Consider the following 55,824-nt stretch of genomic DNA (forward strand, 5'->3'; position numbering starts at 1 on the left):
GCGGTGTTGAGCACGCAGCAATCGGCCAGGCAGCCGTTCAGGATCAGCGCCTCGACGCCCATATTGCGCAGCAGGAAGTCGAGATCGGTGGGGTAGAAGGCCGAAAGCCGCTTCTTGCCCGAAACCACCAGATCGCGATCGTCGACCTCGGTCACGAACTCCGTCCAGCGCGAGCCTTCGATCGCATGGCCGTCGGAATTGGGGATCGGGCCGACATGAAGCGGGAACACCCGCCGCCAGGCCGATGGAATGCCGGCGATGTCGTCGACGCCACCCTTGCGCAGCGTGCTGCGGACATGGATCACCGGCACGCCGGCGGCACGCGCCGCGGCGTGAAACCGGTTCACGCCCCCGACGATCGCCCGCGCCCTGGGGGCGGGGCAGGGGCAGTCGGGATCATCCTCCAGATGGCCCCGATGCAGATCGATCGATACCACCGCCGTGCGGCCAGGGTTCAGATAGTCGTCGAACCCGGCGCCCAGCGGTTGCCGGGCGCCATCGATATAGACATGCATCACGCGCAGACTCCCCTTTGCGGCGCGACGATCCGGATCGCCGCGCCAGCATACGCAGGGGTGCAGGCGATGGTAGATGGCGCGGGGCGGGACATCCAGCCCCCAGCTGCACCGTCGTATCTGAGAATGCGCAGTCCAGGCCAAAGACTGCGCAGTGTCGGGGCATATGGGGTCACATATTTTGCGAATGAAAATGAATTGCAACTCAAGCCGATGCGATGGCATTCAGGGGCCAGGATGACGCCCCGTTTTCGGGGCAGGTCATGCAATTGATCGGGATCTGACCATGCGCCGCCTCCTCCTCGCCTCTACCGCGCTTTCACTCATCGCCCCGTCTCTGTCTTTCGCTGCGGAAGACGGTGCCACCATGCTGGCGCCGCTGATGGTCGAATCCGAAAGCGGCGAGACGCTGCAGCAGGACGGCTATGTCGCGATCCAGGGGCAGCAGGCGACCAAGGCTGATGCGCCGATCGCCCGGATTCCACAGGCGGTCTCGACCGTTACCCAGGCGCAGATGGAGGATCAGAAGCCGCGGACGCTGAGCGAGGCGATCAGCTATTCCGCCGGCGTCGATACCGGCACCTTCGGTTTCGACACGCGCTATGACGCCTTCAAGCTGCGCGGCTTCCCCGCCCATTACACCGGCATGTTCCGGGACGGGCTGCGGCAGTATAACGGCCCGTCGGCCTGGTTCCGCAACGATCCCTATACGGTCGAGGGCATCGCCATCCTCAAGGGGCCGGCCTCGTCGCTCTATGGCGTCAGCGGCCCGGGCGGGCTTGTCAATCTGGTCACCAAGCGCCCGAAGGATCAGCCCTTCCACGAGATCGAACTGCTGGGCGGCACCGACGACCGGCGTCAGGCGGCCTTCGACCTGTCGGGCCCCGTCGATGACGAGGGGCAGGTGCTCTACCGCCTGACCGGGCTTGCCCGCGCAAGCGATACCACGCTCGACGGCTATCCCGACGACAAGACCCTGATCGCGCCGGCCGCGACCATCCGCTTCGACGAGGACACGCAGCTCACCCTTCTCGGGGAATACGCGGATGCGACGGTGGGCGGGACCGCGGTCTTCTACAATCCCAGCTACGGGGTCGCCTCTCACCGCTATGCCGGCGATCCCGACTACAATGATTTCAACCAGATCCAGTGGCGGGCCGGCTATGAGTTCAGCCATCGGGTCGACGACGTGCTGACCCTGGAGCAGAAGCTGCGCTACACCGACGTCTCCTCCGACCTGGAATATCGCAGCTATCAGGTGGGCGGGCTCGCCTTTCCCTATTGGGGCCATTACCGCGAGGCCATGGACGCGGTGACCGTCGACACCCTGGCCAAGATGGTGTTCGACACCGGCAGCGTGACCCATGAACTGGTCACCGGGTTCGACTATACCCGGGCAAGCTATGATGCCTGGTCTGCCGGCAGTACCGTTTCGTCTGCCGCCGCGGCCGCGGCGCGGCTCGGCTATGGCGGCGGTCAGGAAACCGACCAGTATGGCCTTTATCTGCACGACCAGATGGTGTTCGGCGGCTGGACCGTTTTCGCCAGCGGCCGATACGACCGGGTCGATACCAGGGTCGTGGCAGCCGACCGCAGCAGCTCGGACCAGGACGACCAGGCCTTCTCGGGCCGGCTGGGGGTGTCCTATGCCTTCGAGAACGGCCTTACCCCCTATGCCAATGTCTCCAGCTCGTTCTCGCCCAATATCGGCCTGGTCTATGACGACCCCTATACCGGCACCGGCCGGGCGGCGGAGCCGACCCGGGCGCTGCAGAAGGAAATCGGCGTCAAATACCAGATCCCCGGCACCAACAGCCTGCTCTCGGCGGCGCTGTTCGATATCGACCAGGAGGACGGGGTGGTCTTCGACGCCACCACCGGCGTGAACAGGCAGCGTCAGCTCGACATGAATTCCCGCGGCATCGAGCTTGAAGCCGTGGTCTCGCTGGATGACGGCTGGAGCCTGGTCGCCGCCTATACCCATCAGCGGGTGAAGATCGAGAAGGGCATCGTCGGCGCTGAAGGCAAGGAGCTGTCGGCAACCCCCAACGACATCGCCTCGCTCTGGGTGCATTACGACATTGCAGACGGGGCTCTGGACGGGCTGGGCCTGGGGGCGGGCCTGCGCTATTTCGGCAAGAGCTGGGGCGACGACGTCAACAGCTTCGAGAATGACGACCGCGCCTTCCTGGATGCCGCCATCTCCTACAATCTCGCCAACCTGGGCCAGCCGGGCGCAGAGATCCAGCTCAACGCCCGCAATCTTTTCGACTCCGACGACCAGAGCTGCAGTGCCGGCTATTGCTATCGCGACGAGGGCCGCGTCGTCACCACCTCGCTGCGCTATCGCTTCTGATGGCGCGCCGCGGCCTCTGGTCGCTGATCGGCTCGATCGGCGGGCTCTATGTCGCGCAGAGCGTGATCGGCGGCGTCACCTGGACCGGGTTGCCGGCGATCCTGAGAGCAGAGGGGCTGCCGCTCGATCATGTCGGGCTGCTCTCGCTGCTGGTTCTGCCCTGGGCGCTGAAGGTGCTGTGGTCCCCGGCGGCAGAGCGCTGGCGCCTGCCCGCCCGAGGCGGCGACCGGTCCGCGCTGATGGTCGCGGCCGGCGGCGGATTTTCGGTGGTGGGCCTGGCATTGGTCGGGGCGATCGGGCCGGCCCCCGTGCTGCCGGTTCTGGCTGTGCTGCTGGCGGTCGCCTTCGCGACCGCCACCGTCGATATCGCCTGCGACGGCTATGCGGTCGAAAGCCTGCGCGAGGCGGAACTCGGCTGGGGCAATGCCGCCCAGGTCGGGGGCGCCTATGTGGGGGCCGCACTCGGCGGCGGGCTGCTGCTGGTGATCGTCGACCGGGCCGGCTGGCCGGCGGGGATCTGGACTATGGCGGCCCTGGTGGCCCTGCTCGGTCTGCCCTTCCTTGCCCATGCCCGCCATCGGGCGGGACGCAGGCCATCCGGCACCGGCCATACACCCTCGCTTCGCGCCACGCTCCGGCGGGCGGAGGTGCGGCGCGGGCTGGCGCTGACCGCCTTGTTCGTCATCGCCCAGAAGACCGCCATGGGCATGGTCGGTCCCTTCCTGATCGACCAGGGCATCGGCCTCGACGAGGTGGGCGTGCTCAACGGGCTGGGCAGTCTGGTCCTGGGCTTCACCGGTGCGCTGGCCGGCGGGGCGCTGGTCCGCGGGCTGGGCATCGGCCGGGTGATGATCCTGGCGGTTCTGCTCCAGGCCCTGGTGCTGGCGGGCTTCGCCGTCCAGGCGGTCACCGGCCTGCTGCCGCGCGAGGCGGCGATGGGGCTGGCGCTGGCCGGTGCCTCCTTCGTGATGCCGATCGGCTTCGTGGCCCTCTATGCCCAGTTCATGCGCTGGTCCGATCTCCGTCAGGCGGGGGTCGATTTCACCCTGTTCCAGTGCATGGACGCGTCGGTCAGCATGCTCGCCGGCCTGACGGCGGGGGTGGTGGCGCAGCATCTGGGCTATGGCGTCTTCTTTGCGTTCGCTGCAACCCTGGCGCTTGCGGCCCTGCCGCTCATCCGGCGGCTCCAGCCTGGGGTAGAATAACCTCCGCCGCCTCGGCGATCGCTTCCCAGGCGCGATCGATGTCTTCCGCCGTGCTGCAATAGGGCGGCATCAGATAGATCACATTGCCGAGCGGCCGGATCAGCAGGTCGCGGTCGCGGAAAAAGGCGCGCAGCCTTGGCCCGACCTCCGAGAGGTAGCCGGCTTCCGCCACGTCGAGGTCGAGTGCTGCGATGGTGCCCGTCCGGCGGACATTGCGGAAGCGCGGGTTCTGGCGGAAGCGGGTGACCCAGGCCTCCTGCCGGCGGGCGAGGGCGGCGATGCGGGCCACCACCGGTTCCTCCTGCCAGATCCGGAGATTGGCGAGGGCTGCCGCACAGGCGATCGGGTTGGCGGTGTAGGAACTGGAGTGGAAGAAGGTCCGGGCGCGGTCGGTGGACAGATGCGCCTCGAAGACCGGCCCCGTGCACAGCGTCGCCGCCAGCGGCAGGGTGCCGCCGGTGATGCCCTTGGACACGCACATGATGTCCGGGGTGATGCCGGCCTGATCGCAGGCGAAGAGCGTGCCGGTCCGCCCCCAGCCGGTCATCACCTCATCGGCGATCATCAGCGTGCCGTGGCGTTCGGTGATCCGGCGGAACTCGGCCAGCAGATGCGGCGGATACATTTTCATGCCGCCTGCCCCCAGAACCAGCGGCTCGATCAGCAGCGCCGCCGCCTGGCCGGTCCGGCAGAAGCCCTCCAGCGCATCCAGCGTCGCCTGTTCCCGGCCGGGTTCGGGGAAGGGGATGGTGTCGACATCGAAGAGCAGCGGCGCATAGGCGGCATTGAACACGCCGCGGGCGCCGGCCGACATGGTGCCGATGGTATCGCCGTGATAGCCGTGGTCCATGACCACGATCCGTGATCGCGGCGCGCCTCGGTTGTGGAACCAGCCCAGCGCCATCTTCAGGGCGACTTCGACCGATGTCGACCCGCTGTCGGAATAGAAGACATGGGCAAGGCCGGGCGGGGCGAGGTCGATCAGCCCCCGGGCCAGATCCTCGGCCGGCTGATGGGTGAATTCGGCGAAGATCACCTGGTCCAGACGCTCCGTCGCATCGCGGATCGCGGCCATGATCGCCGGCGGGCGATGACCATGGGTGATCACCCACCAGGACGAGATCGCGTCGAAGATCGACCGGCCCTCGGCATCGATCAGCCGGGCGTCCTCGGTGCGGGCGATGGCGCGGGTGACGGGTTCTGTCAGGTGCTGGCGGAACGGATGCCAGACTGGCGAGGCGGGGCCAGGCGAGTTGGGGGCAGACGAGACGGGGGCAGGCGCGGTCATCCTCTGATCCTTTCAAGACGGGCGAGATCGATCCCCTGGCGAATGGCTGGCGCCAGCGTGTCCGCGTCGAGCGGGTCCAGCCGGGGCAGGCGGCCCAGATGGGGCACCCCGCCACGCGCGGTGATGACGGCTTCGCTGTCGGGCCGGGCCTCGCCGATGAAGACGATGCCGGCGACCGGCACGCGGCGGGCCTGCAGGGCTTCGAGCGACAGCAGGCTGTGATTGATGGTGCCGAGCCCGGTGCGGGCGCAGAGCACCACCGGCCATTGCCAGCGGGCGAAGAGATCGGCGAAGACCACCTGCCGGGTCAGCGGCACCAGCACGCCGCCCGCCCCTTCGATCACCAGCGGACCGGCCGTCGTCGGCGGGTCGATGGCGTCCGGGTCGATGGCCACGCCATCGATATCGGCCGCCAGATGCGGCGAGACCGGGGCGGTCAGCCGCCAGGCTTCGGGCAGAACCCGTTCGGGTGGCAGTCGGCCAAGCCGGGCGGCCACCTCGGAATCGGTCTCGCCCTCCAGCCCCGACTGGACCGGTTTCCAGTAGCCGGCACCGAGGGCGGCGGCGAGGCCGGCTGCGACCACGGTCTTGCCGATGCCGGTATCGGTGCCGGTCACGACCAGATGTCGGGTCATGGCGTGGTCTCCTCGGCCACCGCAACGGCGAGGGTGGCGAACAGCGCTTCGATCGCAGCGGCATCGATGTTGAGGGTGATCGAAATCCGCAGCCTGGCGGTGCCCGGGGGAACGGTCGGCGGACGGATGGCGCGGATGTCGAAGCCGGCCGCCTGCATCCGTCGGGCGACGCGGACCGTGAGGGCATCATCGCCCAGGATCACCGGCAGGATCTGGGTGGCGCCGGTCGCAAAACCGTGCCGGGCGGCGGCGGCATGGGCGGTGGCGATCAGGCCATGCAGACGGCTGCGGCGTTCCGGCTCGTCGGCCAGGATCCTGAGGGCCGCCCGCACCGCGGCTGCCTGAAGCGGAGAGGGCGCGGTTGCATAGATGAACGGCTTCGCCCGGTTGATCAGATAGTCGCAGAGGATGGCGTCGGCGCCGACCAGGGCACCGGCCGCCCCCAGCGCCTTGCCGCAGGTGTGCAGCACGATCACCTCGGGCCGGCCCTCCAGCCCGGCGGCGAGGCCGCGCCCGTCCGGGCCGTGGACGCCGGTCGCATGGGCCTCGTCGATGAACAGGAAACCGTCATGGGCGCGGGCGATCGCTGCCAGATCGGCGAGTGGTGCGGTATCGCCATCCATCGAATAGAGGCTTTCGGCCACGATCCAGGGATGGCCGGTGCCGCCGGCCCGGCGCCAGCTGCGGATGGCGTCGTCCACCGCCCCGGCATCGTTATGCGGGACGGCGACGGATGCGGCCCGGCCCAGCCGCAGGCCGCTATGGGCGCTGGCATGGATCAGCCTGTCATGCACCACCAGGTCGCCATCCTGCGGCAGGGTGGCGAGCACCGCCTGATTGGCGGCATAGCCGGCACCGAAGAACAGCATCCGGTCGGCGCCGAAAAACCGTGCGGCCTCGGCTTCGAGCGCCTCGTGCTCGGCATGATTGCCGCGCAGCAGGCGCGAGCCTCCGGCGCCGACGGGCACGCCCCGGGCCAGGGCCTCGGCGACCGCGGCTGCCATCCGCTCCGCAGCCGCAAGGCCCAGATAGTCGTTGGAGGTGAAGTCGAGCCCCCCGCGGGGCATCAGCGTCCGGCGGCGGCTGCCCTCTGCCAGCTGCGCCAGCCGGTCGGCATGGCGGGCGAGGATCATCCCGCCGTCTCCGCGGTCATGCCCAGCCGGCGCAGCAGGGCGGCATCGCGGTCTTCCCCCGGATTGGCGGCGGTGAGCAGGGTATCGCCCACGAAGATCGAATTGGCCCCGGCCAGGAAGCACAGCGCCTGAAGCTCGTCGCTCATCGTGCTGCGCCCCGCCGTCAGCCGGACATGGGATCGCGGCATCAGGATCCGGGTGAGCGCGATGCTGCGCACGAAATCGAACGGGTCGATCGGATCGGCATCGGCGAGCTTCGTTCCCGGCATGCGGATCAGCATGTTGATCGGCACGCTTTCCGGCGGCTCGGGCAGGTTGGCGAGCGTCACGATCATGTCGATGCGGTCGGCCGCGCTTTCCCCCAGGCCCAGAATCCCGCCGGCGCAGACCCTGATGCCGGCGGCACGCACCCGCGCCAGTGTGTCCAGCCGGTCGGCATAGCTGCGGGTGGTCACGATTTCGGGATAGAAGCGCTCGGAGGTGTCGAGATTGTGGTTGTAGTAGTCGAGCCCGGCGGCGGCGAGGGTGTCGGCCTGATCGTCTGAGAGCATGCCGAGCGTCATGCAGGTCTCGAGCCCGAGCGCCTTCACCGCCTGCACCATCGCGACCAGGGTGTCCATGTCGCGATCCTTGGGGCCCCGCCAGGCGGCCCCCATGCAATAGCGGGTGGCGCCGCCATCGCGGGCCTTGCGCGCTTCGCGGACCACCTGCTCTACGGCCATCAGCCGCCCGGCCTTGAGGCCCGTGGCGTTGCGAGACGACTGGCTGCAATAGCCGCAGTCTTCCGGGCAGCCGCCGGTCTTGATGTTGAGCAGCCGGCTGAGCTGCAGCCGGTTCGGATCGAAATGCGCCCGATGCACCGATTGGGCCCGGAACATCAGATCTGCAAAGGGCTGGTCGTGGATCTCGCGCGCGGCCTCGTGTGTCCAGCAGGCGGTGCTTCGGTTGTCAGTTGCGGGGGAAGAGAAGATTTCGGCATGCATGGCATCCTCCTCGATCCGACCTTGCAGCTGAAGCGTCTGAACTTCCGAAGGATCAGATCATAGATAATCTATTATTGATGTGGCGCTAAAATGACTATATCAATCAGATCCACGGGGGCATCCATTATTATCATAGATAATCTATGAGTGAGGCCATGGCAGAGACCACCGCAGAACGCATTGCCCGTGTCTTGGGAGACAGGATCGTGTCGGGGGAGCTGGCGCCCGGCATGCCGGTGCGGCAGGACCGCATCGCCGAGGAATTCGAGGCGAGCCATGTGCCGGCGCGCGAGGCCTTTCAGATGCTGAAGGCCCAGGGGCTGCTGGTGTCGGAGCCCAGGCGCGGCATGCGGGTCGCGCCGCTGGATGCGGCCGCGGTGCAGGAAATGACCGAGATCCGGGCCTCGCTGGAGGCGCTGGCGCTGAAATATGCCGTGCCGAAACTGAATGCCGCAGCGCTGGAGCGGATCGAGCGGGCGCTGATCGCGGGCGACGAGGCCCGGACCATGGCGGAATGGGAGCGCGCCAACCGCGCCTTTCACCGCGAACTGGCCGCCCCCTGCCGGATGCCGCGGCTGATCGCGATGATCGAGGATCTGCAACTGGCCAATGCCCGGATCATCCTGTCGGCCAACCGCAGCGCCGGCTGGCGGCCCGGCTCCAATCTTGCCCACCGGCAGATCTTCGAGGCGCTGAAGGCGCGCGACGGCGCCCGCGCCGTCACCCTGCTCGATCAGCATATCCGGGTGCTGGAGCGGGCGGCGGCACCGGTGCCGAAGGCGGCACCAGCGACACCGGCAGGGTGACGGAACCATCGGCGCGGGCACCGGTTCGCCGGAGAGGTCACCGCCGGGTGACAACCGGATGGAGGTTCCGCCCATGTCCCGCCCGCTCCGCCATCACCCCTATGACGCACCTTCGGGCGGCTGGGGGTCGATGCAGTCGCTTGTCCGCCATGCCAGCCGTCAGCAGGTCTGGGGCAGTGCGCTTGGGGAACTGCCGCGCCAGAACAAGCCCGACGGCTTCATGTGCGTCAGCTGCGCCTGGGCCAAGCCGGCCGAGACCCATGCGGCGGAGTTCTGCGAGAACGGCGCCAAGGCGACCTTCTGGGAGCTGACCTCGAAACGGGCGACGGCCGATTTCTTTGCCCGCCACACCACGGAAGAGTTGCGGGGGTGGGAAGATTTCGACCTGGAGAACGAGGGGCGGCTGACCTGCCCGATGCGTCACGACCCCGAAACCGACCGCTATCTGCCGGTGTCGTGGGACGAGGCCTTCGCGGCGATCGGCCGCCGGCTGAAGACCTTCGATCCCGACCGGGTGGTGTTCTATGCCTCGGGGCGGGCCTCGCTCGAAGCCTCGTACATGTACCAGCTGTTCGCGCGGATCTACGGCACCAACAACCTGCCCGACAGTTCCAACATGTGCCACGAGACGACGTCCAAATCGCTGCCGAAGAGCATCGGCGTGCCGGTCGGTACGGTGGAGCTGGATGATTTCGAGCACACCGACTGCATCCTGGCCTTCGGGCAGAATGTCGGATCCAACGCGCCGCGGATGCTGCACCCCCTGCAGCGCGCGGCGGAGCGCGGGGTCTCGATGCTGGTCTTCAACCCGATGCGCGAGCGGGGCTGGCTGACCTTCGTCGATCCGCAGAACCCCGGGCAGATGCTGGCGGGGCGGCCCACGCGGCTCGCCTCGCGCTATTATCAGCCGCGGCCCGCGGGCGATATCGCCGTCATGACGGGCATGGCCAAGACGCTGCTGGCGCTGGACGATGCCGCGCAGGCGGCGGGGGAGCCGCGCGTGCTCGACCAGGCTTTCATCGACGAGCATTGCCACGGGTTCGGGGATTTCGAACGGATGGTCCGCAAGACCGGCTGGGACGAGATCGAGCGCAATGCCGGCCTGACCCGCGAGGCGATCGAAGATGCCGGCCGCATCTATGCCCGCGCAGAACGCGCGATTGCGATCTACGGCATGGGGCTGACCCAGCACAGGCTTGGATCCGACAGTGTCGGCATGCTGGTCAATCTGCTGCTGATGCGGGGGCAGATCGGCCGCATCGGCACCGGGATCCTGCCGGTGCGCGGCCATTCCAACGTGCAGGGGCAGCGCACCGTCGGCATCGCCGACGCCCCGGCACTGGTGCCGATCGACCGGCTGGGCGAGATGTACGGCTTTGCGCCGCCCCGAAAAAAGGGCTTCGCCACGGTGGAGGCCTGCGAAGCCATGCTGGAGGACGGCGTCGACGCCTTCATCGGCCTTGGCGGCAACTTCCTGCGCGCGGTGCCCGATCATGCGCGGATGGAACCCGCCTGGGGCCGGCTGAAGCTGGCGGTGCATGTGGCGACCAGGCTGAACCGCAGCCATCTGGTGACGGCGGAAGAAACCTATCTTCTGCCCTGTCTGGGCCGTCTGGAAGAGGATGTGCAGGCCGGCGGTCCGCAGGTGGTGACGATGGAGGATTCGACCGCCCATATCCATGCCTCGCGCGGGCGGGCGCGGCCGGCAAGCCCCGATCTGCTGTCGGAAATCCGGATCGTCGCCGAACTGGCCAAGGCCACGCTTTCCGGAGCCGCACGGGTGCCCTGGGACGACTGGGTGGCGGATTACGGCCGCATCCGCGATGCCATCGCCCGAACCTTCCCCGAAGACTTCCACGACATGAATGCGCGCATGTTCACCCCCGGCGGCTTCGCCCGCCCGCTGGCGGCACGCGACCGGCGCTGGAACACCGACACCGGCAAGGCCAATTTCCGGACACCCGCCGCGCTCAATGCCAGCTTCGACCCGGATGACGACGACACCGTCTTCCGGCTGATCACGCTCCGCTCCAACGACCAGTTCAACACCACGATCTATGGCTATCGCGACCGCTTTCGCGGCATCGACGGTTCGCGGATGGTGGTGATGATGAACCCTGAGGATGTCGACCGGATGGGGCTGGTGTCGGGGGCAAGGGTGGAGCTGACCACGGTTGCCGAAGACGGCATCCCCCGCCGCAAGGCCGGGCTCACCCTGCTGGCCTATGACGTGCCCAAAGGCTGTCTCGCCGCCTATTACCCGGAATGCAACGTGCTGGTGCCGCTCTCTCATCACGAGCGCGACAGCCTGACGCCGGCAGCCAAATCGGTGCCGGTCAGGATCGCCGCCGAGGTGGGCGATGCGCGTGTCCGAGGCGGCCGCCCTCAGATCGAGGCCATGTAGCCGCCATCGACATAAAGCAGGGTGCCGGTGACATAGGCGGCGGCCGGCGAGGCGAGGAAGACGGCGGCGCCGATCAGGTCGTCGACCTCTCCGAAGCGGCCGGCCGGGATGCTGGCCCGCATGCGGTCGGCCCAGGCCTCGTCCTCGAAGAAGACCTCGGTCATGTCGGTGCGGAAATAGCCGGGACCGATGCCGTTGACCCGGATGCCGCGGCCGGCCCATTCGGTGGCAAGCGTGCGGGTCAGGCCCAGAAGACCGCTCTTGGAGGCACCATAGGCGGCAGCTGTCGGCACGCCGACCTCGGAGGTGAGCGAGCAGAGATTGATGATCGCGCCGCCGCCGGCGCCGCTCATGATCCGGGCGGCCGCCTGGGCGCAGAAGAAAGCGCCTTTGAGATTGGTGTCCTGGATCCTGTCCCACAGGGCCTCGTCGACATCCAGCGAGGGGCAGACCTGTTCCATGCCGGCATTGTTGACCAGGATGTCGAGCCCGCCGAGCTTTTCGGCGGCCTGCGCCACCCCGGCACGGATCTGTTCGACCGAGGAGACGTCGAAGGGCACGGCGACCGCGCGGCCGCCGGCGCCGATGATGCGTGCGATGACCCCTTCGAGTGCCGCCGCATCGCGGCCCGAGACCGCTACCGCGGCCCCGGCCCCGGCGAGGCCCGTGGCCAGCGCCCGGCCGATGCCGCGGCTGGCGCCGGTGACCAGTGCCTTGCGGCCGGCCAGGGAGAAGCGGGAGAGGACGGAGGTGGCGGTCTCTGACATGAAAGACGATCCCGGGCGCTGAAGGACAGGGTGGCGTTCGGGTGATGATCGGACGCGGGCGATGCGGTATCAATCCTTCCATCGCGTGCCGGCGGCAATCGCCGGCATCGCCCATGACCCCGAGGCCTGCCCGATGACTGCGACCGCCGCCACCACGTCCTCTGCCGCACAGGCTCCCACCGCGCTCGCTCGTGATCTGACCCGCGCTGGCCGCATCGCCGAAGCCGAGGCGGTGATTGCAGGCCTGGTGGCCGAGGTGGCGGACTTCACCCCGGCGCGGGTGACCATCAACCGCGACGGCTACAGCCTGAATTCGGTCAACGGCTTCGTCGAGGCAGCCGATGGCCGGTCCTTCTTCTTCAAGTTCCACCAGGAGGAGGACGAGGCCGAAACCGTGGGCGAATACTACCGCGCCGAGTTGCTGGCCGGGGCCGGATTTCCGGTCGACCGTCCGGTGGTCGCCTCGGGCGCGGTCGGCCGGCAGATCCTGATCTATGCCCGGCGCGATCAGCCGCGGCTGGCCGATCTGGCCCGCGCGGTGGAGGCGGAGGCGCGCGGCATCGGCGGGCCGGCGCCGGTTGCGGCCGTGCGGCTGATTGCCGCCCAGGCCGATGCCGACCGGCTGGTCGCCGATCGCTATCTGGCGACGCTTCACGACATCACGGCAGACGAGGCCGCCGCCGAGCCGCTGCACCGGCTGTTCCATGACCGGCTGATCGATCACGGCGCGCCGGAGCGGCCGGGCGGGCGGATGGCCCGGTTCTACGAGAGCCGGGTCTTTCATCTGGGCGGCCGGGCTGAAGTGCCGGACCTGACCCTGTCCTGGCATCAGCTCAAGGATCTGCGCTGGACGGTGGGCGGCATCACCTATGACCGGGGCCTGGGCGCGCTGTTCGACGAGGCCCGCGCGCGGCTGCTGCCGGCCCGCTTCGCCGGGGCCGGCGTCGTTGCCCATGGTGACGCCCATAATGCCAATGTCTGGTTCGAAACCGGGGCGGACGGCATGGCCGACCGGCTGGTCTTCTTCGATCCGGCCTTTGCCGGTGCCCATGTGCCGGCTCTGCTGGCCGAGGTGAAGGCCACCTTCCACAACATCTTCGCCCATCCCTTCTGGCTGTATGACGCGGCGGTGGCCGAGGGGCTTTACACCGTGCGGGCGCGGCTCGATGCCGACGGGCGGGGGATCACCATCGATCACGATCATGATCCGGGCCCCCTGCGCCGGGCATTTCTGGCGGCCAAGGGGGATCTGCTCTGGCGACCGCTGCTGCAGGCCCTGGCGGCACGCGGGCAGCTTGATGCAGACTGGCGACGGGTGGTGAAGCTGGCGCTGTTCTGCTGCCCGACCCTGGTGATGAACCTGCGGGCCGGCCCCGATGGTGGCCATCACGGCCCCGCCGCCTCGGCGCTGGGGCTTGCGATCGCGGTCGCCATGGGGGCGGAGCCTGCGGGCGGCGCCGCCGATCCGCTCTCCACCATGCTGGACGCCGTCACCCCCTGACGGAACCCGCCCGTGCCGCATGCTGCGGCAGGCCGGGCGGGCGATCTTGACAGTTTTCCGACGATCCGGTGGACTGGCCGCCGAACCCTTCCCTGGAGCAGAACATCGATGTCCGCAGATGCAGCGGCGACGCCCGAGATGGTGCGCGTCGACCGGGTCAGCCGGAGCTTCAACGGCACCAAGGCGGTGGACGAGGTGTCCTTCACGCTGGCGCGTGGGCGTTTCCTCACCATCCTCGGCCCCAGCGGCTCGGGCAAGACCACGCTGCTACGCATGATCGCGGGCTTTCTTGCCCCGACGGGCGGGGAGATCGTGCTGGGTGGCCGGCCGGTTTCGGCCGAGCCGCCGCATCGCCGGTCGATCGGTATGGTGTTCCAGAAGCTGGCGCTGTTCCCGCACATGACCGCAGCCGAGAACGTCGCCTATCCGCTGCGCATGCGCCGCTTCGACGCCCGCACCATTCCGGATCGGGTTGAACGCTATCTGGAACTGGTCCGGCTGGGCGGCTATGGCGGCCGGCGGATCCACGAGCTGTCGGGCGGGCAGCAGCAGCGCGTGGCGATCGCCCGCGCCCTGGTCTTCGAACCCGATCTGCTGCTGCTCGACGAACCGCTGGCGGCGCTGGACAAGAAGCTGCGCGAGGAGATGCAGCTGGAATTCCGCCGCATCCAGCGCGAACTGGGTGTCACCACCATCAACGTCACCCATGATCAGCGCGAGGCGCTGGTGATGTCGGACGAGATCCTGGTGATGGATGGCGGCCGCACCCAGCAGCTGGCGGCACCGGTGGAGACCTATCGCCGCCCGGCCAATCCCTTCGTCGCCGGCTTCATCGGCGTCACCAATCTGCTGGAGGGCCGCGCCCTCACCGCCGGCGGCCAGATGGTCGCCTTCGGCAATCTGGAATGCCAGGCCACCCCGGTGGGGACGGGCGAGATCGCAGCCGGTACGCCGGTGACGGTCTCGATCCGCGCCGAGCAGCTGCGCATCGCCGATGATGCCGATGCGCTCGACACCGACGGTGCCGGCGGCGGGCTGGAGGTGATCGTGCGGGCGACCATCACCGAGGCGATCTTCGAGGGCGAGCGGTCGGTCTATGCGGCCCGGGTGCCTGCGCTCGGCAATGCGGTGCTCCGGGTCTTCGATCATGATCCCGCCGCCCATCGCGCCTGGACGCCCGGCCAGTCGGTGCATCTGGGCTGGACGGCGCGCGACCTGCTGGTCTATCCGGCGTGAGCGATGACCCCGGCCTACGACGACCCCCGGCCTAAGACTTCACGATCCAGGGACGGCCGCCGCATGCGGCCTGCAAGAACAGGGAACAGGGCGATGACCAAGCATGACGACGCGATGCGCGGCGCCAGCCGCCGTCAGGTGCTGAAGGGCGGCATGATGGCCGCGGCCGGGGCGGCGCTGACCGGTACCCCGGCGCTGGTTCTGGGCCGCCGGGCCTTTGCCGCCGAGCCGGCCAAGCCGGCCGAGATCATCGTCCGCGCCTGGGGCGGTGTCTGGGTCGAGGCGCTGGACAAGGGCGTGTCGCAGAGCTTCACCGAGGCGACCGGCATCCGTGTGCGCCACGACCTGACCGAGGACAACGAGATCCAGCCCAAGATCTGGGCTGCCGTGGCGCAGAAGCGGGTGCCGCCGATTCATGTCAACTGGGACACCTCGACCAACGCCACCAAGTCGGCGCTGCGCGGCGTGACCGAGGATCTGTCGGATCTGTCCAACCTGCCGCAGCTGCTGCCGGTGGCGAAGCCGGTCGGGCTGGAGGGTTGGCCGATCGTCAACACCTATTCCTATGTCTACGTGCTGGCCTATCGGACCGAAGCCTTCCCCGACGGCGCGCCGAAGAGCTGGACGGTGATGCTCGACCCGAAGTTCAAGGGCCGGGTCGCGCTCTACAATGACGGCATCGGCTTCCACCCGGCGGCGCAGGTCGCGGGCGGCGGTAAGGTGTCGGACATTCCGGCCAACATGGAGCCGGCCTGGGCGTTCATCCGCAAGCTGAAGGCGCAGCAGCCGCTGCTGGGCGAGGATCCGGATTTCACCAACTGGTTCCAGCAGGGCGAGATCGACGTCGCCTGCACCATCATCTCCAATGCCCGCGAAGCGAAGCAGAACGGCATCAAGGTCGATTGGACCGTGCCGGAAGAGGGTGCCAAGGTCGATACCGATGCGCTCTGGGTGCCCAAGGGTCTGCCCGAAAGCGAGCTGTACTGGGCCAAGCAGTATGTGAACCACGCCATTTCCAAGGGCGCGCAGCAGGCCTGGACCGAGAAACTGGGTCTTCCCGGCGTCCAGCCCGGCCTGACGCCGCCGGCCGACCTGGCGGGCGACCCGGCCTATCCGACCACGCCTGAAGACTTCGCCCGGCTGATCAGCGTGCCGACCCCGGTGCTGGTCGAGCACGAGCGCGAATGGTTCCAGACCTTCAAGGAGATCATGCAGGGCTGACGCCCTGTGCTTTCCAAGGTCATGCAGGGTTGACACCCTGTGGGCGGCACCGGCGCAATCCGGTGCCGCCCGATCCGTGACACATCTTCCGAGGATGCCGGTCGCCGCCATGCTCCGCCCGTCGAAACGCGCCTATCCGCTGTCCTGGCGGCTGCTCGATGCGGCCGAGGCGGCCGTGGGGCTGATCCGCCCGAAACGGCCCGAGTTGGTCGTGCCTGCCCTGTTCCTTGCCCCCGCCATCCTGCTGGTCGCGGTGCTGGTCTGGGGCCTGGTCGACATGGCATCCGACAGCCTGCATATGCTCGACACGGCGACCTTCCTGCCGGCCGAGGCGATGAGCCTCGGCAATTACGCCCAGCTGATCGACCGGCCGATCTATGCGACCGTCATCTGGCGCAGCCTGCTGGCGGGGGTGATCGTGACCGCGGCGACCCTGCTGCTCGCCTTCCCCTATGCCTATGTGATGGTGCGCACGCCCTCGCCGGTGATACGGCGGGTGCTGCTGATCAGCCTGTTCCTGCCCTTCTTCATCGGCCAGGTGGTCCGCGCCTATGGCTGGCTGATCATCCTGGGTGCCAAGGGCATCGTGAACGGCGCGATCACCGGGCTCGGGTTTGAGCCGCTGAAGCTGATCTATACCTACGAGACCATCCTGTTCGGGCTGGTCCAGTACATGCTGCCCTTCGCCGTGCTGCTGATCGCGCCCGCAATCACCGCGATCGGCGAGGAGGTGGAGATGGCGGCCTCCTCGCTCGGCGCCAACTGGTGGCGGGGCTTCGCGACCGTGGTGCTGCCCATGGCCCGGCCGGGGCTGATCGCGGCCGGGGTGGTGGTCTTCACGCTCACCCTCACCGATTTCGCCATCCCCAACATCCTGGGCGGCGGCACCAACGACTTTGCGGCCAACGCCATCTACGACGCCTTTTTCCGGATCTCGGACAGCGGGCTCGGGGCGGCACTCGCCATCGTGCTCACCTTCCTCGGCAGCACCATCGTCGGCATCATCCTGGCGATCGCCGGGGCCGGCACGCTCGGCATGGGCGGGCGGGCGCCTGCAAAGGGAGGCGGAGCATGAGCGCTGCCGGCAATACCCCCCGCTCCAAGCGGCTGCTGCTCTGGTCGGTGATCGGCTTCGATCTGCTGATCCTGGCCCTGCCGACCCTGATCGTGCTCGGCGCCTCGTTCACCGCCGGCAATATCGTGACCTTCCCGCCCGACGGCCTGTCGCTGCAATGGTACGAAAAGGTGGTCGGCGCCTACGAACTGCGTCAGGCTTTCTGGCGGTCGCTCTGGGTGGCGGTGGTCTGCACGCTGATCAGCCTGCCGGCGGGCACGCTGGCTGCCATCGCGCTCGCCCGCTGGCGGATCGCCTTCGGGCGGACGCTTCAGGTCTATCTGCTGCTGCCCTTCACCGTGCCGCTGATCGCCTCGGGCATCGGCATGATGCTGCTCTTCGGGCGGATCGGCATTCTGGGCCAGCTCTGGCCGGTGGGGCTTGCCTGTGCGGTGATCAACCTGCCCTTCATGATCTGGGCGGTGGGCGCCTCGGTGAACGCGCTCGACCCCGATCTTGAGAATGCGGCGGCCAATTGCGGCGCGCCGCCGGTGCAGACCTTCCTGACCGTCACCCTGCCCGCGGTGATGCCGGGTGTGATCACCGGCGCGCTGCTGATGTTCGTGCTCGCCTTCAACGAGTTCCTGGTCAGCCTGCTGCTGGTCGATGCGCGCATCGTGACCCTGCCGGTGCAGATCTATAATTCGATCCGCAGCGTGATCACGCCGGATCTCGCGGCGGTGTCGGTGGTCTATATCCTGGTCGCCGCCCTCGCCATCCGGGCTCTCGACAAGCTGGTCGGGCTCGACCTGTTCCTGCGCTCAAAATGAGCATCTACCTCCCTGAGGAGTCCTGCGCCATGCCGGCCGTCAACCTCCACGACCTTTCGACCCTCGACGCCGCCGCCCGCGCCGACCTGCTCAAGCGCGCCGAAAGCGATCTCGGCCCCTTCCTCGACAAGGTCCGGCCGATCATCGAAGCGGTGTGCACCGAGGGAGATGCGGCGCTGGCCCGTTTCGCCCGTGATTTCGACAGGGCGCCTGTCGATCCGGCCCGGATCAAGGTCGAGCCGGAGGCCTTTGATCGGGCCTTCGATCAGGTTGAGCCCGAGGTGATCGAGGCGATCCGCTTTGCGGTCGACAACATCCGCCGCTTCCATCAGGACCAGAAGCCCGAAGAGATGTGGCTGCACGAGGTGCGCCCCGGTGCCTTTGCCGGTGACCGCTTCCTGCCGATCCCGTCGGTCGCCTGCTATGTGCCGCGGGGCAAGGGCTCGTTTCCGAGCGTGGTGATGATGACCACGGTGCCGGCGGTGGTGGCGGGCGTGCCCGAGATTTCAATCATCACACCGCCCGGTCCCGATGGCGAGGTCGATGCGGCGACGCTGGTTGCGGCACGGCTCGCCGGTGTCGAGACGGTCTACAAATGCGGCGGCGCCCAGGGTGTCGCGGCGGTGGCCTATGGCACCGAAACCGTCCGCAAGGCGGTGAAGATCGTGGGCCCCGGCAGCCCCTGGGTGGTGGCGGCCAAGCGCCTGCTGTCGGATGTGATCGATCCCGGCATCCCCGCCGGGCCGAGCGAGGCGATCATCTTCGCCGACGATACGGCGGATGGACGGCTGGCGGCGCTCGACCTGCTGGTCGAGGCGGAGCACGGCCCCGACAGCTCGGCCTATCTGGTCACCACCAGCCGCAAGGTCGCCGAGGATGCGATCGCGGCTCTCGACGGCTACTGGGCGAAGATGGGCGAGCAGCGCCGCGGCTTCTCGACCACCGTGCTCACCGGCCCGCGCGGTGGCGTGGTGCTGGCCCCGGATCTGGAGGCGGCCTATGCCTTCATCAACGACTATGCGCCGGAACATCTGGAAGTGCTGGGTGACGAGCCCTTCGCTCATCTGGGACAACTGGTGAATGCGGGCGAGATTCTGCTCGGCAACCGTACCCCGGTGACGCTCGGCAATTTCGTGCTCGGGCCCAATGCCGTGCTGCCGACCAATGCTGCGGCCCGTACGTTCTCGCCGCTGTCGGTCTTCGACTACATGAAGCGGTCCTCGGTCGGCTATGTCACCGCCCGGGCCTATCCGGAGCTTGCCCGCCATGCCGGCGTGCTCGCCCGCTATGAGGGCTTCGAAGCCCATGCCGCCGCGGTCTCTGAAGTGCGCGACACGCTGCTGAAGCGTTGATCGCGGTCCAGGCGACCGGTTCAGCCGACATCGCCACGGCGCAGCGCCTGATCGCGAACCTCGCGCGGGGTGCGGCCGTGGCGGCGGCGGACGGCGTCGGTGAAGGCGGCATGGCTGGCGAAACCGGCCTCATAGGCGATCCGGGCGATGGTCAGATCGCTCGTCCCCGGATCCATCAGCATGTGGAGGCCGGCGGCGATCCGGGTCTCGCGGATCAGTGTCTGGACCGTATGGCCGCTGCCGCGCATCGCCCGATGCAGATAGCCGGGGCTGATGCCCAGCCGTTCCGCCACGGCCTGGGGCGTCAGGCCGGGATCGGTGGCCTCGGCGCGGATCAGGGCTTCGGCCCGCCGGCGCAGCGCGGTCAGCCCCGGGGTGGGCGGGGCGGCGGCGGGGGGTGCTGCGAACATCAGGGCGATCAGGTCCAGCAGGGCCCGGGCGGCGTGTTCGGCACGTCGCTGGTCGACCGGTTTCGGGGCCTCAAGCAGGGCGTCGATCATGGCGGTCACCGCCTGCAGCAGGGCAGGGTCTGCGGCACGCTGCCCGTCGGTCACGGCGGGTGCGACCGCGAAACCGCCGCCCGCACATGTCACCGCCGGCGGGATCTTCACGCAGACGCTCGTCAGGCCCTCGACGCATCGAAAACCGTAAGGGCGGGACAGATCGGTGACGAGCGCCTCGCCCGGGCGGACATAGCCGGATCGGTCGCCCTGGCAATGGATCATCCGGCCCGACACCGGTATCGACACGGAAAACCCGGCCACCTCGTCCTGCCGGATGTGCGCCTCGCTGCGGATCACGGTGCAGTCGTCGCAGGTGAATCTGGTCAGCGACAATGGCCCGACCCGTCTTTCGACGATCCGGGCATGGAAGGGCTGACGGTCGGGAATGACGTCGAACGAGCAATAGATGTCGGTGACCGCTTCGCGCCACCGCTCAACACCTGGTAGTGACCGGCAATCCAGGTCGAGGATCCGGACCCCCATGATGACTTTGCGCTCCACGACCTGAACAAGTGCCAACGGCATATTGGATGTCGTGGAGAAAAGAGCATGCAATGGCAAACGCCGTGATGATGCATATTGCATCACACACGAACGGTGTTTCGCCTTTCAGGTCACCCGGTCGAAAGCTTTTGTACACGCGACGGCAAGACGCCGGTCTGACCGACGCCTTATGCTCGTCACATATCGACCAGCCGCCTGAGGCGATTATGGTCGATGTACCGATCCGTTCCGGGGGCACATCGCCTTGTGCTGGCGGCCCTTGTGCTGACGGAACGGGTCGGGCGGGCCCGCGTGCGGTCCCGACAGGGCAGTGTCGGGGCCGCACGCGGTTCGTCGTGGTGGTCAGCCGATGGCTGGTTCAGAACCGGTAGCCGACACCCACGCCGAACAGCCACGGGTCGATGTCGACATCGGCCTTGATCGAGTTGTTGATCGTGACGTCGGTGTTCAGGAACAGCTTCTTCACGTCGATATTGGCGACCCAATGGTCGTCGATCGCGAAGTCGACACCGGCCTGCAGGGCGAAGCCGAAGCCATTGTCATAGTCGATGTCGATGCCGGCCGGGGTGTCCTCGTTGTAGAACACGGTGTAGTTCACGCCGGCGCCGACATAGGGACGGATCTTGCCGTCCGGAATGAAGTGGTACTGCGCAGTCAGGGTGGGGGGCAGCAGCCAGACGCTGCCGAGATCCACACCGCCGACCGAGGTGCCCTTGGCCTTCACGTCATGCTTGGTCGTACCCAGGATCAGCTCGAAGGCGATGTTCTGGGTGGCGAAATAGGTGATGTCCAGCTCGGGGATGACCGAGTTGTCGATCGACACGTCACCGCCGATCGGGCTGATCGATGCGCCCTCGTCGGGGACCACGGCCACACCGCGGACGCGCAGCATCCAGGGGCTCTTGTCTTCGGCGGCGGCAGGCGCTGCACCGGCAAGAGCACCGGCAAGGGTGCCGGCGGCGACGAGGGCGGCGAGGCCGGCGGCCTTCAGGGCGCGGGGGGCTTTGTTGAGCGTGGTGGTCATTGATCTGGCCTTCGTTGGCAGCGGTCACCGGCCGGACTGCGGCGGCCTTGTCATGCACGGCCCGCCCTGCAGCCGGTGGTCCGGAACTCTCCGATACGTCACCGGTCGATGGCCCCATAAAGCGCCTGTGTCCTTTTTCGGGCGTTGATCTGGATCAACCTCCGGCATGGATGCGACCGGATGTCGCGCTGCCTGTTGGCGCCCCGTTCTGGAATTGCCGTTTTTGATCTTGCGCAAGGAAGCCCTGCGGCGGGCCGGGCAGGATCACGGCAATCAAGGTCACGCCCGGAGAGGTCAACGCCCATGGCAACCGTCGTCGAACTCCGCCCTGCCGTGCAGACATCCCCCGCCGCGCCGCGCCGCGCCGAGGTTGCGCAGACGGCCCTGCGGGCCGCGCGTCTGCCGCGCTACACCAGCTATCCGACCGCCTTGCAGTTCGATGCTGCGGTGGGTCCCGATCAGGCGGCTGCATGGATGCGGGCGGTACCGGCGGACGAGCCGGTGTCGATCTATGTCCACGTGCCGTTCTGCGACACGCTGTGCTGGTTCTGCGGCTGCCACACCCGGGTGGTGAATGTGCGCGGACCCATCGAGGCCTATGTCCGCAGCCTGGTGGCCGAGATCGAGATGGTGGCCGGGATGCTGGGCCGGCGGCATCGGGTCAGCCATCTGCATTTCGGCGGCGGCAGCCCGACCATCCTGGAGCCGGGTGATATCGATCTGATCTTCCGGACACTGACTCGCGCCTTCGATATCGGGAGCGAGGCCGAGATTGCGCTGGAGATCGATCCCCGCGACCTGGATCCGGCGCGGCTGGATGCCTGGGCGACGGCTGGCGTCAACCGGGCGAGCCTGGGTGTGCAGGATCTGGATCCCGAGGTTCAGAAGGCGATCAACCGCATCCAGCCGGCCGAGGCGACCGCACAGGCGGTGCAGGAACTGCGCGCGCGCGGGATCCATGCGATCAACATCGATCTGGTCCACGGCCTGCCCCACCAGACCGTCGAGGGCGTGATCGCCACCGTCGATCAGGTGCTGACCCTGGCCCCCGATCGGGTGGCGCTGTTCGGCTATGCCCATGTGCCGACCCTGAAGCCGCATCAGCGCCTGGTGCCCGAACATGCCCTGCCGGGGGCGGTCGAACGGCTGGAACAGGCCGAGGCGGCCGCGCGGCGGCTGATCGCGGCCGGCTATGCCGGCATCGGCCTCGATCATTTCGCCCGACCTGAGGATTCGCTGGCGGTGGCCCAGCGTGAAGGCCGGCTGCGGCGCAATTTCCAGGGCTATACCACCGACATGGCGACCGCCATTCTGGGCTTCGGCCCGTCGGCCATCGGTGATCTGCCGGGCGGCTATGTCCAGAACACCACCGATGTCCGGGCCTGGCGCGAGGCGATCGCCGCCGGCCGGCTCGGCACGGTGCGCGGCGTCGCCGTCACCGCCGACGATCTGCTGCGCCGGGCGGTGATCGAGCGGTTGATGTGCGACCACGCGGTCGATGTGGCAGCGGTCGCCGCCGGGCAGGGCCGCGACCCTGCGGAGCTTGCCGATGCCTTCGCGCGGCTGGCCCCGCTGGAGGCGCGGGGCGTGGTGGTGCGCGACGGCTGGCGGCTGACGGTGCCGGCGGGCATGACACCGGATGTGCAGCGTGTCGCCACCTGTTTCGATACTTATCTTAACCCCGCGGTATGGGCGATGGTCGCGGCCGAATAGGGGCCAGCCCTTCTTTCGGCCGCGCCACGCGGCATCACTTCGGGGGGAAGAGCGGGTCGAGCGCCTGCGGCATGAAGGCATCGGCCCATTCCTGGACGAAATGCCCGCCGTCTTCGACCTCGATCGGCGGCGGGCAGCCCCGGATCACCTGATGCAGGGCGGTCATCGCCGGCTTGCCCAGCACCGGGTCGGCCATGCCGATCACCATCGACGACCGGCCCGACCAGTCCGATCGCCACCAGTCGCGGGCGGCACGCGACAGCGGCGCCCCTTCGGCATCCGGATGATCGGGGACCAGCGACGGGAAGACTCGGGCACCCGCCCGATAGCTGTCGTCGGGATAGGGGGCGTCATAGGCGGCGGCCTCTTCCGGCGTCAGATGCGGACAGCCGCGCTGGAAGAGTTTCGAGATCGAGAAATCCGGGCTGTTGGCGACGAAATCGCGCCAGGCCTCGAACCCCTTGCCCAGCGGCCGGTCGCCGGTGCCGAGGGCGGTGTTCATGACCAGAAGCCCCTGGAAGCGTTCCGGCATCTCGGGCGGCAGCGTCAGGCCCAGCAGCCCGCCCCAATCCTGCACCACCAGGATGATGTTGTGGAGGTTCAGCCGCTTGATCAGCTCCACCAGCATGCCGCGGTGGAACAGAAAGCCATAGGCGCGGTCGTCGGTCAGCTTGTCGGAGCGGCCGAAGCCGATCAGATCGGGCGCCACCACCCGGCCGCGCGCGACCAGCTGGGGGATCATGCGGCGATAGAGATAGCTCCAGCTCGGCTGGCCGTGCAGGCAGAGAAAGGTCGGCGCGTCGGCCCCGGCATCGGCGACGGCGGCCGGCTCGTCGACACAGGCGATGCGGATGCCTTCATAGCCGGGCAGATCGTCGAGGTAATGCGGCACATAGGACCAGCCGGGCAGGTCCAGGAAGCGCGCATCGGGCGTGCGCAGGATCTGGGTCATCGGGCGTTGTCTCCGGAATGGCTTCTCATGCCGCCGCCGCATGCGGCGGCGGCAGGGCCGGTTGCAGGACGGGGCTCGTCCCGCAATCCAGCATAGGCCATCCGGTTCCGGAGATCAGCCGAGGAGCGTGACCGCGTCTGCGACCAGCCGGGCGGCGATCGCCCACATCACCAGCGCGATGATCCCGTCCAGCACCCGCCAGGCGGCGGGCCGGCGGAACACCGGCACCAGCAGCCGCGCGCCCCAGCCCAGCGCCGAGAACCAGCTGATCGAGGCAAGCGCGGCGCCGCCCACGAACCACAGCCGCTCCGGCATCGGGTGGCGCCCGGAAATGCTGCCCAGCAGGACGACCGTGTCCAGATAGACATGCGGGTTGAGCAGGGTGACCGCCGCGACGGTCCCGAGCGTCGCGAGAAGCGGGGCAGGGGCCGCTTCGGAGGGCAGGAGACGGCCCGGATGCAGGGCGCGGCGGGCGGCCATCAGGCCATAGATGCCAAGGAAGAGCGCGCCCGCGAGCGACACGTATCCAAGCAGGACCTCGTGACCGGCGATCAGCGAGCCGAGGCCGAGGGCACCGGCGCCGATGAGCAGCGCGTCGGTGGCGGCGCAAAAGGCGACGATCGGCAGGACATGGGCGCGGATCAGGCCCTGGCGGAGGACGAAGGCGTTCTGGGCGCCGATCGCAATGATCAGCCCGGCACCGAGGGCAAAGCCTTCGAGTGCGGTTTCGATGGGAAGCGACATGGAAAACGAAACCCGTCTGCGGGAATGGTCGGGGCCGCCTGTCGATGCACGACATCATCGCCCGCGCCGGTCTGTCGGGGCGGGGCGGGCGGCGGGAGGTGCTCGCACGGCAACCGGGCCGTGCGGGCCTCAGACCTTCCGGCGGCTGATTTTCTCGAGATAGGCCGAGACGAGCAGAGCCATGGCGGGGCGGGTTCCGATCACGGGATCAAGAGGCCGCCACTATGCCCGGCAGGACGCCCGGCTGCAATGGGGGCGATCGCATGACCCCCATGCCGGAGGGATGTGCAGGCGGTGCAGGGCAGCCCCCGGAGATCTTCCGTTCTGTTTCGTTTGAACTTTCACTTCGGTGCGAACATATTTCGTTTGACGGGGCGGCGCGGGTGATCCGCAGCCTGCCCAGCGCGACCCGACCGGTTGCAGAGGGGCTTCGACGATGTCCGGGCATGTGTATGATCTGGCGGTGATCGGTGGCGGCGTGAATGGCTGCGGCATTGCCCGCGATGCCGCCGGCCGCGGGCTGGATGTGGTGGTGGTGGAGAAGGGCGACCTTGCCGGGGCCACCTCGTCCGCCAGCACCAAGCTGATCCATGGCGGGCTGCGCTATCTGGAACATCGCGAATTCCGGCTGGTGCGCGAGGCGCTGCAGGAACGCGCCGTGCTGCTGGATGCGCTGCCCCACATCGCCTGGCCGCTGCGCTTCGTGCTGCCGCATCACCGGGGCCTGCGGCCGCGCTGGATGATCCGGCTGGGCCTGTTCATCTATGATCATCTGGCCGGCGGCAATGGCGGGCGGCGAAAGCTGCCGGGCACCCGGCGCCTGGATCTGTCGCGGGATGCGGCCGGCCTGCCGCTGAAGGACGACTACCACACCGCTTTCGAATATTCCGACGCCTGGGTCGACGATGCCCGGCTGGTGGTGCTGAACGCGCTCGATGCGCAGGAAAACGGCGCCCGCATCCTGACCCGCACTGAATTCACCGCCGCCGATCGCGGCGCCGATCTCTGGACGCTGTCGCTGCGCGATGTGGAGACCGGGGAGGTTTCGATCATCCGCGCCCGGGCGGTGGTCAATGCCGCCGGCCCCTGGGTGGCGGAGACCCTGGTCGACCGGCTGAAGGTGAAGACGCCCGAGCGGGTGCGCCTGGTGCGGGGCAGCCATATCGTGGTGCCCCGGCTGTTCGACCACGACCGCGCCTATATCTTCCAGAATGCCGACAACCGCATTGTCTTCGCCATTCCCTACGAGGACGACTTCACCCTGATCGGCACCACCGATGCCGATCACAAGGGTGACCCGGGCCGGGTCGCGATCACGCCCGAAGAGGTCGACTATCTCTGCCGGGCGGTCTCGGGCTATTTCCGGCGCCCGGTCACGCCCGAGATGGTGGTCTGGACCTATTCCGGTGTTCGCCCGCTTTATGACGACGGGGCGAGCAAGGCGCAGGAAGCGACCCGCGACTATGTGCTGACGGTCGACACCGCGGCCGCACCCGTGATCAGCGCATTCGGCGGCAAGATCACCACCTATCGCCGTCTGGCCGAGGCGGCGCTGGCGAAGCTGGAGCCGCTGCTGCCGGCACGCACCGACGGCCGGGCGCTGCGCGGCCCCTGGACCGCCGATGCGCCGCTGCCCGGCGGCCGCCTGCCCGCCGGCGGGGTCGAGGCGCTGGTGCAGAGCCTGGCGCTCAGCCATCCCGTGCTGGACGAACGGACCCGCCGGCGTCTGGCCCGCGCCTATGGCGGCTATGTCCATCGCGTGATCGGCGATGCGGCGGGCGACCCATCGGCGCTGGGCGAGCATTTCGGGGCCGGTCTCCATGCCCGCGAGGTGGCCTGGCTGATGGATCATGAATGGGCGCGCACGGCAGAGGATGTCCTCTGGCGGCGCACCAAGCTGGGTCTCAGGATCGATGCCGCGGGTGTCCGCCGGCTCGATGCCTGGATGCAGGCCCGCCGCTCGGCGCGTCTTGCGGCGTGAGCGTGCGGCTGCAGCAGAGCGGTGCCCGGGCAACCGGCACCACCGGACTTGCCGGGGCCCCGTCCCCCGGCCCAAACTGACGCCTGAAACGACCGGGGCGGCCCAAGCCCCGGCGTGCCGGGCGTGCGGGGGGAGCATTCGCATGGCCGGCACAGCTTCCGAGGAGGATCGCCGTCCCCATGCCCGCCAACCGCAAAGACGATGTTGCCCGTGAAGGTCTGATCCTGGCGCTCGACCAGGGAACCACATCGACCCGCGCCATGCTGTTCAACCAGGACATGCAGGTGGTCGCGACCGACCAGCAGGAATTTCCCCAGCACTTCCCCGCCTCCGGCCATGTCGAACATGATGCCGAAGATCTGTGGCGGACCAGCGTCGAGACCATGCGCGGTGCGCTGGCGAAGGCCGGTGTGGAGGCGGCAGCACTTGCCGGTATCGGCATCACCAACCAGCGTGAAACCACGGTGGTCTGGGATCGCGAGACCGGGCGGGCCATCCATCCGGCCATCGTCTGGCAGGACCGGCGCACGGCGCGGATCTGCGGCGATCTGAAGCGCGACGGGCATGAACAGCTGGTTCGCGACCGTTCGGGCCTGCTGCTCGATCCCTATTTCTCGGCGACCAAGGCCTCGTGGATCCTGGACAAGGTGCCGGGTGCCAGGGCGGCGGCGGAGGCGGGCAAACTCGCCTTCGGCACGGTCGATGCCTTCCTGATCTGGCGGATGACCGGCGGCCGGGTGCATGCGACCGATGCGACCAACGCCTCGCGCACCATGCTCTACGACATCCATCGCGGCGCCTGGTGCCCGGATCTCTGCAAGGTCTTCGGCGTGCCGATGGGCATGCTGCCCGAGGTGCGCGACAGCGCCGGTGACTTCGGCGAAACCCTGCCCGACCTGCTGGGCGTGCCGGTGCCGATCCGTGGTGTCGCCGGCGATCAGCAGGCGGCGACCACCGGCCAGGCCTGTTTCAGGCCCGGCATGGTCAAGGCGACCTATGGCACCGGCTGCTTCGCCCTGCTGGTGACCGGCAATCAGTCGGTGCGGTCGCGCAACCGGCTGCTGACCACGGTCGCGCTGCAGCTGAACGGCCGGCGCAGCTATGCGCTGGAAGGCTCGATCTTCGTGGCCGGCGCCGCGGTGCAGTGGCTGCGCGACGGGCTGGGACTGATCGAGACTTCCGCCCAGACCGAAGTGCTGGCGGCAGAGGCCGATCCGGCGCAGAGCGTCTATCTGGTGCCGGCCTTCACCGGTCTCGGCGCGCCGCATTGGGATGCCGATGCCCGCGGTGCGATGTTCGGCCTGACCCGGGCCACCGGCCCGCGCGAGATTGCGCGCGCGGTGCTGGATTCGGTCGCCTATCAGACCCGCGATCTGGTCGAGGCGATGCGTGGCGACTGGGAGGGGGACGGGTTTTCCGAAACCGTGCTGCGCGTCGATGGCGGCATGGTCGCCAGCGACTGGCTGATGCAGCGTCTGGCCGACATGCTGGCAACCCCCGTCGACCGGCCGAAGCTGCGCGAGACCACCGCGATGGGGGCCGCCTATCTGGCCGGCCTCGCGACCGGCGTCTACCCCGAACCGGATGTCTTCGCCGAAGGCTGGGCGCTGGACCGGCGCTTCGAGCCGGGCATGGCCGAGGCCGAGCGCGAGCGGCTTTACGGCGGCTGGCAGGATGCCGTGCGCCGGACGCTGACCCGCAGCTGACGGGCCGTCACGGCTGCGGGTCCACCGCTCCGGCGGGGTGGCGCGAACGGGGGATCCGCCCTATTCTGATGGGGGTGCGGATCCGCCCGTTCACGTTGCCTTGCGGGGTGATGCCTGACGATGGTCAACGACGTTCTGAAGCTGGTCCTTAGCGGGGCCGAAAGACGACCGTCGCCGGTGATGTCCCGGCGCCTGGACGCCTTGTTCCGCGCCTTGCAGACGCCCACGGATGACCGTGATCCCGAGGACATCCAGGCGATGATCTGGGCGCTGTGGTGCGAGCATCACGACCCGGATGCGACCCGTGCGCTGTCGCGGGCGATCGATGCCATGGTCGCCGGCCGGCTGGTGGTGGCGGAAGGCGTGCTGGACCGCACCGTGCTGCGCTGGCCCGATTTCGCCGAGGCCTGGAACCGCCGCGCCACGCTCTACTACATGCAGGAACGCGACCAGGAGAGCCTGGAGGACATCCGCACGGCGCTGGAGCTGGACCCCCGCCATTTCGGGGCGATCTGCGGCTTCGGCCAGATCTGCATGCGCCGCGGCGATCGCACCGCGGCACTCGCCGCCTTCGAAACCGCGCTCCGGCTCAACCCCTATCTGGCCAATGTCCGCCAGATGGTCGAAGCCCTGGCCGAGGATCTGCCGCGCACGGTGAACTGACACCGTGATCAATTGGTGAAAAGACGTGCCAGCCGCACACGATCGAATGGGCAACACTTGAAGATGATGCGCAGATGGGCGAGGTTTCTCGTCGTTCCGCATCATGTGGCCCATCATCCGGAAGGACCGGTATGCGCGTCGGCAGCCTCGTTGCGTCCCTGCTCGCAGCTCTTGCGCTTGCGGCCTGTTCCTCCTCGCGCGAGAGCCTGCCGTCCAGGACGGCGACCGAGCAGCTGCTGCTGTCGTCGGCGGTCGACAGGGCGGCGCAGGAACTGACCCTGGACCTGCCGCAGGATGCCCCGGTCTTCCTCGACACCACCAATTTCGAGGCCATCGACGGCAAGTATGCGATCGGGGCCGTGCGCGAACAGCTGCTGCGCCGCGGCGCCCGGCTGATGCCCGACCGGGCGCTTGCCGATGTCGTGATCGAGATCCGTTCGGGTGCGCTGTCGATCGATGACGAAAGCTCGCTGCTCGGCCTGCCGGCGATCGACATTCCCGTGCCGATGAGCGATGTCAGCACGCCCGAACTGGCCCTGGTGAAGCGCGACGAGCGCCGCGGCACGGTCAAGCTCGCCGCCGTCGCCTACGACGCCCATGACGGCCGCTTCGTCGACGCGACCGGCCCGGTCTACGGCTATTCGCACATCACCGACTGGACGGTGCTGGTGTTCTCGTGGACCAGCAGCGACGTGCTGCCGGAAGAGCAGCACGTGCCGGCGATCACCGCCAGCCTCAGGGATTTCGGCCTGGCGAGCGCGCCGGAGGATTGAGACCGGCCGGCGGCCCTGCGGCGCTTTTTTTATGCCCCGTTTACGCAGTCGGACCAGGATCGCCATCGCGATTTTACGGCCCTCCGGCCGACACTCCATCCTGACGGGAGCGTCCTCTTGCGGTCGCTCCGCACATCAAGGATCGGAGCCATGATGGACATTCTGATGCTGGCGCTGGGATCCGGGCTGTTCGGCCTGGCCGCTCTCGCAGCCGTCGGGATCGCACGGCTATGACCCCCCTGCCTGAACCGGGGCTGATCGATCTGATCGGGTTGATTCTGGGCGGCCTGGCCGTTGTGGCGCTGGCCGCATGGCTCACCGCCGTTCTGATCCGCCCCGATCGCTGATCCCGCCCCTGAGACGGATCCCGCCATCCCATGACATCGACGGATTTCGGGCGGATCGCGCTTTATCTCGCGATTCTGGCCCTGATCGCGGTGCCGCTCGGCCGCTGGACGGTCGCCGCCGCGTCTTCCTCCGGCCGTTTGGGCCGTGTCTTTGCGCCGGTCGAGGCCGGCATCCTCAGCCTGTCGGGCGTCCGTGCCGGCCGTGAAAGCAGCTGGCTCGGCTATGCGCTGGGGCTGATCGCCTTCAACTATGCCGGCTTTCTGCTGCTTTATGGGGTGCTGCGCCTCCAGGGCGTGCTGCCCTGGAACCCGGCCGGCATTCCGCCGCTCGATCCGGCGGTCGCTTTCAACACCGCGATCAGCTTCGTCACCAACACCAACTGGCAGGCCTATTCGGGGGAGGCGCAGCTGTCCTCCTTCTCGCAGGCCTTCGGGCTGGGGGTGCAGAACTTTCTGTCGGCGGCCACCGGCATTGCGGTGATGGTGGCGCTGGCCCGCGGCTTTGCCCGCGCCGAGACGCCGACCATCGGCTGCCTGACGACCGACGTCACCCGGATCACGCTGCGCCTGCTGCTGCCGCTGGCGGTTGCGGTGACCATCCTTCTGGTGCTGCAGGGTGTGCCGCAGGTGATGACCGGCACGCTGGCATCCATGGGTCTCGACGGCCATGCCCAGGCCATTCCGCTCGGGCCCGTGGCCTCGCAGGTGGCGATCAAGCAGCTCGGCACCAATGGCGGCGGCTTCTATGGCGTCAATTCCGCCCATCCGCTGGAAAACCCGACCGCCTGGTCGAACCTGATCGAGGTGGTGGCGATTCTGGCGCTGCCGGCGGCGATGCCCTTCGCCTTCGGCCGCCTTGCCGGCGATCCGCGCCAGGGTCGGGCGCTGTTCCTTGCCATGCTGATCCCCTTCGCCGTCTTTGTGGGGCTGACCGTCTGGGCGGAGACGACCGGCAACCCGATCCATCACGCGCTGGGCCTCGCCGGTCCCAATATGGAAGGCAAGGAGGTCCGCTTCGGGGCCGCCGACAGCGCCATCTGGGCGGCGGCGACCACGGCCGCGTCCAACGGCTCGGTCAATGCCATGCATGACAGCTTCACGCCGCTCGGCGGCATGGTCGCCATGATCGGCATGATGCTGGGCGAGGTGATCTTCGGCGGCGTCGGCAGCGGGCTTTACGGGCTGGTGATCTTCGCGGTGATCGCGGTTTTCGCCGCCGGGCTGATGGTCGGCCGCACGCCCGAATACATGGGCAAGAAGATCGAGGCCCGCGAGATGACGCTGGCGATGCTGGCGCTGATCGGCCTCGCGGTCGCGATGCTGGTCCCGGCCGCCCTTTCGGCCGTGCTGCCCGCGGGCCGTGCCGCCGTGCAGGATGCCGGACCGCATGGCCTGTCCGAGATCCTCTATGCCTATGCTTCGGCGGCCGGCAATAACGGCTCGGCTTCCGCGGGCTTCGGCGCCGCGCAGACCTTCCATGCCATCGCCGTCGGCATCGCGATGATGATCGGCCGCTATCTGCCGGTGGTGGTGGTGCTGGCAATCGCCGGCAGCCTGGCCGCCAAGAAGAAGATCCCGGCCACTGCCGGCACCCTGCCGACCCATGGCCCGCTCTTCATCGGCCTGCTGATCGGCACGGTCGCGATCATCGGCGGTCTCACCTATTTCCCGGCGCTCGCGCTGGGCCCCGTCGCGGAGCATCTGTCCATGCTCCTCGGCCGGACGTTCTGACGGAACCCGCTCCCATGCGTACATCCGAGGACATCCGCCTCGTCGACCCGGCGCTGCTGTCGCGCGCCGCCCGCGAGGCCTTCACCAAGCTCGCACCGCATGCCCTTGCGGGCAATCCGGTGATGCTGACCACCGCCGTGGTCGCAGCCGTCGCGACCATCCTGGCCGTGATCGATCTTGCAAGCGGCGGCCCCCATGGTGCGGTGCTGGCGCAGATCTGCCTCTGGCTTTGGGCGACGGTGCTGTTCGGCAATTTCGCCGAGGCGCTGGCCGAGGGCCGCGGCCGGGCCCGCGCCGACAGCCTGCGCGCCACCCAGTCCGAGACGCCGGCAAAGCTGCTGCCGGCCATGCCGCGCGGCGATGCCCGCATCCATGACTGGCGTGCGGTGTCGTCCCGCGATCTCGGCCCCGATGATCTGGTCTATGTCGAGGCGGGCGACATCGTGCCTGCCGATGGCGAGGTCGTCGCCGGCATCGCCTCGGTCGACGAAAGCGCCATCACCGGCGAAAGCGCGCCGGTGATCCGCGAAAGCGGCGGCGACCGCTCGGCGGTCACCGGCGGCACCCGGGTGGTGTCGGATGCGATCGTCGTCCGCGTCACCCAGCGGCCGGGCGAAAGCTTCCTCGACCGGATGATCGGTCTGGTCGAGGGCGCGACGCGGCGCAAGACGCCGAACGAGATCGCGCTCACCATCCTGCTGGTCTCGCTGACGCTCATCTTCCTGATCGTGGTGGCCAGCCTCGAAGCCTTCGCGGCCTTCTCGGGCCGGCTGATCCCGGTCGGCTTCCTGATCGCGCTGCTGGTCACCCTCATCCCCACCACCATCGGTGGTCTGCTTTCGGCCATCGGCATCGCGGGCATGGACCGGTTGATCCGCGCCGGCGTCGTGGCCCGGTCGGGCCGCGCGGTCGAGGCGGCGGGCGATGTCGACGTGCTGCTGCTGGACAAGACCGGCACCATCACCTTCGGCAACCGCATGGCCGATGCCTTCCTGCCCCTGCCCGGTGTGGGGGAAGCGCAGCTGGCAGAGGTTGCGGCGCTCGCCAGCCTTGGCGACGAAACGCCCGAGGGCCGCTCGATCCTCGACCTGGCGCGCAAGGCCCATGGCTTCCATGCCGGGGCGGCGGAGGTGGCGCGCATGGTGCCGTTCACCGCCCAGACCCGGATTTCCGGGGCGGACCTGAATGACGGCCGCCGGCTGCGCAAGGGCGCGGGCGATGCGATCCTGAAACAGGCCAAGGGCAGCGTCCCGCCCCAGCTCGGCCATCTGGTCGATCAGGTCGCGCGCAGCGGCGGCACGCCGCTGGTGGTGGCGGAAGACGACCGGCCGCTGGGCGTGATCCACCTGAAGGATGTGATCAAGCCCGGCATTCGCGAGCGCTTTTCGGAACTGCGGCGGATGGGCATCCGCACGGTGATGATCACCGGCGACAACCCGATCACGGCGGCGGCGATCGCGGCCGAAGCCGGTGTCGACGACGTGCTGGCCGAGGCCACGCCCGAACGCAAGCTGGAGCTGATCCGCGCCGAACAGGCCAGGGGCCGAATGGTCGCGATGTGCGGCGACGGCTCCAACGATGCGCCGGCGCTGGCCCAGGCCGATGTCGGCGTGGCGATGAACGAGGGCACGCCGGCCGCCAAGGAGGCGGCCAATCTGATCGATCTCGACAGCGACCCCACCAAGCTGATCGAGGTGGTGATGGTGGGCAAGCAGCTGCTGGTCAGCCGCGGTGCCCTCACCACCTTCTCGATCGCCAATGACGTGGCGAAGTATTTCGCCATCGTCCCGGCGCTGTTCGCCGGGGTGTATCCGGCGCTGGGCGCGCTCGACATCATGCGGCTCTCAAGCCCCGAAAGCGCGATCCTCTCGGCGGTCATCTTCAACGCCCTGATCATCGTGGCGCTGGTGCCGCTGGCGCTCAAAGGCGTTGCGGCGCGGGCCAGCTCGGCCGCGGCCCTGCTGCGCCGGAACCTGCTGATCTATGGCCTGGGCGGGCTGATCGCGCCCTTCATCGGCATCAAGGCGATCGACATGATCGTCTCGGGCCTCGGTCTGGTCTGAGCGAGGGAGACAGTCTTATGCTGCACCCCATGTTGCGCAACATCCGCCGGGCGGTGGTGCCGCTCGCGCTGTTCTCGGGCCTGCTCGGCCTTGGCTATCCACTGGCCATGGCCGGCCTTGCCGGGGCGATCGCGCCCCGGCAGGCGGCGGGCAGCCCGGTCACCGATGCGGCCGGGCGGGTGGTCGGCTCGGCGCTGGTCGGCCAGGCGTTCACCTCTCCCGGCTATTTCCATGGCCGCCCCTCTGCCGTCGACTACGACGCGGCGGCGGCCGGCGCCTCCAATCTCGGGCCGACCTCGGCCGCGCTGGCGGCAGAGATCCGCGACCGCATCGCCGCGGTCAGGGCAGAGACGGGGACGGGCGGCGCGGTCCCGGGCGATCTGGTGACGGCCTCGGGATCGGGGCTCGACCCGGATCTGTCGCCCGACGCGGTGCGGCTGCAGATCCCGCGGGTGGCGAAGGCCCGGCAGATGGCGCCCGATGCCCTGGCGGCGCTGGTGGCTGCCCATGTCGAGCGGCCGGTCGCCGGGCTGATCGGCCAGCCGCGGGTCAACCTGCTGCGGCTCAACATGGCACTCGACGCCATGGCCGGCCCCGGGGCAGGCTGAGCCTGAAGCTCCGCCGTGGAGAGCCCGATGACCAGAGACGCCGACAGACCCGCCCCCGAGGCGTTGATCGAGGATGCGAAGCGCGAGCGCCGCGGCCGGCTCAAGATCTTCCTGGGCGCCGCCCCCGGCGTGGGCAAGACCTATGCGATGCTGGAAGAGGCGCAGCGCCGCCGCGCCGAAGGGACCGACGTCGCGGTGGCGGTGGTCGAGACCCATGGCCGGGCCGAGACCGAGGCGCTGCTGCGCGGGCTGGAGGTGATCCCGCGCCGGATCCTGACCCATCGCGGCCGGAGCTTCCCCGAGATGGATCTGGATGCGGTGCTGGCGCGCCGCCCGGCCCTGGCCCTGGTCGATGAATTCGCCCATACCAACGTGCCGGGGGCGCGCCACGAAAAGCGCTTCCAGGATGTGGCCGAACTGATCGATGCCGGCATCGACGTGCTGACCACGCTCAACGTCCAGCATCTGGAAAGCCTGAACGACATCGTCCAGCGCATCACCCGCATCCGGGTGCGCGAGACCCTGCCCGACGACGTGCTGGCGATGGCCGACGAGATCGAGCTGATCGATCTGCCGCCCGACGATCTGATCCGGCGCCTGCGCGAGGGCAAGGTCTATCTGGGCGACCAGGCGCGGCGGGCGGTGCTGCATTTCTTCAGCCGCGGCAATCTGACGGCGCTGCGCGAGCTGGCGCTGCGCGCGGCCGCCGAGCGGGTCGATGAAGAGATGATCCGCTATATGCGCGCCCATGCCGTGCCCGGCCCCTGGCCGGCGCGGGAACGGCTGATGGTCTGTATCGGCACGGGGGCAGAGGCCGAGGCGGTGGTCCGCGCCGGCCGGCGCATGGCCGACCGCGCGCGGCTGCCCTGGATCGCGGTTCATGTCGAGACCGGGGCCGGCGCCGCGTCTGCCGGTGATTACACCCCCCAGGACCGCGCCAACCGGGCACTGAGGCTGGCCGAGCGGCTGGGGGCGGAGGGGACCGTGCTGCCGCGGCCGGTCCATGCCCGGCGGCTGGCCGACGAGCTGGTGGCGCTGGCGCGGGAGCGCAATGTCAGCCGGATCGTGATCGGCCGGGCACCCCGCCGGCCCTGGTGGCGGCGCCTGGGGGCAGGCGGCGGGCTGGCCGAGGCGCTGGTCAGCCGCGCGACCGGCTTCGAATTGACCGTCATCGCCGCCGAGACCGGGGCGACCGCCGCCGCAGCCGAACCCGGCCGTCTGCAGGCGGAGGCCCCGGGTCCGCATTTCGGGCCGCGGGAACTGGCGCTGATCGGCGTGTCCGTCGCCGCCGCCGCCCTGGTCTCGACCCTGGTCGAGATGATCCTGCCTTTGCCCAATGTGTCGCTGGTCTTCCTGATCGCGGTCCTGGTGGTGGCGGTGCGCGGCGGGCTCTGGCCCTCGATCGCGGCCAGCGTGCTCAGCTTCTTCGCCTACAATTTCTTCTTCACCGTGCCCCACCACACTTTTCAGGTGTCGCGGACCGAGGACATCCTGACCATCGTCTTCTTCCTGATTGCGGCGGCGCTGACCGGCAATCTCGCCGGTCGGCTGCGGGAGCGGGTGCAGGCGGAGCGGCAGGCGGCGCGGCGGGTCGGCAATCTGTATGATTTCGCCCGCAAGGCCGCCGGGGCGGCCGATGTCGACGATGTCGCCTGGGCGGTGGTCTCCCATGTCGCCCGCACGCTGCAATGCGATGCGGTGCTGCTGCTGCCGGAACCCGATGGCGGGCTCAGGATCGGCGCCGGCTTTCCCCCTGAGGACCGGCTGACCCCCGCCAACCGGGCGGCGGCGGAATGGGCCTGGCGGCACGAGCGGCCGGCGGGCTGGTCTTCCGACACGCTGCCGGCATCCGACTGGCTGTTCGTGCCGATGAAGGCCGCGCGGGGGCCCGTGGGGCTGGTCGGCGTCTCGTTCGGCGGACGCGACGGCCGGCCGAAACAGCTGGGCCCCGAACAGCGCCGGCTGCTGGAGGCGGTGGTCGATCAAGCGGCGCTTGCCGTCGACCGTACCCTGCTCGCGGCGGATATCGAGCGGGAACGGCTGAAGGGCGAGGCGGATGCCCTGCGGGCGGCCCTGCTCTCATCCATCAGCCATGATCTGCGCACGCCGCTGGTCTCGATCATCGGTGCCGCCTCCAGCCTGAAGAGCCTGGGGGAGGCGCTGGATCCCGGCGCCCGCGGCGAGCTGGCCGACACCATCCACGACGAGGCGAGGCGGCTGGATGCCTATGTCCAGAACCTGCTGGACATGACCCGGCTCGGCCATGGCGCGCTGGCACTGCGTCGCGACTGGGTGGATCTGGCGGAACTGGCCGGGCGGGTGCGCGGCCGGCTGGCCCGGCAACTGGGCGGGCGGCAGCTGGACGTGGTGGTGCCCGAAGGCCTGCCGCTGCTTCATGTCGATGCGGTGCTGATGGAACAGGTGCTGGTCAATCTGGTCGACAACGCGGTCAAGCATGGCGGGCCGGATGGCCGGATCACCATCGCCGCCGCCCTTGCCGATCGCGGCCGCAGCATCGACATCCGGGTAGAGGATGACGGGCCGGGCATCCCCGAAGCGGATCGGGAGGCCGTGTTCGACATGTTCCACCGGGTGAAGGCGGGCGACAGCCAGCCCGCCGGCACCGGGCTCGGGCTTGCGATCTGTCGCGGCTTCGTCGAGGCTCATGGCGGCACGATCCGTGCCGAGGCCGGTGCCGGTGGCCAGGGCACCCGGATCGTGATCCGCCTGACCGTCGCGGAGCCGCCGGCCCCGCCGCCCGAAGATGCCGAGTGACGCCCCCTCATCGGAGAGACGATGCCCGTCGACATGAACACCGCCCGCATTCTGGTGGTCGATGACGAACCCCAGATCCGCCGCTTTCTCAAGATCGCGCTCGGTGCCGCCGGCTTCGAGGTGATCGAGGCGGCGACGGGGGAGGAGGCGGTCCGGGCCGCGGCGACCCGGGCGCCGGCGATGATCGTGCTGGATCTGGGCCTGCCCGATATCGACGGCACCGAGGTGATCGGCCGGATCCGCGACTGGTCGGGCGTACCGATCCTGGTCCTTTCGGTGCGGGCCGACGAGGCCGGCAAGGTGGCGGCGCTGGATCGGGGGGCGGATGACTATGTCACCAAGCCCTTCGGCATCGCCGAGCTCACCGCCCGTATCCGGGCGACGCTGCGGGCGCGCGGCACCGCACCGGCCCAGCCGGGGCAGATCCCGGCCGCGCCTGATGACGAGGCGCTGATCCGCATCGGCCCCCGGATCACCATCGATCAGCCCCGCCATGAAGTGACGCTCGACGGTCAGCCGGTGAAGCTCAGCCGGCGGGAATACGACCTGCTGCGCATCCTGGCCCGCAATCGCGGCCGGATGATGACCCATGCCCAGCTGCTGCGCGAGGTCTGGGGGCCGGCGCACGAGGCCGACACCCATTATCTGCGGATCTATGTCGGCCATCTGCGCCAGAAGCTGGGCGACGACCCCGCCGATCCGAAGCTGATCGTCAACGAACCCGGCGTCGGCTACCGGCTGGAGGGAGGCTGAAGACGGGGCCGGGCGGGGGCAACCCCACCATCAACTCTATGGGTTGATGGTGGGGGGTGATGGTGGGCCGGATCAGGCCAGGCCCTTGGCGCGAGTGATGTCTTCCAGCGCCGCCAGCCAGTGATGGTAATAGGTGGTGCCGAGATCCGGATCGCCGCCCAGCTGGGCGGTCACGATGCGCGCCGACAGGGTCGCCGCCCATTCGTTCCAGCTGAACAGGCCGGCCTCGTGCAGGGACACGACCAGGGCGAAAGCCTGGGCTTCCCAGGGTTCGCGGAAGACCGGTCCCTCGGCATCGGCCGGTTGGCCCAGCAGCAGGGGCGGCATTGGCCGGGCTGCGGGCGGCGTGCAGGTGATGCCGTGGGCGCCGGCATCCGGCGTGCCGGTGGCCGCGGGGCGGGCAGCACCGGCCGGCACCACGGTGATGGGGCGGGGTGTTGAGGGGGGTTGATGCTCCGTCGCCATCATGCCGGCTCCAGATAGTCGTCCCACAGATCGGCGTGGACGCAGTCATTGGGATGGGCGGTCTCGCCCCAGAGATCGCGTGCGGCGAAGCGCACGGCATAGCAGGGCTGGGGATCCTCGCCGCGGCGGGCGGCGGCGGCATCCGGCAGCACGAAATCGCCGTGCAGGCGCTCGATCGTGCCCACGCGGCCGCGCACATAGCGCGGCGCCCTGGTATGGGCCAGCGTGTTGATATCGCGGACCTTTACCCGGTCGCCGGCCTTGAAGCGGGCGGGGCGGCCGCTGCCCTCCCGGCGGGCGCTGGCACCGCGCGCCAGGATGGCGGCGGCCTGGGTGGCATCGGGGGCGGATTTCAGATCGGCCGGCAGGGCCGGGGCCGCCGGATCGGGCACCCCCGTTTCAAATTCAGCGTCGGTGGCGAGGCCATGGCGGACCATCAACCTTTCAAGCCCGCGCAGCCAGATTTCATAGTAGCTGCTGGTCAGATAGACCGGCGGCGGCAGGCTTTCGCGGGCATGGCGTGCCTCGTCGATCGACCAGCGGCCCAGGAAACCCACCGCCAGCGTGACCGCCAGCGCGCGCGCTTCCCAGGGGGCATGAAAGACCGGCTCGTTCACCTCGATCCCGATCGGGCCGAAGCCCATCATGCCGCCCAGATCCTGTGCCCCGTTCATGGCCGCAGCTCCGCCGTCTGATCGGCGATGCGCGTGACGCCGATCATCGCATCCCGGGTGACGATCTCCGCCAGCCGGTCCTCGTCCCAGCCCTCGGTGCCGGCGGGGCGCTGCGGCAGGACCAGATAGCGCAGTTCGGCGGTGCTGTCCCAGACCCTGACCTCGACCTCGTCGCCGATCGTGCAGCCGAATTCGGCGAGCACCCCGCGCGGGTCCAGCACGGCCCGCGAGCGATAGGGGGCGGATTTGTACCAGACCGGCGGCAGGCCCAGCACCGTCCAGGGATAGCAGGAGCACAGCGTGCACACGACCATGTTGTGCACCCGGTCGGTGTTCTCCAGCACCACCATGTCCTCGCCCTGGCGGCCGGTGAAGCCGAACTCGGCGATGGCGGCGGTGGCATCGCTCAGCAGCCGGGCCTTGTAGGCCGGGTCGGTCCAGGCGCGGGCGACCACGCGGGCGCCGTTGCGCGGCCCGACCTTGCTTTCATAGGTGTCGACGATCAGGTCGAGCGCCGCCGGATCGACCAGCCCCTTGGCCACCGCCAGCGCCTCGATCGCCTTCACCCGCGCCGCCATGGGCGAAGGCGGGGCCGCATGCGCGTGCCCCTGCCCGTCATGTCCGTGATCATGATCGTGATCATGGGCATGGTCATGATGATCGCCTGCCATCCTGTCCTCCCTGGGGCGTCGTTTCCGTGCGCGGTTCCGTTCAGTCGACGGTAGGCCGCTCGGGTATGCGGCGCAAGTCGGTGCCCGGCAGTGTGGACCGGCCGGGCAGCCCGTCATCGGCCGTCATCGCCTGTTCCAGCCAGGCGGCGACGCGCTCGATCTCGGGCCGGTCGGCCGCACTTTCCCCGTGGATCAGCCAGTAGGCGTCGGTCCAGGGCACGGCGGTGGCGAACAGCCGGGCCAGGCGGCCGGCGGCGATGTCGGTCGCGACCATGCGGTTCGGTGCCAGCGCCACGCCATGGCCGGCGATGGCGGCGCCGATCAGATGGTCGTGATCGCCCAGAACCGGGCCGCGCGGCGGCTCGGCGCGGGAGATGCCGGCACTGCGGAACCACAGGTCCCAGGCATCTTCGGGGCCGCGCAGCAGCCGGTAGCGCAGCAGGGCTTCGGGGGCCGCCGGCCGGCCGGCCCGGGCCAGATAGACCGGGGCGGCGACCGGCACCAGCATGTCGCCGGCCAGCCGGTCGACCCGCTCGCTGCCGCGCGGCCGGGCCCCGATCCTCAGGATCAGGTCGGGCGGCGGGGCATCGCCATCGGGGGCGCCTTCCACCATCAGATGCGGCTCGATCCCGGGCACGGCGGCCTCGAGCTCGTCCATGCGCGGCAGCAGCCAGCGGGTGGCGATCACCGCGGGTGCCGCAATGCGGACCGGCTCGGCCGGCAGGCCGTCCAGCTCCACCAGCCCGCGGGCCAGCAGGTCGAACATTTCGCGCGAGGTGGCATAGAGCCGCCGTCCGTGTTCGGTCAGCACCACCTTGCGGTGCAGCCGGCGGAACAGCCGCATGCCCAGCCGGTCTTCCAGATCGCGGATCCGGTGGCTGATGGCGCCGTCGGTGAGGTGCAGTTCCTCGGCGGCGCGGGCGAAACTCTGATGGCGGGCGGCAGCCTCGAAGGCGTGCAGGGCACCCAGGGGGGGAAGGCGACGGCGTGACATGGCAGGACGCTCCGGATCTGGCGTCGACCGGGCGGCATCCGCTGGGCCTCTGGGGCAGCGCGGGGCGGTCAGGGGCGTGCGGTCCGCATCATGGGATCACCATGATGGGCCGGCCAGCCTGTCCGCACCATCCGCGGCCGGTCCGGCAATCCGTCTCTCCATTAAGAGAAACGGGATGGCTGAACCAACGGCCTCAGGCGGATGCCGGGTCGAAGGCGGTCTGAACTGACGGATAAGGGGAGCTTGGGCCGGAACCCGCCGCACTCAGGCGGCGCGGGGTACTCCGGAACGGGCGGAGGCCGGCGGCGTGACGGCGCCATGCCGGGCGGTCGGGGTGGCAGCGTGCTGCGGATGCATCACGGTACCACCCGGTCGCTTGTCATCTTTGCCGCGGCGACCGTCGAGGTCGAACTGACGGCGCGAGATGGAGCCTCCATCGGCATGGTCGGCCTGCCAGCCGCCAAACCAATTGCGGTCGCGACCCTGATTGCGGGCGGCCTGCACGGTCATCACGGTCACGGCGGCACCAAGGGTGATGGTCGCGATGGTGGTCGCGGTCACGGTGGTGGCGGTGGCGGTGCGAGCGGGCGAAGCGGCGGCGATCAGGGCGGACATATCGGCGATCTCCGTATCGGCACGCGGGCCGGGACGAAGTGTCCGGGCCGGGGTGCGGCTAGAGCCGGGCAAAGGATGCGCCGAAATGTCGCGCAATCCAACCCCGAATCCGTTGATCCTGCGACGATTTGATCCTTATGTCCGGCCCGCTGTGTCCTGGGGGTCGCGTGCCGCCCCTGCGGTCGGATGGCCGCCGGCCAGCGCCGCGGCCATGCGCTCGGCCTTGTCGATCATCAGCATCGCCGCCACCGGCGGGCAGGTGCGGATCGCGGTCTCGCGCCAGATCGCCAGCCAGCGGTGGAAATGACCCGGCGTCAGCTCGGGCATCGCCGCATGGGTGCGCATCGGACTGCCCTTATAGCTGCCGTCGTGGAACAGCACTGAGCGCCAGAACCCGACCACCCGGGCGATGTGGTCGGGCCAGGCATCATCGGCGACCCGGGCAAAGACCGGCGCCAGCATTTCGTCGTGGCGGGCACGATCGTAGAAGGCGGCGACCAGCCGTTCCAGGGTGGCGGGATCGACGGGGCTGTCGGTGACGGCTGCGCGCTGGCGGAGAGGTGGGGAGGTGGTCATGTACGGGCTCGCGACGGCTGCGGAAGAGGCGTGGGGCGGCGGCATGCGATTGGGGCCTTGCCCCCTGCCGCGTGGCAACGTAAACCATTGTGGGGCCAAGGGGACAGACGGAAAACCCGATGACGGATCTGAAGGATCAGAAGCACTCTGTGCCACAGGGGCCGGCGACGCCGGGACGGCGGCGCTTCCTGCGTTTCGGCGTGGCCGGGCTCGTGGCCGGAACAGGCCTGCTTGCGGGCTGTGAGGCGCGTGCCCCCCGCCAGATGACGGTGATCGAGCCGGCGCCGATGCCCGAAACCCTGCCGCCGCAGGAGGTCGTGCCGGGCATGCCGCTGTTCCCGACCCGGGCGGTGCTGAGCAAGATGGAGCGCAGCCTGGTCTTCTTCGACGGCGACCGCGAGGTGAAGCGCTATTCGGTCGCCATCGGCCGCGGTGGCCCGGGCCCGAAGCGGGAAGAGGGCGACGCCCTGACCCCCGAGGGCCGCTATCACATGATGCCGCCGGGGCGCGAATCCCTCGACGGCTTCCGCTGGTTCATCCCGATCAGCTATCCGAATGCCGAAGACAAGGCGCGTGCCGCCGCGGCCGGCGGCCGGCTGAAGCTCGGCGGCGCGATCGGCCTGCACGGCACCGGCGACGGCCCGTGGGAAAGCATTCATGCCCGCGGCGACCGCAGCTGGACGCTCGGCTGCCTGGCGGTCACCAATCAGGAAATCGACGAGATCCGCGAGATGATCTCGTATAACGGCCGCCGTCCCTTCCCGATCGACATGCGGGCCTGAGGCCGGCCATGGGGTGGCGGCTGCGGATCCTGCCCGGGCTGATCGCGAGCCTGGTCCTCGCGGCCTGCGGGGGCGGCAGCATTCCGGGGCCCGATGCGCCGCGGGCGGCACCTCTGGTCTGCGCGGCGGAGCCGCCGCCGGGCGGCATGGTTGCGGCGATGGTCAATGTGGCCGAGGGCGAATGGCGGGCCTTCGGCAGCCCGGTGGTCGATTTCCGTGGCGGCGCCCCGTCGCTGAACCCGCCGGGCCTGGACGAGACCGACAGCCGGGTGCGCGGCCGGCTTCAGCTCTACTGGCGGGCGGCGGCGGATGATCACGGCCTGAAGATGGGCGCCTCCGACGTGCCGGAGCTGTCGCCCTGGTCGGCGGCCTTCATCTCCTATGTCGCCTGCATGGCCGGCATCTCTCCGGCCGATCTGCCGCCGGCCTCGCGGCATCTGGACTATGTCGACCATGTGATCTTCCGGGCCCTCGGCGCCCAGGGCGACCTCACCGCCCGTTTCGTGCCGGCCGATCCGCACGAGACCTCGATCCGGCCGGGCGATCTGCTCTGCGCCGATCGCGGCCGGTCGGAAGGCGGTCCCGAACTCGATGACTGGCACCAGCGCGCGCGGGAGGTGCTGGATGCCCGCGCCCGCGGCTGGGATACGCGGCCGCGGGGTATGCATTGCGATCTGGTGGTCAGGGTCGGGCCGGGCACGATCGCGGCGATCGGCGGCAATGTCCGGGATCGGGTGGCGATGAGCCTGTTCCCGGCTGATGCCGCGGGACGGCCGATCCCGGTCAGGGGCACGCCTCATTGGTTCGTGACGCTCGCCGCGGTCGACCACTGACCGGGACGTCGCTGCGGTTTCATCCAGCGGTCACCGGACGGTCACGGAGCGGTCCGGAGCCCGGCGGCAGGATCGGCGGACCGGCGGGCCCTTGGGGCCCGCGCGCTCCAGCGGATCCGAGGTTTCTGATGAGCGACACGGCACCCACTCCTGACCGCATCCACAACGTGCTGTTCCTGTGCACCGGCAATGCCGTACGCAGCATTATGGCCGAAGCCCTGCTCAACCATCTGGGCAAGGGGCGTTTCCGGGCCTACAGCGCCGGCAGCCACCCGGCCGGCGCGCCCGATCCGCTGGCGCTGGCCCTGCTCGAACGGTCGCGCATCCCGACCGAAGGGCTGCGCTCGAAGAGCTGGGACGAGTTTCGTGGCCCCGACGCGCCGCGCTTCGACTTCGTGTTCACGGTCTGCGATCAGGCGCGGGAGACCTGCCCGGCCTGGCCCGGCCAGCCGATGACCGCCCATTGGGGGGTGCCCGACCCCTCGGCCGTCGAGGGCAGCGATGCCGAGCGTGCCCTGGCGGTGGCCGAGGCCTTCCGCATGCTCAACACCCGGATCGGCATCTTCGCCAACCTCTCGATCGCGGCTCTCGACCGGCTGTCGCTGCAGCAGCGCATCGACGATATCGGCGACACTGCCGCGGCCTGACGCATGATCGCCCGGCGTGGCGTCAGCCGCGCCGGGCGATCCCGCCGCCGTCCAGCCGGCGCAGCGATGTGGCGAGCCGGGCCTCTGCCGCCGCGATCTCGCCCAGCGCCCGATGAACATAGCGGATATGGGCCTCTGCCGCGGTTTCGGCCGCGGCCGCATCGCCCGCCAGCACGGCGTCGTGGATCGCACGATGCTGGGCGCGCAGCGCCTCGCGGGTTTCGGGCCGGCGGAACATCGTTTCGCGATTGTCCATCACGCCCCGGCGCAGCAGGCCGGTCAGGGCGCGCATGACCTGCATCAGCACCAGATTGTGCGAGGCCTCGTAAAGCGCCAGATGCAGGGCGACATCGGCCGCGGCCTCGGCCGGTTCCGATCCGGTGTCATGGGCCCGGTCGATGGCGGCCATGGCCTCGCCGATCCGGGCGCGATCCACGTCGTTCGCCCGCCGTGCCGCCAGGCCCGCGGCCATGCGTTCCGCCGTGGCGCGGAATTCCAGATAGTCGTCGACCACCTCGCCGTGATCGGCCATCAGCGCGATCAGCGGATCGGTCAGCCCGCGGCCCAGCGGCGCCACCAGCCGTCGCCCCTGATCGGCCAGGATCAGACCGCGGCTTTCCAGCAGTTTCAGGGCCTGGCGCAATGTCGGGCGAGAGACGCCCAGCCGCTCGGCCAGTTCCCGCTCCGGCAGCAGCGGATCACCGGGGCTGAGCGCCCCCTCCAGGATCAGCGTCTCGATCTGTCGGGCGGTCCGCGCCGCCGCGCCGTCGGCGGCCGGTTTGCCCTCGTCCTGTTCCATCACGTCCGTCCTGTTGCGCATGGCTCTTGTCATTGCATTCTTGGTAAAATGAGTTTACCAAGATATCAGTTCTGGTTCTCTTATACGACCGGTAGGCCCGGCCGTCATCCCCTGGAGAGCGTGATGCGCCTTGCCGACTGCCATAATTTCCACGATTTCCGCCGCATGGCCCGCCGTCGCCTGCCGGGGCCGATCTTCGACTATATCGACGGCGCCGCTGATGACGAGGTGACGCTGCGCCGCAACACCGCCGCCTTCGACGACTGCGATCTGGTGCCCCGGGTGCTGCGTGGCGTGGGTGCGGTCGACATGTCGGTGACGGTGATGGGCCAGAAGCTGGCGATGCCGGTCTACTGCTCGCCCACCGCTTTGCAGCGGCTGTTCCACCCCCAGGGGGAGCGGGCGGTGGCCGCCGCGGCGGGGAAGTTCGGCACCATGTTCGGCGTCTCGTCGCTCGGCACCGTCAGCCTGGAAGAGGCGCGGCGGATCTCAAACGGCCCGCAGGTCTATCAGTTCTATTTCCACAAGGATCGCGGCCTGAACCGGGCGATGATGGAGCGTGCCCGCGATGCCGGCGTCCAGGTGATGATGCTGACGGTCGACAGCATCACCGGCGGCAATCGCGAACGCGACAAGCGCACCGGCTTCGCCATTCCTTTCCGGCTGAACCTGGCCGGGATCACGCAGTTTGCGATCAAGCCGCGCTGGGCGATCGAACATTTCACCCATGAACGCTTCCGCCTGCCCCAGCTGGATGCCCATGTCGACATGGGCGGCGGCACCATGTCGATCAGCCGCTATTTCACCGAGATGCTCGACCCGTCGATGACCTGGGACGATGTCGCCGCCATGGTTCGGGACTGGGGCGGGCAGTTCTGCCTGAAGGGCATCATGTCGGTGGAGGATGCGAAACGGGCGGCGGAGATCGGCTGCACCGGCATCGTGCTCTCCAACCATGGCGGCCGTCAGCTCGACGGGTCGCGCACCGGCTTCGACCAGCTGGCCGAGATCGTCGATGCCGTGGGCGACCGGATCGACGTGATGATGGATGGCGGCGTCCAGCGCGGCACCCATGTGCTGAAGGCCCTGGCGCTGGGGGCCAAGGCTGTGGGGCTGGGCCGCTACTATCTTTTCCCGCTGGCCGCCGCCGGTCAGCCCGGGGTGGAACGGGCGCTGGAGTTGATGCGGATCGAGATCGAGCGCGACATGAAGCTGATGGGCTGCACCTCGATCGATCAGCTTGGCCGGGACGGCCTGCGTTTCCGCAGCCGGGCCGGATGACTGGCAGAGACAGTCGTCCTGCGCTATACCGTTGAAGGAACATTGAAACAGAACCGACTGGCGGTACCCATATGCGTCGCACCTCACGCTTCCGGGCCCTCGTCGAGGCCCCGGAGATTCTGGAAATGCCCGGCGTGCAGGATGCGCTGACCGCGCGCATCGCCGCCGAGGCCGGTTTCGAGGCGGTCACCTGCGGCGGCTATGCCTCGACGGCGGCGCTGATCGGCGAGCCCGACACCTCGCAGCTGTCCATGCGTGAACTGGCCGACCACTATGCCCGGATCTGCGATGCGGTCGATGTGCCGGTCTTTGCCGATGCCGATACCGGTTTCGGCAATGTCACCAACACCCGGCGGGCGGTGCGGGCCTATGAACAGGCCGGCGTCGCCGGGCTGTTCATCGAGGATCAGGTCTTCCCCAAGCGCTGCGGCCACATGGCCGGCAAGGCGGTGGTGCCGGTCGAGGACATGGTCGCCAAGCTGCAGGCGGCGCTGGATGCGCGGCGCGATCCGGATCTGGTGATCATGGCCAGGACGGATGCGCTTGCCGTGGACGGGATCGAGGCGGCGATCGACCGCGCCTGTCTTTATCGCGAGCTGGGCGCCGACATGGTCTTCGTCGAAGCGCCGCGCACGGTGGAGCAGATGCGCCGGATCTGTGCGGCGGTGCAGGCGCCGCTGCTGGCCAACAACATCGAGGGCGGGTTGACCCCGATGCTGACCGCGGCCGCGCTTCAGGAGATCGGTTATGCCGTGGTCACCCATCCGGTGGCCCTGACCTATGCGGTCGCCAGGGCTGCGCGCGAGCTGTTCGCGACCTTGCGCCGCGACGGCATCACCACGGCCTTTGCCGATCGCATGCTCGATTTCGACGGCTTCAACCAGCTGGTCGGGCTGCCCGATCTTCGGGCGCGCGAACAGGCCTATCTCGACCAGGCGGCGCGGGGGATCGCGAGCCGCCCCCATCCGGATCAGGAGACCGGAGAATGACCGATCGTTCGGACAAGCCGTCCACGGGGCGGCGGCGTTTTCTCTCAGGGCTCGGCGCCGGTGCGGCGGGCGCGGCCATGCTGGCCGCCGGCCGGCCGGCAGCTGCCTTCACGGTAGAGCCGGCGACCGGCACGGCGGGGGCGGTGCTGGAGAACGCGCTGGCCGAACAGCGCCGGCATCTGGCCTTCCGTGCGGAGGTGCGTGCCGAGATGGTCCGCCAGGGCGCCACGCCCGAGCGCATCGAACAGGCGCTGGCGCTGATGGACTGCCCCATCTGCGGCAGCCGGCTTGGACCCGACAGCATTTCGGCACTGCCGGCATCGGAGCGTGGGGAGGATACCGCCCGCGGGTGAAAGCCTGCCGGCGCCGCCGACGATGAAGCTGTTCCTATATCTACATGATATATTCGTTAAATAAATATTGATTTGACGCCTCCTGACGTGAAATCGTATGAACCGCCCTGCGGAATTCCGGAGCGGGTCCGGACGCATGCGGGGGTATATGTTCATGGCGAATTTCGGCGTGCGTGCGGCGGTGGCCGCCGCGCTGGTGGCGGCGGTGCCGGCAATGGCCGCCGGGGATGACGCGATCTCCGACGGGGTGATCAAGATCGGCGTGCTGAACGACATGTCCGGCATCTATGCCGACATGGCCGGCCGCGGCTCGGTGATTGCCGCCGAAATGGCGGCCGAAGAGTTCGGCGGCGCGATCCTGGGTAAGCCGATCGTGATCGTCTCGGGCGACCATCAGAACAAGCCCGATATCGGCGTGACCCTGGTCAATCGCTGGATCGACGAGGAACAGGTCGATGTCATCGCCGACATCCCGACCTCGTCGGTGCTGCTGGCGGTGCAGGAGATCGGCCGGCAGAAGAACCGGCTGGTGCTGGCCTCCACGGGCGGCTCGTCGGATTTCACCGGCCAGGCCTGCGCGCCCACCGGCATCCACTGGACCTATGACACCTACGGCCTTGCGGTCGGTACCGGCCTGCCGCTGGCGGATCAGGGTCCGTGGTATTTCCTCACCGCCGATTACGCCTTCGGCCACGCGCTGGAGCGCGACACGAAAGCTGCCGTCGAGGCTGCCGGCGGCAAGGTGCTGGGCGGTGTGCGCCATCCGCAGGGAACCTCGGATTTCTCGTCCTTCCTGCTTCAGGCGCAGGGGTCGGGGGCGCGGATGATCGGCCTTGCCAATGCCGGTGCCGATTCGGTGAACGCAATCAAGCAGGCGGCGGAATTCGGCCTGGCCGCATCGGGCCTCAGGCTCGCCGGGCTCTATCTCCACATCACCGATATCCATGCGATCGGGCTGGAGACCGCCCAGGGCCTGATCATGACCCAGGCCTTTTATTGGGATCTGAACGACGAGACCCGCGCCTGGTCGGAGCGGTTCTTCGCCCGCCACGGCGCCATGCCGACCATGGGCCAGGCCGGCACCTATTCGGCGGTCCGCCACTATCTTCAGGCGGTGACGGATGCCGGCACCGATGCGACCGATGCGGTGAACGCGCAGATGCGCGCGACGCCCGTGAACGACATGTTCGCGAAGAACGGCCATATCCGGCCCGACGGCCGCATGGTCCATGATCTTTATGTGCTGGAGGTGAAGGCGCCGGGCGAATCCACCCGTCCCTGGGACTATCTGAAGCTGATCCGCACGGTGCCGGGCGATCAGGCCTTCCGGCCGCTCGACCAGGGTGGGTGCCCCCTGGTCACCGGCGGCACGGCCGGCTGAGGCCGGTCAGGACCGGCCCCGGCCCCAGCCGTCGCGATCCCTGTCCCGGTCACGATCCCGATCGCGGTGGTGGGGCCGGTCGTCATCCCAGCGACCATCGCCGCGGCCGCGGCCGTCCCGGTCCCGGGGGCGGTGATGATACTCCCCCGGCCGCGGCCCGTGATGCGGCGGCGGCGTCACCACCCGCACCGGCGGCCGGGGCACATAGATCACCCGCGGCGGTGGCGGCGGGGCATAGCCATAGCGGGGTGCATGATAGACCCGCGGCGGCGGGTCGCCATATCCCCAGCTGCGTCGTTCATGGGGGACGCAGGCGCCGAGCAGCAGGGCCGCCGCCGCGATGGTGATCGCGACGGCAGCCGGACGGCGCCGGGGGGATGCCGGACGGGCAGGCTGTGGGTCCGACATGGGCTTGCCTCCTTAGGCAGGGGCTGGCTGGGGGGCAGGGGCCTGCGGGCGCCGGATCAGTCGTCGCGGCGCTCGCGCAGGATGTTCAGGGTTTGGGGGTCGATCTCAAGCTCGACGCGCTCATTGCCACGGGCGACGGCATTGACCTCGATCAGCCCGTCATCGATGCTGACATCGGTGATGGTCGCGTAGCCCCGGTCGCTGAGCATCCGGGCAAGGGCCGGCAGATCCAGCGCGATGTCGGGGCGGCGGTCACCGTCGTCACGGCGCTCGCGGATGACCTCGTAGCTGCGCGGATCGATATGCAATTCCACCTGCAGCCCGTCGCGAGAGACGGCCTCGGCCGAAATGTGGCGACGGTCGAGATCGACATCGGTGATCCGGGTATAGCCGCCTGCCGCCAGCCGTTCGCCCAGCACCCGCAGATCCAGTTCGGCGGCCGGGCGCGGGCCGGGGCCGTCATGGGGCCGGTCGTGGCGCGGGCCCCGGTCGCGATCGCCCCGCTCCCGCTCCTTCCCGCCCCAGGGCGGCGGGCCGTCGGCGGGGCGGACGGTGAAGCTGCGGCCGTCATCCCAGGTGATGGTGGTGGCGTCGAAATTCGGGCCGGCGATGCGGCCGGTGACCGTCAGCCGGTCGCCTTCCTTCACGCCGACATCGTGGTACCAGTGGGGGCCGGCATGGACCAGCACCTTGCCGCTCGGATCCTCGAGCACGAAGTCGTTGCCCCAGACACCGGTGACGGTGCCCGCGATGGTGATCTCGCGATAGAGATCCAGCTGGCCGATCGGCGTGTCGAGCGCCCGGGCCGGTGCGGCGGGCAGGGTGGCCGCGATCAGCCCCAGTGCCGCGGCCCCGAAGGTGGCTGCGGCGATCGGGCGGCGTCGCGTCGTCCTGGCGGTCATGTCGTCACTCCTCTGCGTCTCCACACGCCGTGTCCGGCGCGTCTCGATGAAGCCATCATGGCAGCCCGGCCCTCGCCGGAAACTGAACGATCCGTTCATGTACCGTTCATGGAAGATCGGGCAGGATCACGCGCATGCGCGTAATCCGTCTCCACCGCCACCTGCGCCGCATCTCGACCGCCCTGGCCCTTGCCGTGCCGGTGGCGCTGACCGTTTTCGCCCCGCAGCCGGGCCTTGCCGATCCGCCCGGGGATCGCCGGGCGCTGCGCGAAGCCGTGCGCGAAGGCCGGGTGGTGCCGCTCTCGCGCATCGTCGCCTGGATCGGCGAGCGCTATCGCGGCCGGGTGATCGAGGCGGAACTCGAACGCGACGACGATGACGACGACGACATGATCTATGTCGTCGACCTGTTGACCGAGGCCGGAACCGTGCTGAAATTCCGCTTCCGGGCCTCGGATGGCGCCTTTCTGGAAGTCGCCGGCCGGGGGATCGAGGCTGCGAGGATCCGATGAGAATTCTGCTCGCCGAAGACGATGCCGAGCTTGCCGACCGGCTTAAGAAGGTGCTGATCGAGGCGGGGTTCACGGTCGACATCGCCGCCGATGGGACGCTCGCCGAATATCTGGGCCAGACCGAAACCTATGATGCGGTGGTGCTGGATGTGGGCCTGCCGGGCATGAACGGGGTCAGCGTGCTGCAGCGCTGGCGCGAGGACGGGCTGGACATGCCGGTGCTGATCCTGACGGCGCGCGGCCGCTGGTCGGAAAAACAGGCCGGCTTCCATGCCGGTGCCGACGACTACATGACCAAGCCTTTCGAAATGGGCGAGGTGGTGCTGCGCCTTCATGCCCTGATCCGCCGGGCTTCGGGCCATGCGGCGGCGGATCTGCGCTGCGGATCGCTGGTGCTCGACATCCGCGCCGGCCGTTTCCGGATCGACGGCACCGGGCTCGACCTCACCGCCCAGGAATACCGGCTGCTCGCCTATCTGATGCACAATCAGGGTCGGGTGGTCGGCCGGAGCGAAATCGTCGAGCATGTCTATGAACGCGATGCCGATCCGGATTCCAACGTCGTCGACGTGCTGCTCGCCCGCATCCGCCGCAAGCTCGACCGGCCGCTGATCCGCACCGTGCGCGGCCGCGGCTGGGTGCTGGAGGCGGGCGCCAGTTGAGCGAGGATCCCGGCTCCGCACCCCCGCCCCGCCGCGCGGGGTCGATCGCGCTCCGCCTGGCCGCGGCGGCCCTGGTTTCGACCCTGATCGCCGTCACCGCCGGCGGTTTTGCGCTCTCCCATGCCTTCCATCGCTCGGTCGAGGCGGCGTTCGATCAGCGGCTCGAAGCCTTGCACCGGGCGCTGGTCGCGGCGCTCAGGGTGGGGCGCGACGGTGCCATCGGTCTCGATCGCGGCCTCGGTGACCCGCGCTTCGACCAGATCTTTTCGGGCTGGTACTGGCAGGTGGAAGAGGTCGGCCAGGAAGGCATGACCGACGAGGTCGTGCTCGCCTCGCGCTCGCTCTGGGATCAGACGCTGGATGTCGCCGGCACCCCGGGCTCCGGCCCGGCCGCCGTCCGTCAGATCGTCGACGGGCCGACCGAAGGCGTGCCGCTGCGTCTGGTCGCCCGCACCATCACGCTCCCCGATCATGACGGTCCGCTGGTGGTGGCGGTGGCGGCCGATGCGGCCGAAATCGGGCTGGAGACCCGGCGTTTCGACCGCTTGCTGATCCTGATGCTGGGCGGGCTGGTGCTGGTGGCGACGCTGCTGACGCTGGTTCAGCTGCGCTGGGGGCTGGCGCCGCTCCGGCGGCTCTCGGGCGATCTGGATGCGATCCGCGCCGGCCGGGCGGCCCGGCTCGACGAACAGCGCCCGCGCGAGGTGCTGCCGCTGGTCCGGGCGATGAACGGCGTGCTCGACCATGATGCCGAGGTGGTGCGCCGGGCCCGCGCCCAGGCCGGCAATCTCGCCCATGGGCTCAAGACCCCGCTGACCCTGCTCGCGGCCGACATTGCCGATCTGCCCGAGGACCGGCGCGAGGTTGCCCGCCGGCAGATCGACGCCATGCGGCTGATCGTCGAGCGTCATCTGACCCGCGCCTCTGCCGCCGCCAATGCCGCGGTGATCGGGGCCCGGACGCCGGTCGCGCCGGTTGCCGCCGACATTGCCCGCAGTCTGGAGCGGATGTTCGCCCGCCGCGACCCGCCGCTTTCCATCGCCGTCGATCTGGCCCCGGATCTCGAGTCTCGTGGCGAGCTCGACTTCCGCGGCGAGCGTCAGGATCTGGAAGAGATCCTGGGCAATCTGATGGAGAATGCCTGCAAATGGGCCGCCGCCCGCGTCCGGGTGAGCGGTGCGGCAGCCGACGGCGACATGCTCCTGATCCTGATCGAGGATGACGGCCCGGGCCTGACCCCCGATCAGGCCCGGGCAGCCCTCCAGCGCGGCCGGCGGCTGGACGAGCGGGTGCCTGGATCGGGGCTCGGCCTGTCCATCGTCTCGGATGTGGTCGAGATCTATGGCGGCACGCTCGCGCTGACCGCGAGCGAGGAACTGGGCGGTCTCGCTGCCCGGGTGACGCTGCCCCGGGCGGAAGAGACCGGCCGGCGCCGCCGGTGAGGGGATCACACCAGCCGGTCGCGCCCGCTCCAGAAGCGGTCGCGGACCGCCCGTTTCAGGATCTTGCCCACCGGGCTGCGCGGCAGGGCCTCTTCGAACAGCACCGATTTGGGTGTCTTGACCGGGCCGAGCTTTGACCGGCAAAGGGCGATCAGCTCTTCCGCCGTCACTTCGGCGCCGGGAACGGGCTCGACCACCGCGGTCACCGCCTCGCCCCATTTCGGGTCGGGGACGCCGATCACGACGCAGTTCTGCACGGCGGCATGGCCCTGGATCACGTTTTCGACCTCGGCCGAATAGACGTTGAAGCCGCCAGTGATGATCATGTCCTTCTTGCGGTCGACGATGTAGACGAAACCGTCCGCATCCATCCAGCCGACATCGCCGGTATGGTGCCAGCCGAACTGGCTGACCTCTGCCGTCGCCTCGGGGCGCTTGTGATAGCCCGCCATCACCAGGTCGCCGCGGACCACGATCTCGCCCCGCTCGCCCCGGGGCAGGACGTTGCCGTCGTCATCCATGATCTCGACCCGGGTCAGCAGGGTCGGGCGGCCGCAGGATGCGAGGCGGTGGACGAGGGCGGGATCGGCTGCCGCCGCCGCATGTTCGGCCGGCGACAGGAAGGTGCAGAGCATCGGCGCTTCGGCCTGGCCATAGGTCTGGGCCATCACCGGGCCGAAAACCCTGATCGCCTCGGCCAGCTTGTCGGGTGCCATGGGCGAGGCGGCATAGATGAAATGGCGGAGCGAGCCGTAGTCGAAGTCGCGCAGCCGCGGATGGCCGAGCATGCCGTAGATCACGGTCGGCGGCAGGAAGAGGTCGGTGACCTTCTCGCGGTCGATCGCCTCCATCACCTCCAGCGGATCGGCGCGCTCGATGATCACCACCCGGGCTCCGGCGGCAAGCGCCGGGAAGGCCATGGCGCCCGCGGCATGGGTCATCGGGGCGGCGACCAGATAGACCGGACGGTCGACCGGCGGCATGGCGGCGTGGGTGATTGCAATCAGCGCCGTCCACACCCCCTCGGTCAGCCGCACGGCCTTGGAGCGGCCGGTGGTGCCGCCGGTGGGGAAAAGGGCGGCCAGGCGGTTCGGATCGGGACGCAGATCGGGGACCGGCAGCCCCTCCGCCCGGGCCAGCAGATCGTCGAGCGAGAGGGCGCCGTCGAGCGGGCCGTCGATGCAGATCACGTCTTCGAGCGTGGTTACCGTCTCGCGGATCCGCGGCAGATAGCCGGCGAAGCTTGAATGGATGAACAGCGTCCGGCAGTCGGCGGTGTCGAGAAAGTCGATATTGTCGTCGGCATGGCCGCGAGCATTGATCGGCGCCCAGACCCCGCCGGCCCTGACGCCGCCGAGCAGGCAGGCGAAGGCGAGCGCGTGATTGGGGCTCCAGACCGCGACGGTGCCGCCCGCTGCCGGATCGCCGCCCGCCCGGGCGACCAGGGCGGCGGCGATGCGGCAGGTGAGGGTGCGGGCTTCGGTATAGGTGAGGCTGTGCCCGGCCGAGACCAGGGCCTCACGATCGGGGGCGATGGCCGCCCCCCGATCGAAAAAATCGATGATGCGCATGGGGGGCGGTTCCTTCCCGGTTTCTTATTGTGGGCCTGGTTCCTGCTGCAGGACCGGGATCACTTGACCAGAGGGCAGCCGCCCTTGTCGAGCGGGCGGAAGGCCTCGTCGCCCGGAATCGCGCGCACCACCTTGAACACGTCGCCGCGGGTCTTCGACTCCGACGACGGCTTCACCTCGGTCAGCAGCATGTCGTGGATCATCAGCCCGTCGGCGCGGACCTTGCCGTCCTTCACGAACAGATCCTCGACCGGCATCTCGCGCATCTTGGCCGCGACCTGATCGCGGGCATCGGTGCCGGCGGCCTCGACCGCCTTCAGATAGTGGTTCACCGCCGAATAGACGCCGATCTGCAGAGAGGTCGGCCAGGTGCCGTGCAGCCTGGCGAAGCGCTCGCCGAAGGCCTGGGTTTCGGCATTCAGGCTCGCCTCATAGCCGTTGATCGCGGTCAGGCCCTTGAGGTCGTCGGCGCCGATCGCCAGCACGTCGGTATTGAAGAACAGCATGGCGACCATCTTCTGGCCCGAGTCGGCGAGGCCGAATTCCTTCGCCTGCTTGAGCGCATTGACCGTGTCGCCGCCGGCATTGATCAGCGCCACCGTGTTGGCACCCGAGCCCTGGGCCTGCAGCAGGTAGGACGAGAAGTCCGGCGTGTTCAGCGGATGCTTGACCGAACCCGCGATCTTACCGCCGGCCTCGGTGATCGCCTTGGTCAGATCGCTGGCCAGGGCCTCGCCGAAGGCATAGTCGACCTGGACCAGGAACCAGTTGTCACCACCTTCCGCGACCGTGGCGCGGCCCAGCGCATTGGCGACCGAATAGGTGTCGTAGCTCCACTGGAAGCCGTAGGGCGAGCAGGCCTCACCGGTGAACTTCGACACGCCGCCGCCCGAGGAGACCAGGATGCCGTCCTTGTTGCGGACGATTTCCTGCAGCGCCAGCAGCACGCCCGAATTCGGCACGTCGAAGATGGCGTCCACACCCTCGACATCCAGCCAGCGGTTCACCGTCGACGAGCCGATATCGGCCTTGTTCTGGTGGTCGGCCGAGACGATCTCGACGTCCTTGCCCAGCGCCTTGCCGCCGAAATCCTCCACCGCCATGCGGGCCGCGACCACGGCGCCTTCGCCGGTGGCGTCGG

At 69.1% G+C, this 55,824-nt stretch carries 51 protein-coding genes and 1 pseudogene (2 of these 52 running past the window's edge); 31 read left to right on the plus strand and 21 right to left on the minus strand.

The features are described 5' to 3' along the window. Positions 1 to 515, minus strand: partial view of a cysteine hydrolase family protein gene (locus CMO28_RS12720; protein WP_296713988.1) — the 5' portion only. The gene continues 187 nt to the left of window position 1, outside the view; 515 of the gene's 702 nt are visible here — the first part of the coding sequence; it begins with the start codon at positions 513 to 515; its stop codon lies off the left edge, out of view. 286 nt (positions 516 to 801) lie between these two features. Here CMO28_RS12720 and CMO28_RS12725 point away from each other — a divergent pair, with 286 nt between their 5' ends. After that, the gene (locus CMO28_RS12725) at positions 802 to 2,871 is read left to right on the plus strand and encodes a TonB-dependent siderophore receptor (protein WP_296713990.1); all 2,070 of its coding nucleotides are present in this window, start codon (positions 802 to 804) and stop codon (positions 2,869 to 2,871) included. Beyond that, positions 2,871 to 4,076 carry an MFS transporter gene (locus tag CMO28_RS12730; RefSeq protein ID WP_296713993.1) on the plus strand — a complete coding sequence of 402 codons (1,206 nt, stop codon included), beginning with the start codon at positions 2,871 to 2,873 and terminating at the stop codon, positions 4,074 to 4,076. The genes CMO28_RS12725 and CMO28_RS12730 overlap by 1 nt, the downstream gene beginning before the upstream one ends. Here the strand turns inward: CMO28_RS12730 and CMO28_RS12735 are convergent. Genes CMO28_RS12735 through bioB form a run of 4 tightly spaced genes read right to left on the minus strand, consistent with a single transcriptional unit; the run spans position 4,045 to position 8,115 of the window. Then, positions 4,045 to 5,364 (minus strand): adenosylmethionine--8-amino-7-oxononanoate transaminase, encoded by a 1,320-nt coding sequence (locus CMO28_RS12735; protein WP_296713995.1) that lies wholly within the window; start codon positions 5,362 to 5,364, stop codon positions 4,045 to 4,047. The genes CMO28_RS12730 and CMO28_RS12735 overlap by 32 nt on opposite strands. After that, positions 5,361 to 5,999, minus strand: a complete 639-nt coding sequence (bioD, locus tag CMO28_RS12740; RefSeq protein ID WP_296713997.1) for a dethiobiotin synthase — start codon at positions 5,997 to 5,999, stop codon at positions 5,361 to 5,363. Before bioD ends, CMO28_RS12735 begins: the two co-directional genes overlap by 4 nt. Next, entirely contained in the window at positions 5,996 to 7,132 is a 1,137-nt protein-coding gene (locus CMO28_RS12745) for an 8-amino-7-oxononanoate synthase (RefSeq protein ID WP_296713999.1), read from the minus strand. Before CMO28_RS12745 ends, bioD begins: the two co-directional genes overlap by 4 nt. Continuing rightward, entirely contained in the window at positions 7,129 to 8,115 is a 987-nt protein-coding gene (gene bioB, locus CMO28_RS12750; protein WP_296714001.1) for a biotin synthase BioB, read from the minus strand. Before bioB ends, CMO28_RS12745 begins: the two co-directional genes overlap by 4 nt. Before the next feature lie 155 nt (positions 8,116 to 8,270). On the opposite strand from bioB, the gene CMO28_RS12755 reads away from it, so the two are divergent. Together CMO28_RS12755 and CMO28_RS12760 are read left to right on the plus strand one after the other, a co-directional pair. Further along, positions 8,271 to 8,921 carry a GntR family transcriptional regulator gene (locus tag CMO28_RS12755; protein WP_296714003.1) on the plus strand — a complete coding sequence of 217 codons (651 nt, stop codon included), beginning with the start codon at positions 8,271 to 8,273 and terminating at the stop codon, positions 8,919 to 8,921. A gap of 73 nt (positions 8,922 to 8,994) precedes the next feature. Beyond that, positions 8,995 to 11,325: an FdhF/YdeP family oxidoreductase gene (locus CMO28_RS12760; RefSeq protein ID WP_296714005.1), complete on the plus strand. Its 2,331-nt coding sequence runs from the start codon at positions 8,995 to 8,997 to the stop codon at positions 11,323 to 11,325. Here CMO28_RS12760 and CMO28_RS12765 read toward each other — a convergent pair. Beyond that, entirely contained in the window at positions 11,307 to 12,092 is a 786-nt protein-coding gene (locus CMO28_RS12765) for an SDR family NAD(P)-dependent oxidoreductase (RefSeq protein ID WP_296714007.1), read from the minus strand. The genes CMO28_RS12760 and CMO28_RS12765 overlap by 19 nt on opposite strands. 232 nt (positions 12,093 to 12,324) lie before the next feature. On the opposite strand from CMO28_RS12765, the gene CMO28_RS12770 reads away from it, so the two are divergent. The 6 genes from CMO28_RS12770 (at position 12,325) to hisD (ending at position 19,286) form a co-directional block, all read left to right on the plus strand. Continuing rightward, complete coding sequence (locus tag CMO28_RS12770) at positions 12,325 to 13,593, plus strand: hypothetical protein (RefSeq protein WP_416370970.1); 1,269 nt, start codon at positions 12,325 to 12,327, stop codon at positions 13,591 to 13,593. A 138-nt stretch (positions 13,594 to 13,731) separates the two neighbouring features. After that, positions 13,732 to 14,829: an ABC transporter ATP-binding protein gene (locus tag CMO28_RS12775; protein WP_322111345.1), complete on the plus strand. Its 1,098-nt coding sequence runs from the start codon at positions 13,732 to 13,734 to the stop codon at positions 14,827 to 14,829. A gap of 114 nt (positions 14,830 to 14,943) precedes the next feature. After that, positions 14,944 to 16,050 (plus strand): ABC transporter substrate-binding protein, encoded by a 1,107-nt coding sequence (locus tag CMO28_RS12780; RefSeq protein WP_372021054.1) that lies wholly within the window; start codon positions 14,944 to 14,946, stop codon positions 16,048 to 16,050. A 109-nt stretch (positions 16,051 to 16,159) separates the two neighbouring features. Further along, positions 16,160 to 17,125 carry an ABC transporter permease gene (locus CMO28_RS12785; RefSeq protein ID WP_296714014.1) on the plus strand — a complete coding sequence of 322 codons (966 nt, stop codon included), beginning with the start codon at positions 16,160 to 16,162 and terminating at the stop codon, positions 17,123 to 17,125. After that, complete coding sequence (locus CMO28_RS12790; protein WP_062768658.1) at positions 17,122 to 17,934, plus strand: ABC transporter permease; 813 nt, start codon at positions 17,122 to 17,124, stop codon at positions 17,932 to 17,934. Before CMO28_RS12785 ends, CMO28_RS12790 begins: the two co-directional genes overlap by 4 nt. Before the next feature lie 29 nt (positions 17,935 to 17,963). Next, on the plus strand, positions 17,964 to 19,286 hold the full coding sequence (gene hisD, locus CMO28_RS12795) for a histidinol dehydrogenase (RefSeq protein WP_296714017.1): 1,323 nt from the start codon (positions 17,964 to 17,966) through the stop codon (positions 19,284 to 19,286). Between the two features lie 20 nt (positions 19,287 to 19,306). Here the strand turns inward: hisD and CMO28_RS12800 are convergent, their stop codons facing one another. Continuing rightward, positions 19,307 to 20,272, minus strand: coding sequence for a helix-turn-helix domain-containing protein (locus CMO28_RS12800; RefSeq protein WP_296714019.1), 966 nt, complete (start codon positions 20,270 to 20,272; stop codon positions 19,307 to 19,309). A 379-nt stretch (positions 20,273 to 20,651) separates the two neighbouring features. Then, positions 20,652 to 21,317, minus strand: coding sequence for an OmpW/AlkL family protein (locus CMO28_RS12805; RefSeq protein ID WP_296714022.1), 666 nt, complete (start codon positions 21,315 to 21,317; stop codon positions 20,652 to 20,654). A 303-nt stretch (positions 21,318 to 21,620) separates the two neighbouring features. Here CMO28_RS12805 and hemN point away from each other — a divergent pair, with 303 nt between their 5' ends. Further along, positions 21,621 to 23,030, plus strand: coding sequence for an oxygen-independent coproporphyrinogen III oxidase (gene hemN, locus CMO28_RS12810; protein WP_296714023.1), 1,410 nt, complete (start codon positions 21,621 to 21,623; stop codon positions 23,028 to 23,030). 34 nt (positions 23,031 to 23,064) lie between these two features. Here hemN and CMO28_RS12815 read toward each other — a convergent pair whose 3' ends face one another. Beyond that, on the minus strand, positions 23,065 to 23,982 hold the full coding sequence (locus CMO28_RS12815; protein ID WP_296714025.1) for a haloalkane dehalogenase: 918 nt from the start codon (positions 23,980 to 23,982) through the stop codon (positions 23,065 to 23,067). Positions 23,983 to 24,096: 114 nt separating this feature from the next. Then, positions 24,097 to 24,726 (minus strand): LysE/ArgO family amino acid transporter, encoded by a 630-nt coding sequence (locus tag CMO28_RS12820; RefSeq protein WP_296714027.1) that lies wholly within the window; start codon positions 24,724 to 24,726, stop codon positions 24,097 to 24,099. A 436-nt stretch (positions 24,727 to 25,162) separates the two neighbouring features. On the opposite strand from CMO28_RS12820, the gene glpD reads away from it, so the two are divergent. The 10 genes from glpD to CMO28_RS12870 all read left to right on the plus strand — a co-directional run bounded on the left by glpD (position 25,163) and on the right by CMO28_RS12870 (position 38,126). Beyond that, positions 25,163 to 26,707, plus strand: a complete 1,545-nt coding sequence (glpD, locus tag CMO28_RS12825; protein ID WP_296714029.1) for a glycerol-3-phosphate dehydrogenase — start codon at positions 25,163 to 25,165, stop codon at positions 26,705 to 26,707. Positions 26,708 to 26,886: 179 nt separating this feature from the next. Beyond that, entirely contained in the window at positions 26,887 to 28,413 is a 1,527-nt protein-coding gene (gene glpK, locus CMO28_RS12830) for a glycerol kinase GlpK (RefSeq protein WP_296714031.1), read from the plus strand. A 120-nt stretch (positions 28,414 to 28,533) separates the two neighbouring features. Beyond that, entirely contained in the window at positions 28,534 to 29,076 is a 543-nt protein-coding gene (locus CMO28_RS12835; protein ID WP_296714032.1) for a tetratricopeptide repeat protein, read from the plus strand. Positions 29,077 to 29,207: 131 nt separating this feature from the next. Next, positions 29,208 to 29,849: a DUF6655 family protein gene (locus tag CMO28_RS12840; protein WP_062761597.1), complete on the plus strand. Its 642-nt coding sequence runs from the start codon at positions 29,208 to 29,210 to the stop codon at positions 29,847 to 29,849. Positions 29,850 to 30,079: 230 nt separating this feature from the next. Then, on the plus strand, positions 30,080 to 30,196 hold the full coding sequence (locus CMO28_RS12845) for a potassium-transporting ATPase subunit F (RefSeq protein WP_296714035.1): 117 nt from the start codon (positions 30,080 to 30,082) through the stop codon (positions 30,194 to 30,196). A 30-nt stretch (positions 30,197 to 30,226) separates the two neighbouring features. After that, positions 30,227 to 31,927 (plus strand): potassium-transporting ATPase subunit KdpA, encoded by a 1,701-nt coding sequence (kdpA, locus tag CMO28_RS12850; protein ID WP_296714039.1) that lies wholly within the window; start codon positions 30,227 to 30,229, stop codon positions 31,925 to 31,927. A gap of 14 nt (positions 31,928 to 31,941) precedes the next feature. Then, positions 31,942 to 33,990, plus strand: a complete 2,049-nt coding sequence (kdpB, locus tag CMO28_RS12855) for a potassium-transporting ATPase subunit KdpB (protein WP_296714041.1) — start codon at positions 31,942 to 31,944, stop codon at positions 33,988 to 33,990. A 29-nt stretch (positions 33,991 to 34,019) separates the two neighbouring features. After that, positions 34,020 to 34,598, plus strand: a complete 579-nt coding sequence (gene kdpC / locus CMO28_RS12860; protein WP_296714236.1) for a potassium-transporting ATPase subunit KdpC — start codon at positions 34,020 to 34,022, stop codon at positions 34,596 to 34,598. Positions 34,599 to 34,625: 27 nt separating this feature from the next. After that, positions 34,626 to 37,373: a sensor histidine kinase gene (locus tag CMO28_RS12865; protein WP_296714043.1), complete on the plus strand. Its 2,748-nt coding sequence runs from the start codon at positions 34,626 to 34,628 to the stop codon at positions 37,371 to 37,373. Between the two features lie 21 nt (positions 37,374 to 37,394). Beyond that, positions 37,395 to 38,126, plus strand: a complete 732-nt coding sequence (locus tag CMO28_RS12870; RefSeq protein WP_296714045.1) for a response regulator — start codon at positions 37,395 to 37,397, stop codon at positions 38,124 to 38,126. Here the strand turns inward: CMO28_RS12870 and CMO28_RS29925 are convergent. The 6 genes and pseudogenes from CMO28_RS29925 to CMO28_RS12900 all read right to left on the minus strand — a co-directional run bounded on the left by CMO28_RS29925 (position 38,086) and on the right by CMO28_RS12900 (position 42,121). Further along, positions 38,086 to 38,453 (minus strand): annotated as a pseudogene (locus tag CMO28_RS29925) (nitrile hydratase accessory protein). The gene CMO28_RS12870 and the pseudogene CMO28_RS29925 overlap by 41 nt on opposite strands. A 137-nt stretch (positions 38,454 to 38,590) precedes the next feature. Then, positions 38,591 to 39,265 (minus strand): nitrile hydratase subunit beta, encoded by a 675-nt coding sequence (gene nthB, locus CMO28_RS12880; RefSeq protein WP_296714049.1) that lies wholly within the window; start codon positions 39,263 to 39,265, stop codon positions 38,591 to 38,593. Beyond that, positions 39,262 to 39,936 carry a nitrile hydratase subunit alpha gene (gene nthA, locus CMO28_RS12885; RefSeq protein WP_296714050.1) on the minus strand — a complete coding sequence of 225 codons (675 nt, stop codon included), beginning with the start codon at positions 39,934 to 39,936 and terminating at the stop codon, positions 39,262 to 39,264. Before nthA ends, nthB begins: the two co-directional genes overlap by 4 nt. Before the next feature lie 40 nt (positions 39,937 to 39,976). Next, positions 39,977 to 40,930 carry a LysR substrate-binding domain-containing protein gene (locus CMO28_RS12890; RefSeq protein WP_062761589.1) on the minus strand — a complete coding sequence of 318 codons (954 nt, stop codon included), beginning with the start codon at positions 40,928 to 40,930 and terminating at the stop codon, positions 39,977 to 39,979. A 264-nt stretch (positions 40,931 to 41,194) separates the two neighbouring features. Next, positions 41,195 to 41,545, minus strand: a complete 351-nt coding sequence (locus CMO28_RS12895) for a hypothetical protein (RefSeq protein WP_062761588.1) — start codon at positions 41,543 to 41,545, stop codon at positions 41,195 to 41,197. A 135-nt stretch (positions 41,546 to 41,680) separates the two neighbouring features. Further along, a complete protein-coding gene (locus CMO28_RS12900) occupies positions 41,681 to 42,121 on the minus strand; it encodes a group III truncated hemoglobin (RefSeq protein WP_296714055.1) in 441 nt (146 codons plus the stop codon). 119 nt (positions 42,122 to 42,240) lie between these two features. Here CMO28_RS12900 and CMO28_RS12905 point away from each other — a divergent pair, with 119 nt between their 5' ends. The 3 genes from CMO28_RS12905 (at position 42,241) to CMO28_RS12915 (ending at position 44,383) form a co-directional block, all read left to right on the plus strand. After that, positions 42,241 to 42,903: a L,D-transpeptidase family protein gene (locus CMO28_RS12905; RefSeq protein ID WP_014743978.1), complete on the plus strand. Its 663-nt coding sequence runs from the start codon at positions 42,241 to 42,243 to the stop codon at positions 42,901 to 42,903. A gap of 8 nt (positions 42,904 to 42,911) precedes the next feature. After that, the gene (locus CMO28_RS12910; RefSeq protein WP_296714058.1) at positions 42,912 to 43,736 is read left to right on the plus strand and encodes a DUF2272 domain-containing protein; all 825 of its coding nucleotides are present in this window, start codon (positions 42,912 to 42,914) and stop codon (positions 43,734 to 43,736) included. A gap of 128 nt (positions 43,737 to 43,864) precedes the next feature. Next, positions 43,865 to 44,383: an arsenate reductase ArsC gene (locus CMO28_RS12915; RefSeq protein WP_062761584.1), complete on the plus strand. Its 519-nt coding sequence runs from the start codon at positions 43,865 to 43,867 to the stop codon at positions 44,381 to 44,383. Between the two features lie 22 nt (positions 44,384 to 44,405). Here CMO28_RS12915 and CMO28_RS12920 read toward each other — a convergent pair whose 3' ends face one another. After that, positions 44,406 to 45,182 carry an FCD domain-containing protein gene (locus tag CMO28_RS12920; protein ID WP_296714239.1) on the minus strand — a complete coding sequence of 259 codons (777 nt, stop codon included), beginning with the start codon at positions 45,180 to 45,182 and terminating at the stop codon, positions 44,406 to 44,408. Positions 45,183 to 45,305: 123 nt separating this feature from the next. Between CMO28_RS12920 and CMO28_RS12925 the strand changes: the two genes are divergently transcribed. The 4 genes from CMO28_RS12925 (at position 45,306) to CMO28_RS12940 (ending at position 49,186) form a co-directional block, all read left to right on the plus strand. Next, positions 45,306 to 46,463, plus strand: coding sequence for an alpha-hydroxy acid oxidase (locus CMO28_RS12925; RefSeq protein ID WP_296714060.1), 1,158 nt, complete (start codon positions 45,306 to 45,308; stop codon positions 46,461 to 46,463). 71 nt (positions 46,464 to 46,534) lie between these two features. Then, positions 46,535 to 47,452: an isocitrate lyase/PEP mutase family protein gene (locus CMO28_RS12930; protein ID WP_296714062.1), complete on the plus strand. Its 918-nt coding sequence runs from the start codon at positions 46,535 to 46,537 to the stop codon at positions 47,450 to 47,452. Continuing rightward, entirely contained in the window at positions 47,449 to 47,805 is a 357-nt protein-coding gene (locus CMO28_RS12935; RefSeq protein WP_062761580.1) for a hypothetical protein, read from the plus strand. The genes CMO28_RS12930 and CMO28_RS12935 overlap by 4 nt, the downstream gene beginning before the upstream one ends. Positions 47,806 to 47,959: 154 nt before the next feature. Further along, entirely contained in the window at positions 47,960 to 49,186 is a 1,227-nt protein-coding gene (locus tag CMO28_RS12940) for an ABC transporter substrate-binding protein (RefSeq protein ID WP_296714065.1), read from the plus strand. Positions 49,187 to 49,192: 6 nt separating this feature from the next. On the opposite strand, the gene CMO28_RS12945 is transcribed toward CMO28_RS12940, so the two are convergent. Both CMO28_RS12945 and CMO28_RS12950 read right to left on the minus strand, forming a co-directional pair. Continuing rightward, the gene (locus tag CMO28_RS12945) at positions 49,193 to 49,594 is read right to left on the minus strand and encodes a hypothetical protein (protein WP_296714066.1); all 402 of its coding nucleotides are present in this window, start codon (positions 49,592 to 49,594) and stop codon (positions 49,193 to 49,195) included. A gap of 56 nt (positions 49,595 to 49,650) precedes the next feature. Further along, entirely contained in the window at positions 49,651 to 50,496 is an 846-nt protein-coding gene (locus CMO28_RS12950; protein WP_296714068.1) for a PepSY domain-containing protein, read from the minus strand. A gap of 134 nt (positions 50,497 to 50,630) precedes the next feature. Between CMO28_RS12950 and CMO28_RS12955 the strand changes: the two genes are divergently transcribed. The 3 genes from CMO28_RS12955 to CMO28_RS12965 are packed head-to-tail and all read left to right on the plus strand — an operon-like array spanning position 50,631 to position 53,112. Continuing rightward, positions 50,631 to 51,008 (plus strand): PepSY domain-containing protein, encoded by a 378-nt coding sequence (locus CMO28_RS12955; RefSeq protein ID WP_062761577.1) that lies wholly within the window; start codon positions 50,631 to 50,633, stop codon positions 51,006 to 51,008. After that, on the plus strand, positions 51,005 to 51,670 hold the full coding sequence (locus CMO28_RS12960) for a response regulator transcription factor (protein WP_296714070.1): 666 nt from the start codon (positions 51,005 to 51,007) through the stop codon (positions 51,668 to 51,670). The genes CMO28_RS12955 and CMO28_RS12960 overlap by 4 nt, the downstream gene beginning before the upstream one ends. After that, positions 51,667 to 53,112, plus strand: coding sequence for a sensor histidine kinase (locus CMO28_RS12965; RefSeq protein WP_296714073.1), 1,446 nt, complete (start codon positions 51,667 to 51,669; stop codon positions 53,110 to 53,112). Before CMO28_RS12960 ends, CMO28_RS12965 begins: the two co-directional genes overlap by 4 nt. Before the next feature lie 5 nt (positions 53,113 to 53,117). Here CMO28_RS12965 and CMO28_RS12970 read toward each other — a convergent pair whose 3' ends face one another. Beyond that, entirely contained in the window at positions 53,118 to 54,683 is a 1,566-nt protein-coding gene (locus CMO28_RS12970; protein ID WP_296714074.1) for an AMP-binding protein, read from the minus strand. 59 nt (positions 54,684 to 54,742) lie between these two features. Further along, on the minus strand, positions 54,743 to 55,824 hold the 3' portion of the coding sequence (locus CMO28_RS12975; protein ID WP_296714076.1) for an ABC transporter substrate-binding protein. It continues 148 nt past the right edge of the window; 1,082 of the gene's 1,230 nt are visible here — the last part of the coding sequence; its start codon lies beyond the right edge, outside the window; the stop codon is at positions 54,743 to 54,745.

Origin of the sequence: Tistrella sp. (genome assembly GCF_002684955.1) — a bacterium.
GTDB classification, from domain to species: Bacteria; Pseudomonadota; Alphaproteobacteria; order Tistrellales; family Tistrellaceae; genus Tistrella; species Tistrella mobilis.

What these genes read in the sequence shown, in the direction of transcription:
- CMO28_RS12725 (WP_296713990.1), top strand. Translation starts at nt 802, where the DNA reads ATGCGCCGCCTCCTCCTCGCCTCTACCGCGCTTTCACTCATCGCCCCG.
- CMO28_RS12730 (WP_296713993.1), top strand. Translation starts at nt 2,871, where the DNA reads ATGGCGCGCCGCGGCCTCTGGTCGCTGATCGGCTCGATCGGCGGGCTC.
- CMO28_RS12735 (WP_296713995.1), bottom strand. Translation starts at nt 5,364, where the DNA reads ATGACCGCGCCTGCCCCCGTCTCGTCTGCCCCCAACTCGCCTGGCCCC.
- bioD (WP_296713997.1), bottom strand. Translation starts at nt 5,999, where the DNA reads ATGACCCGACATCTGGTCGTGACCGGCACCGATACCGGCATCGGCAAG.
- CMO28_RS12745 (WP_296713999.1), bottom strand. Translation starts at nt 7,132, where the DNA reads ATGATCCTCGCCCGCCATGCCGACCGGCTGGCGCAGCTGGCAGAGGGC.
- bioB (WP_296714001.1), bottom strand. Translation starts at nt 8,115, where the DNA reads ATGCATGCCGAAATCTTCTCTTCCCCCGCAACTGACAACCGAAGCACC.
- CMO28_RS12755 (WP_296714003.1), top strand. Translation starts at nt 8,271, where the DNA reads ATGGCAGAGACCACCGCAGAACGCATTGCCCGTGTCTTGGGAGACAGG.
- CMO28_RS12760 (WP_296714005.1), top strand. Translation starts at nt 8,995, where the DNA reads ATGTCCCGCCCGCTCCGCCATCACCCCTATGACGCACCTTCGGGCGGC.
- CMO28_RS12765 (WP_296714007.1), bottom strand. Translation starts at nt 12,092, where the DNA reads ATGTCAGAGACCGCCACCTCCGTCCTCTCCCGCTTCTCCCTGGCCGGC.
- CMO28_RS12775 (WP_322111345.1), top strand. Translation starts at nt 13,732, where the DNA reads ATGGTGCGCGTCGACCGGGTCAGCCGGAGCTTCAACGGCACCAAGGCG.
- CMO28_RS12780 (WP_372021054.1), top strand. Translation starts at nt 14,944, where the DNA reads ATGCGCGGCGCCAGCCGCCGTCAGGTGCTGAAGGGCGGCATGATGGCC.
- CMO28_RS12785 (WP_296714014.1), top strand. Translation starts at nt 16,160, where the DNA reads ATGCTCCGCCCGTCGAAACGCGCCTATCCGCTGTCCTGGCGGCTGCTC.
- CMO28_RS12790 (WP_062768658.1), top strand. Translation starts at nt 17,122, where the DNA reads ATGAGCGCTGCCGGCAATACCCCCCGCTCCAAGCGGCTGCTGCTCTGG.
- hisD (WP_296714017.1), top strand. Translation starts at nt 17,964, where the DNA reads ATGCCGGCCGTCAACCTCCACGACCTTTCGACCCTCGACGCCGCCGCC.
- CMO28_RS12800 (WP_296714019.1), bottom strand. Translation starts at nt 20,272, where the DNA reads ATGGGGGTCCGGATCCTCGACCTGGATTGCCGGTCACTACCAGGTGTT.
- CMO28_RS12805 (WP_296714022.1), bottom strand. Translation starts at nt 21,317, where the DNA reads ATGACCACCACGCTCAACAAAGCCCCCCGCGCCCTGAAGGCCGCCGGC.
- hemN (WP_296714023.1), top strand. Translation starts at nt 21,621, where the DNA reads ATGGCAACCGTCGTCGAACTCCGCCCTGCCGTGCAGACATCCCCCGCC.
- CMO28_RS12815 (WP_296714025.1), bottom strand. Translation starts at nt 23,982, where the DNA reads ATGACCCAGATCCTGCGCACGCCCGATGCGCGCTTCCTGGACCTGCCC.
- CMO28_RS12820 (WP_296714027.1), bottom strand. Translation starts at nt 24,726, where the DNA reads ATGTCGCTTCCCATCGAAACCGCACTCGAAGGCTTTGCCCTCGGTGCC.
- glpD (WP_296714029.1), top strand. Translation starts at nt 25,163, where the DNA reads ATGTCCGGGCATGTGTATGATCTGGCGGTGATCGGTGGCGGCGTGAAT.
- glpK (WP_296714031.1), top strand. Translation starts at nt 26,887, where the DNA reads ATGCCCGCCAACCGCAAAGACGATGTTGCCCGTGAAGGTCTGATCCTG.
- CMO28_RS12835 (WP_296714032.1), top strand. Translation starts at nt 28,534, where the DNA reads ATGGTCAACGACGTTCTGAAGCTGGTCCTTAGCGGGGCCGAAAGACGA.
- CMO28_RS12840 (WP_062761597.1), top strand. Translation starts at nt 29,208, where the DNA reads ATGCGCGTCGGCAGCCTCGTTGCGTCCCTGCTCGCAGCTCTTGCGCTT.
- CMO28_RS12845 (WP_296714035.1), top strand. Translation starts at nt 30,080, where the DNA reads ATGACCCCCCTGCCTGAACCGGGGCTGATCGATCTGATCGGGTTGATT.
- kdpA (WP_296714039.1), top strand. Translation starts at nt 30,227, where the DNA reads ATGACATCGACGGATTTCGGGCGGATCGCGCTTTATCTCGCGATTCTG.
- kdpB (WP_296714041.1), top strand. Translation starts at nt 31,942, where the DNA reads ATGCGTACATCCGAGGACATCCGCCTCGTCGACCCGGCGCTGCTGTCG.
- kdpC (WP_296714236.1), top strand. Translation starts at nt 34,020, where the DNA reads ATGTTGCGCAACATCCGCCGGGCGGTGGTGCCGCTCGCGCTGTTCTCG.
- CMO28_RS12865 (WP_296714043.1), top strand. Translation starts at nt 34,626, where the DNA reads ATGACCAGAGACGCCGACAGACCCGCCCCCGAGGCGTTGATCGAGGAT.
- CMO28_RS12870 (WP_296714045.1), top strand. Translation starts at nt 37,395, where the DNA reads ATGCCCGTCGACATGAACACCGCCCGCATTCTGGTGGTCGATGACGAA.
- nthB (WP_296714049.1), bottom strand. Translation starts at nt 39,265, where the DNA reads ATGAACGGGGCACAGGATCTGGGCGGCATGATGGGCTTCGGCCCGATC.
- nthA (WP_296714050.1), bottom strand. Translation starts at nt 39,936, where the DNA reads ATGGCAGGCGATCATCATGACCATGCCCATGATCACGATCATGATCAC.
- CMO28_RS12890 (WP_062761589.1), bottom strand. Translation starts at nt 40,930, where the DNA reads ATGTCACGCCGTCGCCTTCCCCCCCTGGGTGCCCTGCACGCCTTCGAG.
- CMO28_RS12895 (WP_062761588.1), bottom strand. Translation starts at nt 41,545, where the DNA reads ATGTCCGCCCTGATCGCCGCCGCTTCGCCCGCTCGCACCGCCACCGCC.
- CMO28_RS12900 (WP_296714055.1), bottom strand. Translation starts at nt 42,121, where the DNA reads ATGACCACCTCCCCACCTCTCCGCCAGCGCGCAGCCGTCACCGACAGC.
- CMO28_RS12905 (WP_014743978.1), top strand. Translation starts at nt 42,241, where the DNA reads ATGACGGATCTGAAGGATCAGAAGCACTCTGTGCCACAGGGGCCGGCG.
- CMO28_RS12910 (WP_296714058.1), top strand. Translation starts at nt 42,912, where the DNA reads ATGGGGTGGCGGCTGCGGATCCTGCCCGGGCTGATCGCGAGCCTGGTC.
- CMO28_RS12915 (WP_062761584.1), top strand. Translation starts at nt 43,865, where the DNA reads ATGAGCGACACGGCACCCACTCCTGACCGCATCCACAACGTGCTGTTC.
- CMO28_RS12920 (WP_296714239.1), bottom strand. Translation starts at nt 45,182, where the DNA reads ATGGAACAGGACGAGGGCAAACCGGCCGCCGACGGCGCGGCGGCGCGG.
- CMO28_RS12925 (WP_296714060.1), top strand. Translation starts at nt 45,306, where the DNA reads ATGCGCCTTGCCGACTGCCATAATTTCCACGATTTCCGCCGCATGGCC.
- CMO28_RS12930 (WP_296714062.1), top strand. Translation starts at nt 46,535, where the DNA reads ATGCGTCGCACCTCACGCTTCCGGGCCCTCGTCGAGGCCCCGGAGATT.
- CMO28_RS12935 (WP_062761580.1), top strand. Translation starts at nt 47,449, where the DNA reads ATGACCGATCGTTCGGACAAGCCGTCCACGGGGCGGCGGCGTTTTCTC.
- CMO28_RS12940 (WP_296714065.1), top strand. Translation starts at nt 47,960, where the DNA reads ATGGCGAATTTCGGCGTGCGTGCGGCGGTGGCCGCCGCGCTGGTGGCG.
- CMO28_RS12945 (WP_296714066.1), bottom strand. Translation starts at nt 49,594, where the DNA reads ATGTCGGACCCACAGCCTGCCCGTCCGGCATCCCCCCGGCGCCGTCCG.
- CMO28_RS12950 (WP_296714068.1), bottom strand. Translation starts at nt 50,496, where the DNA reads ATGACCGCCAGGACGACGCGACGCCGCCCGATCGCCGCAGCCACCTTC.
- CMO28_RS12955 (WP_062761577.1), top strand. Translation starts at nt 50,631, where the DNA reads ATGCGCGTAATCCGTCTCCACCGCCACCTGCGCCGCATCTCGACCGCC.
- CMO28_RS12960 (WP_296714070.1), top strand. Translation starts at nt 51,005, where the DNA reads ATGAGAATTCTGCTCGCCGAAGACGATGCCGAGCTTGCCGACCGGCTT.
- CMO28_RS12970 (WP_296714074.1), bottom strand. Translation starts at nt 54,683, where the DNA reads ATGCGCATCATCGATTTTTTCGATCGGGGGGCGGCCATCGCCCCCGAT.